The following is a 57,038-nucleotide window of genomic DNA, read 5'->3' as shown; positions in this document are numbered from 1 at the left end:
ACCCGGGCAGCCACCCAGACCGAGTATACCTCGTGGTTCGCGCAGGGCACGCGGATGTTCCTCTACTTCACGGCGATCGTGATCGGACTCGACACGATGGGCGTCGACGTCGGCATCCTGTTCGTCTTCGCCAACGCGTTAGCGTGGGGACTCGCCGCGGCCGTCGCGATCGGCGTCGGCATCGCTGTGGGATGGGGCGGCCACACCTACGTTGCAGAGAACATCGACCGCTGGATGGGACGTGCATCCGCCGGGACGCCGACGCCGCATCACTCGCCCCAGGCCGACGGCGGTGAGGAGAGCGAAGCGAGGCGAGCCTCATCGGACATCCAGTCCGATGGCGGTGAGCAGAATTCCCCCGACGGCGGAGAGTAATGCGTAGCTATCGACTCACCAGCGTCTGGGGCATCCCAATCCGGATCAACATCTCCCTGATTGTCTTTCTTCCCATCCTCGCGTGGTTGATCGGAAGTGGGCAGCAGATCGCCCTCTACGCTGGAATCATCGATGGGTTGGCCGGGTCGACACTCGACGTTGCCGTCCTGCGCCAGGGCGCGACGCCCTGGCTGATCGGCGCTGTTGCGGCACTCGGTTTGTTCGTGAGCGTGACCATCCACGAGTTGGGTCACTCGTGGGTCGCGCTCCGGTACGGACTGACCATCGAGTCGATCACGCTCTGGATCTTCGGCGGTGTTGCGAGCATGACGTCAATGCCGCGCGAGTGGAACCGCGAATTCTGGATCGCCATCGCCGGCCCTATCACGAGCGTCCTGCTCGGCGTCGTTTGTTACATCCTGTTGCAGGTCATCCCCGCGTCGCTTCCCATTGTACTGTTCGTCGTCGGCTGGCTCGCCGTCGTGAACGTGACGCTCGCCATCTTCAACCTCGTTCCGGCGTTCCCGATGGATGGCGGGCGGGTCTTTCGAGCGCTGCTCGCTCGGACACGCCCGTACGGGCAGGCCACCCGGATCGCCGCACGTGTTGGCGTCATATTCGCCATAGTGTTCGCCGTGATCGGCGTGTTCTCGTTCAACGTCATCCTCCTGTTCGTCGCCCTGTTCATCTACGGAGCGGCGACCTCCGAGTCACGCACGACGGCACTCGAAGATTTGCTCGTCGGAGTCACTGTCGCGGACATTATGACGCCCGAGTCACGCACCATCTCGGCCACCTCGACGGTCGCCGAGTTCGTCGACAAAATGCTCGTCGACCGGCGGACCGAGTTCGGCGTCACCGATGAGACGGGCGCCACTGTCGGTATCGTCTCGCTGCAACACCTGAAAGACGTCGACCAGCGCAACCGTGCAACCACTCCGGTTGCCGACGTGATGGTCGAAGAGCCGCTAACCGTGCAGGCGACGACGGACGCCTTCGACGCACTCGTCGAACTCGGCACCACGAAGTCATCGTACGCCCTCGTCGAGGAGGACGGCGCAATCGTCGGGATCCTCTCGCAGGGCGATTACGCGAGTGCACTCGAATTACGGCGGGGTATTGGTACGGTTAGCGAGCGCGATCAGTCTCTGCCGATGACTGGGGCCGGCGACGTGACTGCCTCCGGGCGGTAGTGTGGACATGAGTTCGAGCCTCCCATAGCACACCACATCATGTCTATTCGAGCGGATCAAGCCTCACCCCGTTTATTATCCACTACCGTTATTTCCGCGTCTCCGTCACCCTCGTCGACTGCGGGCTATAGATCCCGTACACGGTCGCGCTAGAACTCGTCATATCCCTCTCCGCCACCCAGTACAGTGGACTCGCCCGCCGCTACTAGGTCGACCTTGAGGTCGATCTCCTCCAGAAGCCGCTCACCGATGTCGTCATTGATGACACCGGCCCGAATCGCGTCTTTCACGGCGTTTTTCTCCTCCTGTAGGACGCGTCGCTCGCTCACCAGAAGCTGCTCGCGTTCGACTTCTGGGTATTCAGAGCGGAGCGTCGAGATAACTGCTCGCAGCTGTTCTGTCTCACGTTGGTACTCGGTGGTGAATGCCTCGTACATCGCCGTCGGAACGTCATCATCCTGGTGAAGTCGAGCAACGGCGTCTAGTGCGGCGTCTATGGCTCGTTCCCGCCCCAGCAGGAGTTCGTACACCTCCTCGACTTCCGAGGTCATACTCCTAGTACGACCGTTAGATGAATCAACGTTCGTACGACTCCCCCCAGTCGGATGTGGTGACGTTAGCGCACTATCTCGGGAAAACGGTTCATCTCAAACGCGGACCTCTCAGAAGAACGCGATCCCGAGGACCGTAACGATCGAGAGCAGGAACTGTATCGAGAATGAGGGAAACCAGCTGCTACGTAGGATGGTGCACCGACACTTCTCTCTTGCTCGTACCATTCAAGCAGACGGAGGTACCAGGGGTACAGTAGAGAGCAAACGACTCATGGTCGAGACAACCGCTGTTGTATTGGGAGTGCTCGTCTCCTTCGTAATTGCTATCGGTGTCCGGTTTCTGGCAAATCGAGTCACGTTCCCATACACCGTTTTACTTGTCACAGTCGGATTCACATTGACGATTTTTCCTCTGCAGACGTATCTCGGCTTCAGCCTCGACCCTCTGTTTACGCATGACACGATCCTCTTCGTATTTCTGCCCGCAATTTTGTTCTATGGCGCTGCGGAGATCGATCACGGTTTGTTTCGACGCAACTTGCTGATCATCGTAATAAACCGTTCTTGTCGGGCTTCCCGTCGCTATTATAGCAATCGGCTGGATCGGCGCGAAGCTCTTCGGAATCGCGCTGTTAATCATGCTATTATTTGGAGCGATGGCCTATCCGATAAATCCCGTTGCCGTCCTCTCACTATTTGAGGAATCAGGAGCTCCACCACGATTAGCGGTTCTTGTTGAGGGGGAGAGCCTTCTCGATGATGGACTTGCTATCGTTTTGTTCTCGGCGGTGTTAGCACTCGTACGTGAGGCTAGCCCCACGGATCTTACTGGAACGGGGCTCTTCTCGTTCGGCCGGTTGGGGGCATTCATGACTAATTTTCTTATTGTGAGTCTCGGTGGTATTCTCGTCGGTGTTGGAATTGGATACGCCACGTACCGAACACAACGGGTAGTGAACGACAAGACGAATCTCTTCATGATTTCGGTCGTTGGGGTCTACGGGGGCTTCTACCTCGCGGAACACGTGCTCCACGTAAGTGGAATTCTCGCCACGGTAATCACAGGCATCGTCCTGGGAATATTCTCCAGACAGTATGCACTGAGTGAGGAGAACCTCGAGTTTCTAGGGGAGATCTGGGAGAAGATCGTCTTCCTGTCTGAAACGATGCTGTTCGTCGCCATCGGCATCGAGGTCTCGTCAATCCAGGTGCTCAGGACCCTTCCGGTCGTGTTAACTACTCTTCTTCTTCTGATTGGTGTCCGTGCTGGCGTCATCTACGGGATCGTGAATCTCTTGAACCAGGTGATTAAGGACCCCGTCCCCGTAAACTATCAGCACGTTATAATCTGGGGTGGCATGCACGGCGTGATACCGATCGCTCTCGCGCTCAGTCTCGGACCCTCCGTTCCCTTCGAAAGTCAGCTCAGGTCGGCGGTGTTTGGAGTTGTCATCGCAAGCATGATCATCCAGGGACTGTCGATGACAAGTGTACTCAAATCGATCGGTGTGACCTAACCCTGTGAGGAGGATCGAATGGACACCGTCTTTCTCTCGCTTTAGCCCCACTCTTTGGGCCCGTTAGTGTCAAGACTGGCGCTGATTCTAAGGTCACCTTATCGTGGGAGATTAGTGCATATCCCCCTTTGCGTGCCGATCTGCCTTGTGTTCAGTTGAGACATTTACCGTGTTTCATACGTACCCTGCATTCAACACGGCCGCTGAAACCTATTATTAAATGAATATTCAATAAGGATCTACGCCAGGTGCGACACCTCTGATGGTTCCTTGATGTCGTCGAACTCTCCGCGCTCCACAGGGTCCCAGTCCTCACCTGGCTCCGGACTCCACCAATCGACATCGTAAGCATCTGGTGCGCCGAGGATCTTCACCCGCGCCGATCCATCCGGAAGATCGCGACACAGTTTCTCGTCGACGTGGAGGATCCAGATCGTGGCGGTATCGAAGCAGGCGAGCACGGCCTCCTCGTAGCCGCGTGTCTCTCGGGACTCTTGGAGTTCGACCTGCGTGTTGCAGTTCTTGCAGAACACCCCCTCGAAGGGAACGTGGGTAAAGACCTCCTGCCCGCAGACGGGACACCAGAGGAACTCGAACAGTGCCTCATTATGTCGGTCAACTATTTCAAGACTCTTTGTCGAGTATGCCCCGCTCAGCCGGACCACCCTCTTGTGCCCCGTTTAAAAACCACCGCTTTCGATCCGATTATTCTTCCGCAGTCTCCGTCTGAGATGTCCCAGGTGTCTGGATTACGAGGCGTTCGATTCGTGCGTTGTCGACGGCGTCGACACGAAAGACGTGTCCCTGCTGGTCGATTTGGTCACCGACCTCAGGTTCTCGTCCAAGCTGGCTAAAGACGAATCCGCCAATCGTCTCAACTTGGTCGGTCTCGAACGTGGCGCCGAGCTGTTCGTTCACGTCTTGGACAGGAACGCCACCGTCGACAACGTACGTTCCGTCATCTCGCTGCTCGATAGCGGGGGCCTGTGGTGCAGTGTCGAATTCGTCTCGAATGTCGCCGACGATCTCCTCAAGGATGTCCTCAATGGTCACGATTCCCTCGAAAACGCCCCATTCGTCGATGACGACGGCAATCTGGCCACCACCATACGTCTGAAACTCTGCGAGAATTGCGTCGATCCGTCGCGTCTCCGGTACTACCAGGACTTCTCGTGCGAGGTCCCGTGCAGTGATTGAGTCGTGATCGGCTTCGGTTTCGCTCGCCTGGAGGATGTCTTTCGCGTGGACGAACCCAATTGGCTGGTCCCCGTCTTCGTCGAGGACGATGTATCGAGTGTAGGTCCCGCTGGCGGCAACCGCACGAAGTTCTGAAAGCGCCATCGAGGCGGACACGGTTTCCACGTCGGGGCGTGGCACCATGATCTCCCGGGCGAGCGTGTCGCCGAGGTCGAAGACGCTCTCGATCATCTCGACCTCATCAAGGTCGACGTGTCCTGTTTCCTCGGCGCGCGTGAGAATCATCAGGATCTCTTCCTCGGAATGGGTTTCTTCGCTTTCGGACGCTGGCGACACGCCGACGAGGCTGGTGAAGTAGTTCGCGGTGCCGTTGAAAACGACGAGGCCGGGCAGGAACAGGTAGTAACAGAACTTCATGAACGGCGCAACGAGGAGCGCCACCCGTTCGGCCTCCTGGATAGCAAAGGTCTTCGGTGCGAGTTCGCCGAACACGACGTGGAGAAACGTGATGGAGCCGAATCCCAGCGCGAACGCCACCAGATGAATCACGCCTGCAGGTAGCAGTTCCCCGAGAATGGGTTCGATGAGCGCTGCGACAGCCGGCTCACCGATCCACCCGAGGCCGAGTGAGGAGAGCGTAATCCCGAGCTGGCTGACGGCGAGATAACCGTCGAGGTTCTCGATGGCATCCTGTACCAGTCCTGCACCGGGTTTCCCGCGGTCGACGAGCGCGTTCACCCGGGTCGGCCGGATTTTTACGAACGCGAATTCGGCGGCGACGAACACCCCATTCATGACCACGAGGAAGAACGCGAGGAACAACCCACCGATAGAGATCAACTCGACCATACACCGGTATTGGCGTGTGGGGGCCTTGTAGGGGGCGGCTGCTGTCGCGCCGCCTTAGCGCACGTCGCAGTCGTGATTCTGTTTCATCATAGCCCCCAGAAGAATGCGATGCCGGCCGTCGTGACGACGGTCAGGATGAGCTGGAGCGGCGCACCAACGCGCGCGAAGTCAGTGAACTTGTAGCCGCCAGGCCCATAGACCATGAGATTCGTCTGGTAGCCCACTGGGCTGAGCAGGGGCGTGCTGGCGGCGAACGTCACCGCAAGGGCGAACGCGAAGGCGTTGACGCCGAGTTGCCCCGCGACCTCGACAGCGATTGGAAGCATCAACACGACGCTCGCGTTGTTGCTCACCATCTCCGTGATGATCGCGGTGCCGATGTAGAACGTCGCGAGCATCGCAATCGGTGTGAGGACGGCACTCCCGGCCACGATGCCCGTCGCGATTAGGTCAGCCGTTCCGGACGCCTCGAACGCGATGCCGAGAGGGATGACGCCCGCGATTAGGAAGATGACATCCCAGTCGACGGCCTCGTAGGCGTCTGCGGGTCGGAGAATGCCCGAAAAGAGCATCGCGACGACGCCGGCGAGCGCGCTGACCATGATCGGGAGATACTCGAGTGCGGCCAGTCCGACGACGCCGGCAACGATGCCTAGTGCGATGGGGATCTGTGTCCGGTCGAAGTCCTTCCAGCGTCTGTCACTGGAGACGACGATATTGTTGTCCGCCCGGAATCGGTCGAGAACGTCTTCGCTCGTCTGGACGAGCAACACGTCACCGCCCTGCAGGCGCACGTCCCGGAGGCGCTGGCGAATCACTTCATTCCCCCGGCGAACCGCAAGCACTGTCGCGTCGTAGTCGCGTTCGAATCCGACAACGCCGTCCCGTCTGTTCAACCACGTCCCAGGGAGCAACACGATCTCCGTGAGCGAAATTTCATCCTCGGCTTCCTCTGATTTTTCCTTGCTCTCGTCGTCGTTCGTGTTCGGGTCGGGTGTCGCTAACGGTCGGCTCCACGCGTGGTGTTCGGGCACGAACCCGTCAGGGAGCGGTTCGTGCCCGTCCTCTGCGGCGTCGAGGAGTTCCGGCAGGAAATCGAGGTGGTCGTCGCCGATGACCTGTTCGAGCGTCTCCTGGCTCGCTCTCACGGAAAGGACGTCGCCAGCGTGGATCCGCTCGCTCGGGAGGCCGCGGACGATGCTGCGGCCGTTGCGTACGATCTCGAATACATCCAGATCGAGGTCGCCGCGCCGCAGCTCTCGAACCTGCGACCCGACGAGCTCGGAGTCCTCGTGCACGACGACGTCGGTCAGGTAGTCGGCCATCCCGAACTGGTCTGTGGGGGATCCTTCGGCGGTGATCCGGGCGGGTGTGAGGTATCGCCCAACGGTCAGTAGATAGACGATGCCGACAGCCAGTACGACGGCCCCCAGTTGTGTGAACTCAAACAGCGAGAACGGCTCGCCGGTCGGACCGACCTGCGCCCAGATATCGCTCGCAAGCAGGTTCGTCGACGTCCCGATGACGGTGAGAGTCCCGCCCATCATCGACGCGAACGACAGCGGAATCAGCAGCTTCGACGGCGAGGTCCCGGTCTTCCGAGCGAGGTTCGTGACGGCGGGGATGAGTACGGCGACGATGGGCGTGTTGTTAACGAAGCCCGCCGATGGGCCGGCCAGTCCGACCGTCGCGAGGAGCTGTCGTGACTCGCTGTCTCCCGCGAACGACTCCATCTTCTGGGTGAGGATCTGGATGACGCCGGTCTGTCGCACTCCCTCGCTGAGGATGAACATCGCCAGCACAGTGAGCGTCGCGGGGTTCGAGAAGCCTGACACGCCCTCTTCTGGGGAGACACCTGTCCACGGACCGAGGAGGATGAGCGCGACCATCAGCGCGATGGCAGTCGTATCGATCGAGACTGGCTGGAGGACGAACAGGATGAGCGCGATGGCAACGACAGCGAGCACGACGAACACATCGATCGAGACCGGCAGCTGCTGAAGGAGTGCCGGCGTCGCCAGTGCGAGGGTGTACAATCCGTCCGTCACAGAATCAATTATGTATGAGTTGCGGTGGAGTCTACATAGTAGTACGGCTCTCGCCGCTGCGTCACCGAGCCCAGGTGGCGTCCGTCGGCCTCCGGACATCCGTGAGGATAGAACGCATCCTCACGGTCTTCATCACAACCGTGACCGGCGTCCTCGGGCATTTTATTTTCCTCGGACTGGCACAGACCGCACTCCTCTGACCGAGACATCGTCTTCTCCAGGACCGTAAACTCGCTTGAATGCTCCGGCATCGGGACTGAACGGCCCCTTAGCGCTCAACATGGCCGGTATCTCGCCGCCGCGCAGTCCGCTCCGCTGACGTGCAGGAGCCGGTGGCACCCTGTGAGTTAACCTCTTTCACGCCCAATCTACAACGACATGGATGTAGTCGACCCGTCGACTGGCGAGCGAATCGAATCGTACGCGGAGCACACCCAATCGAGGGTCGAAGAAGCTCTCGACCAGGCGAATGCAGCTTTCCATGACTGGCGCCGCCGGCCGGTTCGGGAGCGCGAAGAACTGCTTGCAGCCGCCGGTGAAGTCCTGCGTGCGAACAAGTACAAGTACGCCGAAACGATGACTCGGGAGATGGGTAAACCGATCTCGCAAGCTATCGCAGAGGTCGAAAAGTGTGCGTGGGGCTGTGATCACTACGCGGAACATGCGAGTGCGTACCTGGAGCCCGAGGGCCACCTTAGCCCACCGGGAGCGGCAGTCGAGACCGTTTACGAGCCACTGGGACCAATACTCGCAGTAATGCCGTGGAACTTCCCGTTCTGGCAGGTATTCAGATTTGCCGCCCCCTCGCTGACGGCGGGGAACGTCGGGCTGCTGAAACACGCGTCGAACGTCCCCGGCTGTTCGATGGCAATCGAGGAGGTGTTTCGCGAGGCTGGCTACCCCGAGGGGGTCTTCCAGTCACTGCTGATTCCGTCGGATCTCGTCGACGGGATCCTCGCGGACGACCGCATCCGAGCCGCAACACTGACCGGAAGTGGACCGGCTGGGAGGGCTGTCGCGTCGACAGCGGGCGAGCACCTCAAAAAGACTGTGCTGGAACTCGGCGGAAGCGACCCGTTCATCGTCCTCGACGACGCCGATATCTCGGCCGCCGCCGAGACCGGCACGTGGGCGCGAAACCAGAACGGTGGGCAGTCATGTATCGCAGCCAAGCGATTCATCGTTCACACGGACGTGTACCAGGCGTTCCTCGACAAGTTCACCGAAGCGGTCTCGTCACTCACGGTTGGCGATCCGATGGACGAGGAGACCGACGTCGGCCCCCAGGCCCGTCAAGATCTCCTGGAAGACCTCCACAGACAGGTCGAGGCGAGCGTCGAGGCGGGTGCACGGGTCGTCACGGGAGGTGAACCCCTCGATCGGCAGGGTGCGTACTACCCCCCGACGATCCTCGCCGATGTCCCCGAGGGCTGTCCGGCCGACAGTGAGGAGACGTTCGGGCCCGTCGCCGCCGTCTATGAGGTCCCAGACGAGGACGCGGCGATCGTGAAAGCGAACGATACCGAGTTCGGTCTGGGTGCGAGCATCTGGACCGAAGACCGCGAGCGCGGCGAGCGCCTCGCTCGACAGATCGACGCTGGGAACGTTTACGTGAATCAGCTGGTGAAGTCCGATCCACGGGTCCCGTTTGGCGGGGTCAAGGAATCTGGCTACGGCCGCGAACTCTCGAATGCGGGCATCATGGAGTTCGTCAATCGCAAGACAGTCTGGGTGGAATGATGAAGGCATCCGATCTCCTCGTCAGCTGCCTCGAAACAGAGGGTGTCGAGTACGTGTTCGGTCTCCCGGGAGAGGAACTCGAAGATCTGCTGTTCTCACTCCGAGATTCAGATGTCCAGTTCATCCCGGTGCGACACGAACAGGGTGCGGCGTTTATGGCCGACGTCCACGGCCGATTGACAGGCGAAGCCGGTGTCTGCCTCTCCACGCTGGGGCCAGGTGCCACGAATCTTCTCACTGGCGTCGCAGACGCCCATCTCGACAAGTCTCCACTTGTCGCGATTACGGGACAGGGTGGGCTCGAACGCCTCCACCAGGAGAGCCACCAAGCCCTCGATATCGTCCACATGTTCGAGCCGGTCGTGAAGTGGAACACACAGATCACCGAGGCCGAGATCATTCCGGAGTCAGTACGCAAGGCGTTCAAGCTCGCCGAGTACGAGAAACCCGGTGCGACCCATCTCGAGTTTCCTGAAGACGTGGCAGCACAAGAGGTCGACGCGGAGGCCCTCCCAACTCGGCCACGTGTGCGACGGGCTGCCCCCGACGAGCGGTCGCTCGACCACGCCGCCGAACTTCTCGAGAACGCAGATTCCCCGCTGGTGTTAGCCGGTAACGGTGCCGTCCGAACGTCAACGGCTAACCAGTTGCGCGAACTGATCGACCACGCTGGGATGCCCGTTGTCGCGACATACATGGGAAAAGGAGCGGTCTCAGATCGTCTCGATAATTCGCTGATGACACTCGGTTCTGGACCGGAATCCGAGGCGTCAACGGCAATCTTCCAGGCCGATTGTGTACTTGCAGTCGGCTATGACATCGCTGAGCACGACCCTCGCTCGTGGAACACTGACCTCGATAAGGCCATCATCCACGTCGACCACGAACCTGCAGAAGTATACCGACACTACAATCCGGACGTGGAAATTGTCGCGGACATCTCGACCGTCCTCCGAGAGCTACGGATGCATCTCGATTCAGCGCCTGGGCCGGAGTGGTGTCAGGACCTGCGCGAGCGGATCGTCGCGAGCGTGCAACGAAAACCCGAGTCAGACGACCCGTTCTCGGTTGAACGAACGCTCCCGTTTCTCCGGGAAGCGATGGCTGACGAAGACATTCTGATCTCCGATGTCGGGAGTCACAAGATGGCGATCGCACAGAGTTTTCCCACCTACGAACCCACCACGTGCATCATCTCGAACGGGTTGGCAAGTATGGGAATCGCCGTCCCTGGCGGGATTGCTGCCGATCTCGCGACCGCTACGAACGTCGTCGTTGCGACCGGTGATGGTGGGTTTCTAATGAATGCGGCCGAGATCGAGACGGCCACCCGCCTCAACCTCGGATATACGATCATCGTGTTCAACGACGACGACTACGGCCTTATTTCAGAGAATCAGGTCACACATACCGGTGAACACTTTGGAACCGAACTGACGAACCCTGACTTCGAGCGATTTGCCGAGAGCTTCGGGATCGACAGCTACCGGCCAGAGACGTGGTCCGAGGTCGAGACCGTTCTAGAGAGTGTTGTTCCTGCGAACGAGATGTCCCTGGTCGAAATCACGCTTGGGTAGTACGGAGGGCTATTCCTCTCCATCCCGTATCAAGCTACGTCTGACAATCCACCACGACGTAAAAAGGAGTCCGCGCTCTGGTGGGTGAGTTGGCCTAAAACTCGTCTTTGAGTCGAACCTCGTCGTCGGTTACTGTGTGTATGCGGCTCTTCTCCAGGGGATAATCGTCCTGGTCGGCGTCGCCCCAGCCGAGTTTCGAGCGGATGGTATCAGCGAGGCCGGGGTCCGCATCCACGTACGCGGTACCGGATCTGACCTCCGTGACCATACCGATCTTTTCCCCGTGAGAGTCGACTACCGCTTTGCCCTCGTCGTCATCAGTTACGTGGTCTCGCTCCATTGGATCTGAGTGTATTCCCCGTGGGTGTATGGTTATAAAAGGAATATCCGAAACAGAGGGTCGATAGGACTGCGTTACACCAGTCCAGATATTCACACGTAACCGTCATCCAGAGGGCTCGACGTGTCAAAGGTACTCACGAACGGCCGCACTCCGGGGGTATGCTGTGGGATAAGCGAAATAATAGTATCATACCTGGGTAGTCACGCGGACGCCGGTTCCACTTCGATGCCGTCGCAACGTCCGTCTGGGCGGGCTAGTGATCGCGGACGCCGTCAGGCGAGGCCGCTTCACCCATTGAATTCAGCCGTTCGGCTATCGAGTCGAGATGGTCGATACCGACCACGGCGACGGTGTCGCCTTCCTCGCGGAGCCGTAAGAGTCGAGCGGTCATCTCTTCTTCGCGGGCCACATCCTCGAGTCGAGAGGCCTGTAAGCGACTCGCAGTCCGAAACGCGTTCATAAACGAGTGGGAGCGACGAACCTGCTTGCGCTCGTGGCGTGCTTGGTCGTCGGGTGCGTCCGCCCAGTCGATGTCGTGTGAGACCGGCGAGTCGACTTCCAGTCGGATCGAGGTGCGTGCGCCGACAGCCGCCGCAGCACGGCAGGCGACCGCGTGTTTCGTCGTTTCGACGGCATCCGAGACCACGTTTCGAACCGTCTGTAGCGATGGCCGTTCCCGAAGGAGGTTCCACCCCAGCCGTTGGAAGAAGCCGCCGGTTGGCCCGTCGATACCGACGGTAGTACCTGTGGCGGCAGCCTGAATCGCCGCACTCATCTCGCCGCCAAAGACAGGTGGGCATCGGTCGGTGCTTGCGTACTGCTTGAACAGCGGGATCGAAATCGGCGGCAGTTCCAATGCGATTACTTCCGGATCGAGTTCCTTGACCACTTGTCGAACGCGGTACGTACTCGCCGGATGGTCGTGGACGACGCCGACGAGTATCAATATTCCGCCATCGCTCGATATCTGGCGCACGTACTCGCCAGTCATGGGCACGGTCGCGTTCATTTTCTCGCTTCCGCTCTGGCTGTTGTCGCTGTTCGTCGTCTGGGTTCTCGTCTCGGTCCCGGTTGTCGTCTGACATCCTTTGGAATAGCCGTCCGATTCGAATAACTGTGTGGACGCTCGACGGTGTGGACTCTTTGGATACACGGTGGAGGGTGTGACAGCCTTGTCGAACCTACTCAATACCCTTCACCTTTCGAGATGAACGACGCTCCGTAACTTCGTCAGTCGTTGATAGCCGTTCTCCTGCTTGATCTTATTCGCTAGGGACGTTCGATGTCCCCCGGTGCCGAGCTTGCCACGAACGGTGAACGTAGCCTCCATCACCTGTCCAGTAGATGTTTCCCGCCCGCGTCCGAAAATACAACGATGAACCATCCAGCGTTGACGAACGACCTCGCAGCCACGTTGGAGAGCGGAGACGTTGCACTCGGCCTGCTCGACAACTCGTACAGTCCCACACTCGTGGAGGTCTACGGTGAACTCGATGTGGATTTCGTCTGGATCGATCTCGAACATGGTGGGCCGGACCCGTGGGACGCGAATCTGATGGAGGACCTACTACGTGCGGCCGAACGGACGGGCCTCGAACTACTCGTCCGACTCCCCGACACGGACCCGACGCTGGTCCGGAAGGCTCTCGACCTCGGGGCCAGGAACGTCTTTCTGCCACGCGTGGAGACGGCGACAGCGGTCCGTGAGGCAGTCAAATCCGCTCGATTCCGCTACGACGACGGACCTGGTGATCGAGGACTTGGGTCGCCCCGGGCCCGACGCTGGGGACTCGCCGACGACTACATTGCCACCGAGGACCGGGAGACTCTCGTCGGCGTGACCATTGAAACCGAGGCGTCCGTCGAAAATCTCGATGCGATCTTGGACGTCCCGGAACTGGGATTCGTCTTCATCGGCCCGCTCGACCTCTCCATATCGCTGGGCTGCCCCGGTGAAATCGACCATCAGGATGTGCAGGAAGCCGTCGAGACCATTCGTTCGAATGCCGTCGATGCAGGTGTTCCCGTCGGCGGTCTCGGATTCGGGATGGACGATGTCAACGAGAAAGCGGCGAACGGCTACCAGATGCTGAACCTCGGGAGCACGACAGGGGCGCTCCAGCAGACTGTCACTGGCTGGTTCGACGCCTACGAGGGAGAACGGTCAACGAGCGAGTAACGTGAGAACGTTCAGACCGAGTGCAATCACAATGGGCTGAACCTGCCTGCCGTTCTCCACTAGTTCGGAGGATCCTCCGTTACCTCCGCTTCTGATGCGTTCTTCATCACACTCTGGAGTCCTTTCCACGCATTGTGTTTGCGTGTGTACCCCTCGCCACTGGTTGCGATGATGTTCCCATTGCGGTGACGGAGTCGCCACCGCCATTCTTCGCCTTGGTCACGGAAGACTTCGAACCGGGCCAGTGCCTGCGATGCGTCGGCGGCACCCACGGGCACTGCTAGTTCGTCGTCTTCCTCTTCAGGGATCTCTTCGATGAGAGAGGCCCCGGATTCCTCGCCTTCTGAAGAGGGTACTGATAGTTCATCGTCTTCCTCTTCAGGGATCTCCGCGATGGGAGAGATCCCGGATTCCTCACCTTCTGGAGAGGGCCATGCTAGTTCGAGTTCCAGACTCAACTCGTCATCCTCAGCCTCGAATTCAATTTCGAGATCGATCTCCTCGGGAATAGCAACAGTGACAGCGTCTGTGCCGTCACCCAGCCGAATGGAGCCAGCTAGAATCCCATCTTCCACGCTACTCAGTACGGCTGCTATCTCCTCACGACTGGCCGTCATTTCGGACTCGTAGTCGTTTGCTTCAGCCATATCCAAGAGTACGGGAGCAGCCGTGGTAAATCATCGCAAAGCTTTCTCTTTTTCGATAACAAGGATTCCGAACCGATGGTCGATTCGGAGTGCGAGAAGCCAGCCGACTCACTGATGCCAACTATTTAGAACCCAACTTCCGAAGTCTATCTATGTTTCAATCGGTAGACGTTTTCTCGATCCCGCTGCTAAACCTCGGTTTGCTCCTCGGTGCATTTGCCCTTCTCCTCGGTGGGGCGGAGATTTTCACGAATTCAATAGAGTGGTTCGGTCACCACCTCGGCGTGAGCGAGAGCGCCACAGGGAGCATATTGGCCGCTGTCGGGACGGCGTTACCCGAAACGATGATCCCCGTTATTGCCATCATCTCGGTGATCATTGGCCGGGGTGACCAGGCCGCTGCCGACGAGATCGGCGTCGGAGCCATCCTCGGCGCACCGTTTATGCTCGCCACGATAGCGATGGCGCTGATTGGCGTGACTGTCCTCTATTTCGGCAGCCGGCGCACCGCTGGTTCGCTTCTCGAAGCTAACGTGCCGTCACTCCGACGTGACCTCTCGTTTTTCCTGGCTGGGTATTCGTTCGCAGTAGTGGCGGCATTCGTTCCATCTCGTCGTCTTCGCGTTGGTATCGCCCTCGGACTTGTCATACTGTATGTCGTGTACGTCAGGCAGACGCTCTCCGCGGGCCAACTCATCAAGGGAGAAGACCTCGATCAATTGCATCTCAAAGGATTGCTGACAGAGGGTAAACGACCGTTCCCGGCGTTCGGATCAGGATTCGTTCCTGTCGATGAGCCCCCGTTGTGGATGGTGGTCACTCAGACTGCGTTCGGACTTCTCGTGATCATTGCCGGGGCTCATCTGTTTGTGACTGAGGTAGCGTTCTTCTCATCCGAAGTGTTGGGCGTTCCAGCGGCACTGGTTGCGCTCCTGTTGGCCCCGTTGGCCACCGAACTTCCGGAGAAATTCAATTCCGGGATCTGGATCAGTGAGGGGAAGGATACCCTCGCGATCGGCAATATCACGGGCGCGATGGTGTTTCAGGGCACCCTACCGGTGACACTCGGTATTCTGTTCACCACGTGGGATCTCGGAGTCTCGTGGGGAACGATTGGATTTCTGAACACGCTGTCAGCGGTCCTCGCGCTACTCGGAGGGGGGATGGTGTTGCTTCGGACCCAGGTCATGTCTTCAAACCGAATGCGTCCACTCCCGTTTCTCGTCGCAGGGCTTCTCTATGTCGTGTTCATCACCGTCGTCATCTACCACGTCGTCGTCCTCGGGGTCGCGGCCAATCACTGAGAGATCGATAGTAGAACCAAACAAGGAGACGACTGTCTCTATTTACTGATTCAGCGACACCCTCAACGAGAACTGCGGTTCCCGCAGGGCAGACCCCCATCGCAGATGACCGGTAGCCATCCCACCAGTTTCAGTAGCCCCGGGCCCTACGGCCCGACCTCCGAAGCAGCGAACAACGCTCCGTCCGGCCGGGAGACCTGTCGGCCCGTCCACGGTGTCGTGACGAGCAAGACGGAGAACCTGGTCTTGACGGCGCACTGGTGGCCACTAGAGCAGTAGATTTGGGCCAGATGGATAGTGACACTTGCTATCCATCTGAGAGTTTGTGCTGAGTAATCGAGCGGTCTGAACTGGCCAATCCGCTATAACTGCCCGCTATCAGTCCTCTCGATCGCTCGTGTTCGACCATCTGAACAGATGTCACCGAGGGGTGACGGCAATGAGTTGCGAGAACGGGATGTAAGCGATCCGTTTCATCGCCCCACCATCGACCTCCCTTTTTAGATGAACACCACTCGATCCTTCGACCACCTCGTGGACATCTTTAATTTCGGTGCCGTCGGTGAGCTCAGCTATCATTTGCTCCATATCGTGTACACGTACCAACCGACGGCTGACATTTATGTGACATTTCAAAAAGTATATACGATGGGTCCAAAAGTTGTTCAAGGATTAGCATTGATCACTCGCTATTTTGAATCGGATTCGGATACCGGTGTCCAGGACGTCATCTCTCGCCCCTACATCGCATGGCCGTCGTGGAAGTCTCGGAACAGTTGAGACGTGATAGGTGTCGATGGATGTGACTCACATAATCAAATATCAATAAAAAATAAAAACTGTGTGGGTTGATTTGTTTTCGACTCTTACCAGACACCACGGTGGCCGAAACATCGGTCCACGAATGATAGATATGGAATATTCAGATACAGAGCAGATTGTCATTGACAGGATCGAGTTCCCAGCGACGCACGCGACCGTGATTGAACAGATCGGTACTATCGAAATAACAGCACCCTCCGGCGGCTCGGTAACTATTCAAGAAATTTTAGACCCAGTCGAGGACGAGAATTTCCCGACCGCAGACGCCCTTTACACCGCAATCGTCGGTAATCTTGATGATACATTTATTGGACGCAAATATTATGATGACCGAGGCGGCACGGCATTCGGAACTGAGGCGGAGGATGAATCGACTGTCTCATTCTGACGATTGCTCCCGCTTGTCTGGAACTGCTCCAGCGAGAGATACGCACTCTGTATCGAGCCATCGTCACTGGTGTACAACCACTCTCAACGAGTGCATCGACGATTCGCGGCCCGAGAACGGTAGCGACCCCAAAAGAAACGACACGACTGAGGCGCTGGCGGCGAGTGCGACCGTCGGTCGAACATAGCGGCGTACCGTCCGAACGCTAACCTCCGGTCCAGCCGATACGAGGAGGAGAATGAGTCCAAGTGGCGCAAGGGTTGCCAGCCGATCGGGAACCGGGACGACGACAGCCGTGACGCTCGGAACGACGAGAGCGAGAACCGAAGGCCCGAGCACCAACCCGATGAGGAGTTCACCAACGACCGGTGCAAACCCGAGTCGATCAGCGACGATTCCAAGCGCATGTACAACGGCCAAAACGAGCGTCATCTCGCGGGGAAACGGAAGGAGCAAGTCCGACTCGACGGCCATGAGTGTCTTCGCCCTCCGTTGTTCAATCAATCACCAGGGATGTCGCTAGGGAATCCTCGAACGTGCCGTCAGTAAAAACTGTTACTCGTCCGTCTTCTTCGCTAAGTGTGATCGCCGCGACCACTTCCTCGCGGGTCGAGGTTTCCAGTGCGCTCATGTGACGAGCACCCATCCACCCCGCATAGGGAAGATTGTCGTTTTGTCGGCATTCGGCTGGAGAGAGCTGGTTGACCCGGACCATTGCCTCCTCGATCGTGCCGTCGCTGTGAACGACGACTGCGCCATCACGGGACAACGCTACGTTCTGTGCCGCCTCAAGAAATACATCGGTCTCAGCAAAGACAGTCGCACACTTCTCAACCGGCCAGCGGTTCGTCCCCATCGGAGCCGCAAATTCGGTTATGGGGTCCCGTTCGACGACGAAATAGAGTCCAGGTCCACGGGCGTATGGGTCATTCCATCGCTCGAACCCGAGGCTGATGTCCTTGACACACCCTCCGATCCATTCGAGTATTGCGTCGATGTCTGCACCATCAGATTTCGGTTCCGACGTCGCAGAACTATAGATAGACTCGATCATCCTTCTCGTACGAATACGGCTGGTGGAGGGATAGAAGCCCCGAATTTCCGAATGAATCTGTGTGTTGATTAACCGGGTGAATATCTCAGTTGCTGAGTGAAGTATGATAGATGCGTACGATCACCGAAAGTGGATCTGGCCAGGACTTATACCCCCGCTTGACGGACGAACTCATCGAGTTCGGCTTCGATGAGTGTCGCGACGCGCTCACTATATTGCCAGAGTGCTGCGTTGAGTCGCTCTTCGGTCTCATCGTCGAGGTCATCGCCGCCTCGGAGGACAGAATCTTTTGTGATCTGTGGATGATATACGCAGACCACACCGAGTGAGGTATCCGAACTCGAGGCCCCTGCTGTGTGAATGCCGTACTGATCGGTGCCCCAGACCCCATCGCCGCCTTGGCGTTCCAGTTCAGAGTCGAGCGCGTCGAGGAGTTGCATCTCTTCGGGGGAGAGGATGGGATCGTCACCTTCGAACAGTTCAGCGTACGCCTCCATCCGGGCACTTCTCGTCCACCGCTCCAACCGGGAACGCGCCCCGAGTACGAGCTGTCGTTCGTCTGGAAACTCGACCATACTTCTAGTACGACCGCCAGATGAATCAACGTTCGTACAGCGTCTCCAGTCAGCGGTGATGGCGTTTCGTACTCTCCGGAGCGAGACGGGTAGTCTTCACACGCGGACCCCCCAGAAGAACGCAATCCCGAGGACGGTGACGATTGAGAGCAGGAACTGCAGCGGAGCGCCGACACGGATGAAGTCAGAAAACGTGTACCCACCGGGTCCGTAGACGAAGAGATTCGTCTGGTAACCGACGGGCGTCATGAACGCTGTCGAGGCGGCGAACGTGACCGCCAAGACGAACGCGAACGCGTTCGCCCCGATCGACTGGGCCGCGTTGGCAGCCACCGGGATCATCAACACGACGCTCGCGTTGTTGCTGATGACGCTCGTCAACAGGCCGGTCGCGAGGTAGAAGACCCACAGGACGCCGATCGGTGGCAGAAACACCGACGTCGCAGCGACGGCATCGCCGAGCAGCGCCGCAGCGCCCGTCTGCTGCAGGGCGATACCGAGCGGGATGATGCCCGCGAGGAGGAAGATCACGTTCCACTCGACGGACGAGTAGAGTTCGGTCGGCTTGAGGACGCCAGTGAAAATCATCGCCACGACGCCAGCGAGTGCTGAGACGACGATCGGGAGGATGTTCAGTGCCGGCAATGCGACCACGCCGGCAATGATACCGACCGCGAACGGGATTTTCTCGCTCCGGTAGGTCACCTCGTCGAACTCGTGGGCGACGATGAAATCCTCGTTCTCGACGAGCCGCGTGAGGCTGTCGGGCGGTGACTGGACCAGGAGCGTGTCGCCGACGCGAATACGGACGTCCTCGAACCGGTCCCGGACAATGTCACCACGGGTGCGAAAGGCCAGAACGTTCGCGTCGTAGCGCTGTCGGAACGACGAACTCGCCAGCGTTTCGCCAACGAGAAACGACCCCGACGGGATGACGACTTCGACGAGCACCGGTTCTTCCTCCTCTGGATGCAGATCCTCCTCGGTTTGCGGACCGCCCGACAGTGTGAGCCCTTCCGCATCCATGATGTATTCGAGCGTCTCTCGATTCGTCCTGAGTCGGAGCGTATCCTTTTCGTGGATCTCTTTCCTGGCGAGGGGTTCGTCGAACCGTTCGCCGTAGCGAATCAGCTGTAACACGTCGATATCGAGGTCGTCGTCGCCGAGCGCCTCTCGGACAGTCTGGCCGATCAGTGATGAGTCCGCCGGGACGACCACGTCCGCGAGGTACTCCTGGAGCGCGTACTCCTCGACGAGGTCCTCGTCGGCCGGAATCCGTTCGGGAAGGAGTCGAACGCCGATCGTCATGAGATAGAGGGCACCGACGGCGAAGACGACGACACCGAGTTTGGTGAACTCGAACATCCCAAACGCATGTAGTCCGAGGCTGGGTGACTCCGCACCGAGTTGGGCCGCGATATCGCTCGCGAGGATGTTCGTCGACGTCCCGATGAGTGTGAGCGTTCCCCCGAGCATTGACGCGAACGACAGCGGCATCAGGAGCTTCGACGGCGAGGTATTTCCCTCGTGTGCGAGATCGGCGATGACGGGAACCAGAATCGCGACGACTGGTGTGTTGTTGATAAACCCCGAGACTGGGCCAGTGACTCCGACCGTCGCTGCGAGTTGCTTCCGTCGGTCGGTCCCGGCGAACGCCGCCATCTTGCGGCCGATCAACTGAACGATGCCGGTTCGGTTGATCCCCGTACTCAGAATGAGCATCGCCAGCACCGTGATCGTCGCCGGATTCGCGAACCCCGAGATCCCCTCACGTGGAGAGATCTGCGTCCACGGTTCGAGCACCATCAACAGAACCATGATCAAGATGGCGGTGACGTCGATCGGAAACCGTTCAGTCGCAAAGAGCACGAGCGCGAGGAGAATGAGGGCGAAGACGACGAGCATCTCGGCCGTTACCGGCGTTGAGCCCAGACCCTGAATTGCCAGAGAATTCAACGAGAAAGACATACCGAAAAGAGACGCTAACAACGGAAAAGAACTGGTATTGACACTGTCTCATCTGCGCCTTGGAAGATCCGTCTTGTGCCATTCACAGAGTATTACGTGGGTGGCTAGTACTACAGTTCGCTTGTCGCTGATTCTCAATCTGACGTGACTACCCCGCTTCGATAGTGGCAGTACTCGGATCCAGTGACGACCATTGACAGATAGACCAATTTTGTACACACAAGTCAAGGATAAGGGGAATCTCTATACTGAATATGACTGAACAGGGAGACCGTCAGCATTGGTTTTCGGAGCACCTCATGCTGTCGATCTTGGCGGTGGTGAGCGTTGTTCTCGGACTCCTTTTCGTGTTCACACAGATTCAGTATATCTTACTCGCGATCGTCCTCGCATACGTTCTCGCGCCCGCACAACGGACGCTCGAGCGTCACACGACCTCAACTACGGCTGCCCTCACCCTCATTTCGCTTTCGGTATTTGTCCTCTTCATCCCGGTCGCGTATCTCCTCACCGTCGCAATTCAGCAGGGACTGGGGCTGCTAACCGCCCTCCAAGAAGGAGGACTCAGTCTCGACCTCATTCAGGACCGAATCGAAGCCATCGGTTACGTGGTCGATTTCGATCTCCTGTATGGGACCTATCAAGAGCCGATAGCTACCGGGTTGCAGCGTCTTGCAACCGGCGCGGTGAACGTCGTCGTCGGTCTCCCTGGTGTGTTGATCGGCCTCACCGTGACGGTCTTCGTACTCTTTGCGTTATTGCGAGACGGTGAACAGTTCGTCACATGGCTACAGTCGATTGTCCCGCTCTCTGATCGTGTGGAGCGGGAACTTATCAGAGAACTTGACGCCCTCATGTGGGCGTCCGTTATCGGGAATGTCGCTGTCGCGGGGGTCCAAGCGGTACTACTCGGCATCGGATTAGCGCTCGTTGGCATGCCTGGGGTTGTGTTCTTGACCGTCGCGACATTTGTTCTCACGTTGCTCCCACTCGTTGGGGCATTCGGTGTTTGGCTTCCGGTTTCGGGTTACCTGTTTGCAATCGGTCGCCCCACTACAGCGGTACTGTTTTTTGTCTACGGGTCAGTGGTCAGCGCCTCGGACCTCTATCTTCGACCGGCGATCATCAACCGGAGCGGAGCGATCAACGTCGCGACCATCGTTGTGGGTATCTTCGGGGGAATTATTCTGTTTGGGGCAATCGGCCTGTTCGTCGGCCCCGTCATACTCGGTGGCTCGAAGGTCGTCCTTGACCTGTTTGCCCAAGAGCGAGCGGACTCAACCGTCGTCTGAGAGGGGGGTTGTTTCCGCCATGGGTTCTCGTATGACCGTGGCTGCGGGACCATCTCACCCGCCGACGTTGATCGTTTGACACACTGCGACGGCCTCAGACTCGCTGATACGAATATAATGGTATCCAGTTCCGAGTGGTGCTACCTACCCGTCCTTGTCACTTGTGCAGACGGACGAGCATCGACCGTGTTTGTCCTTTCAGCACGACACGTCTCCACGTAGGCACTCAACAGTGAGTCGGCCCGATCGTGACGGGGGGTCGCGATATCAGTCCTCGAATCCGCCGTCGTATTGTTCGTAGGAGATGGTCAGTCGCCCCGGCGTGGGCTGCTTCGCTGCGTCTCGAAGCGTCCGGAAAGCTTCCAAGAGCTCATCGGCGTCGTCCGTCCCTTCTCGAACGCTCCGTGATTCTTCTCGAATCGTATCGTATACCTGCTCCAGCATGCGCCGAGCCGCGTACGAATCGGTCTTCGAGTCTATCTCGAAGGAAGCCTCGTAGTGGGGCATACCCGTGGTTGGTTCTCCATCGGAATAACTTCCCTTCGTGGCTCACGGTGGGGGATCGTTCGTTTGATCCGGATTGATTTTCGTCCCCTCGAACTCCCCGGTTCGGACAGCAGTAAGAATATTCTCGGGGTCGCCTCCATTGAGGACGATCGTTTCGCATTGCGCCCGTTGAAGCATCTTCGCAGCGTGGAGGTCAATCGGTACACTGCTTTCAGCGGTCATGTCGAGATCGAGAATGAGCGAGACCAGCTGGCTTGGAGTGAGCTCATCGAAGGGTTCTGCGTCCGGGCAGGTGTTCGGATCAGCAGTAACCACGCCTGGAGTACTCGTCGCATAGATGAGACGGTCTGCGTCCACGTACTCGACGAGAACTGCGCTCACCGCGTCAGTCGTTTGTGCCGGTGCCGTGCCACCCATGACGACGATGTCGCCACGACGGAGCGCGCTATTTGCCGTTTCGTATTCTCTTGCTGGCGCCAAGACGGCCTCGTCGCCGATCGCCGCGATGAGTAACCGGGCGTTGAGCCGCGTGACGCCGATACCGATCTGATCAAGCTCGATTTCGTTCGCTCCAATGGCCCGACCCACGTCAATGTATTCACGTGCGAGGGCGCCCCCCGGTGACGACACAGATTTCGTGCGCTTCAGCGAGTGTCGTGATGACGTCGGCGTACGCTTCCAACTGCTGTGGACTCAGTTCCGGCACGAGCACGCTTCCGTCGATAGAGAGAACGAGACGCATTATGCTAGACTGTAGGGCGGTGGCACTACCATAGGGCTCGTCCTGGACGTGAGAGAACGATAGCTTTCAGTGAGCGTGATTGCACGCATTGACGAACACTTTAGACCCGAGCTGACGAATTCATCTTCGATTTATTGAGCCGCCGTCCAGAGGTTCCGCAGAGAACTCTTAGCGGACGAGTCCATGTCACGAAGGCGACTATGAATATGGGAATTTCCGTAGGATTGCACTGCTAATCGTGCGGGACAGTACTGTTCACCAACGGTCCACCACAGTGAGGACAGGTGTTCGTGTTGGGATCTTCGATGCCGTCTCCACAATCACGGCACACGTAGAGCGTTGCTTCTGAAACGGAGTTGCGTATGGTTTTCATGCTTTGTTGATAATTACAGCACCGACACCAGGCATCGATCGAGTCCGGAAGCACTCGTCGGCGTCACGAAGTATCCCGTGCCGCACGTCCGTCGACCAGTGCTGTAACTGACAGACAGTTGCGGCAGCCGTAGATGTCGTCCTCGTTGTCCCCGAAGACGCGGGCAAACCGTGACGTTGCGAACGCACCGCAATCGTTGCATACTGGCATTGTTCAGTCGCTTGGGAGGACTTGGCAGGGATGATCTGTGGTCAGTCGTTATCGGCGCCGTCCACGTTCTTCGCGGTCTTGATGTCGTTCGTTCGCCTGTGCAACGTCCTCGGACGTGATGTTTTTTCGACCGCGACGGCGGGCGCGACGATCTGTCGATTCAGCGACTTCGGCTGTTTCCTCGGCTGCCGCCTCTCTCAGTGCCTCTGCAGCCTCCGCATCTGGCTCGACATCTTCCTCAGCGGCTTCCGAAAGGACGTTTTTCGCCTTCTCGGCGTCGACCGCTTCTCGTGCTCGGCGCCGCGTTTCTCGACGTGATTGGAACGGATTTCGTACCATGTGTAATCTCTCCGCCGATAAGCGGATACCGGGACTAACGCCCTCCGATTGCATCAAGTGGCCACATTTTAACGAGAAAACAATTTTTGATTAACTGGGTGACGTGAGCTTTGAGAGTCTACGACGACCAATGTACTAATACTGCAGACATGTACACTCAGCGAGTGTGACTCACATAATCAAAATTTTCTCAGGTGTGAAAACCGCCACAATTGATGCACCTCGGTAGAGCGTAACGCATTATGACGAACTACGATCTCGATAGGTGTCTCCAGCTCGTTGCCGACCAGCACCGACGTCGGATCATCCACCACCTGCGCCACGAGGCTAACGGAACCACGACGCTCGAGGACCTCGTCGAGCAGATATCCAGTCGAGCTTCCGACTCGAAAAACGGTCCACAGCAGGACCGGGAAGAACTCGCCATCCAACTCCTACATTCCCACCTGCCGAAGTTAGCGGACTACGGTGTCGTCGAGTTCGAACATACAACCGGTGCCGTCCGGTACCACCCTGACGAACAGGTCGAAACAGTACTTGACTCGCTCCCTGAAGAAGTGTCGCTGCCGAGTCCCTGACGTCAATGTCTCCCACGAGAGACACCGAGTCTTCCGAGTCGATGATTCGATATCAGATTCGTCCGGTGTTACTTTGATCCGTGTCGTGACTCGGTCGGCTGGATGACGACCATTCCATTGTTCTGAACTGTCACACCATAGCCAGCGAACGCGAACGGCGTGACGGTGCGAATTGTTCCAGCCGAGGAGTGGACGCACGGCGAGGCGAAGGGCATCTGCGAGCAGCTGAGTCTCGTCGATATGCAACCGCGTGTCGAGGTGCGTGACCGGGAGAACGATGCCGACCTTGCGCGGACGCTGATCCACGAGTACGCCCACGCCCTGCTCCACTTCGACGTCGACGACGACACCGAGCGGTCGAAACGCGAAGTAGAGGCCGAAGCCGTCGCGTACGTCGTCGGGCGGTACTGTGGGTTGGACACTAGCGGGTCGGCGTTCTACCTGGCCGCGTGGGAGTCGAACAATCCCGAGATCGTTCGCGACCGTCTCGACCGGATCAGTTCCACAGCAGAAGAGCTCATCGACGTAGTCGAAGACGGCGCTTAAATCCTTAACCAACGCACGGTTCTATACCCTTATTTTGTTGGTTAAGTCTGCTCGTCTCCGCCGTCCGCGGCAGTCGCAAGGCTAAAGCAGGCCCGTGTTTATACTCTATGTAAGAAACACAGGTATCGGTACCATAGAGCAAACACAAAATATACGCCAGGGTCTCTCGACTCGAGAAAGTCGACTCCTTGCACGACTCGCTGGCGCGGGTCACCAGATCATCTCCGTCGACGACATCGAGACGACGCTGGAGGTCCCCCCAAACACCGCCCGCGAGATCGCCTCCCGACTCACCGAGAGGGGCTGGCTCGACCGGCTCTTCCCGGGCACGTATCTCATCATTCCACTCACAGCCGGCGAGGAAGCCGTGTACACGACCCACGAGTACCTCATCGCCGCCCACGTCGCCGAGCCGATGTACATCGGCTACTACAGCGCCCTCAGCCACCACGGGCTGACCGAACAGGTTCCCCGGACGGTGTACGTCGTTACGCCGACCCGAGCGCAAAGCAGGGAGATCCACGGCGTCCCGTACCGCGTCACGACAGTCACCGAGCAGAAATTCTTCGGCTGTGAGCCGACATCGGTCGAGGGCACGACCGTTCAGGTCAGCGACCTGGAGAAGACGCTGGTCGACTGTGCGGACCACCCCGAGTTCTGTGGTGGCCTTCGGAAACTCGCAATCGCGATGCGTACTGCCGACGACCGGGGCTGCGACTGGGACACCGTCGGCGAGTACCTCGAACGCCTCGACAACGGCGCTGCGACCAAGCGGATCGTCTACCTCGCCGACCAGCTCGGCATCGACCTCCCTGCCCGCGAGGAACTCGTCGCGTCGTTCACGAGTGGCTACTCGTTGCTGGACCCGACGCGGCCCGACACCGGGTCGACCGACAGTACGTATCGCCTCCGGATCAACGTCGAGCCAGCCATGCTGGAGCCCACGGAGTCCTGACCTAGGTACGAAGTCGGCGTACCTTCTCTGCAGCGTCGAGAACGGTGCTGTTCAACTGAAGTGGTAGCGCGGAGTCCCCTTCCTCAAGGAGCGACCGAAGGGTGCGAGTAGGGAGGGGAGGAGCGCGTTCGTATAGGCTGCAGAAACTAATCTATAAGTAGCCACGAGACTACATTGAATCTGTGGCAGACGACTACGTGCGCCGGACAGGAATCACCCGACTCTCGGTAGATGGTACGCAACGCGAGTTGCTTGAGGAGACCATCTCTGAGTGGAAGCGTGGTTGCCAGCTCGCCACCGACATGGCGTGGGGCAAGTGCAACGCCAAGAGCGACGTACAGCCCCTCGCCTACGACGACGTGCGTGAGCAAACCAGCCTCGGGAGTCAGCATGCGATTCTCGCCACCCACCAAGCCGCACAAGCCATCACTGGCTGTATCGAACGCCGGTCCAACGGCAAGAAGGTCAGCAAGCCTACGTTCACCGCACCCACGGTGAAGTACGATACCCGGACGATGACGCTATTTGACGATGATACAGTGTCACTCTCCACCACGGAGAGTCGCGTCCGGTGTGACCTTGCGCTCCCTGAGGCCGACGATGGCTACCAACGGCAGTACCTCGACTCTGACGAGTGGAGCGTTACGGAAAGTACGCTCACCGCCCGCGACGGCGACTACTTCTTGCACATCGGCTTCCGCCGACACAAGACCGACACCGAACGCAATACCGCCGAGGACGGAACGGTCCTCGGGGTTGACCTCGGCATCGAAAACCTCGCCGTCACCAGCACTGCCTTCTTTTTTAGCGGGCGGGAGTTGACCCACGACCTCCGAGAGTTCGAGAAGGTACGCGCCGGACTCCAACAGACCGGAACGCGAAGCGCCCATAGAACGCTCGAACAGTCGAGTGGCCGCGAACTTCGGTACGTCCGTGACGTACTTCACCGGGCGTCGAACGCCATCGTAGACGAGGCACTCCGATACGAGTGCGATGTGATCGCGTTCGAGGACCTGACCCACATCCGCGACCGCACGGGTGCGTCGTGGGGCCACAAGTGGGCGTCCCAAACGCTCTACGAGCAAGTAGAGTACAAAGCCGAAGCGAACGGTATCTTGGTGCAGCAGGTGGGTTCGGCGTACACGTCGAAACGGTGCGCCGAGTGTGGCTTCACAGCCGACGAGAATCGCCCGAATCGAACCGATTTCTGCTGTCAGAAGTGCGAGTCGGAAGCGAATGCGGACTACAACGCGGCGAAGAACATCGGTATGCGGTACGTCCGCCGAGGCCAACAGTCGTCCCGGCGGACGGGCAACAGTCAGCTTGCTCTAAAGTCTGGAACGGTGACGCCAAGTGGCGGATTTACCGCCCACCCGGACGGGTTCGAGGTCGAGGACACGGACAAGCCCCACCCTCAACGAGCAAAGTCGTCAGACTGAGCGAAGTAGGGTGGGGTAGTTGACCGACGAACTATGGGTTTGTGCCACCATCGACGGCGTCGAGATCGGGCTCGTCGAACTCGAGGGCTTCCGCGACGGCATCCGGAAGCTCCGGGCGAGGGGCCAATTCGTGGCGCTCGATTTTCTCGGTCTTGCGCGTGTTTTCGTAGAGGGCACGTGCGACCGGAAGCCCACGGAGATACTTGTAGTCGTGGAGGACCTCGACCCCCCGCTCTGTGAATCCGTAGAACTGGGAGGGGAGATCACGTTTCCCCTCGCTTGGATCGTACGTGTAGCGTGCGAGGAGCCCGGCGTCGATCAACGTCTCCAACTGGTCTTTGATGGCCGCCTGGCTCTTCCCGGTCATATACTCGAGTTCGGCGAGCGACATTAGATGGGCGGGATGGCCCAGCAGCTCCTGGATGATGAGATGGCGCGTATCCTGGGACAGCAGCTTGAACAGCCGCTGCTGTTCCGCGAACGGCCCTGCATCGGCCGCACCAGTGTCGGTTTCGCTCATACGTGCTGGTACGAGGTAGGACGCTATAACAGTTAGGGTCACCCAAATTGGTTAATCCAGAAAAAACCAAAGTGGTTCAGAAGGGATAAGGTGGTGTGGTTTGAATCGGCAGCTAATGACCGACCCAAGCCCGCCGCCGGACGCTGGGGAGATTATGACCGTTGTTCACGAGGCCGTCGGGGGCATCGAACTTGAGCCTGCAGAGAAACGGGAAATCTGGCGGTTCACCCAGCGTGAATTGCCGTATCTCTGGAGTCAGCGGACATCGTATTTCATCTTGGGGAGCTATCGCGACCCCTATATCCGCCGGCTTCGCGCCGTCCAGAACGAACTCACGAAGCAGCTCGGTGCCTATCCGTTCATCATGGGTGATCTCCTCGAACTTCCGACTGACCGCCTCAATACGTTCGATATCATGTTTTCGTTGCTCGCGACGTACAGCGACTACATCGTTGGGGTCTTCGAGAAGGAGAGTGGTGGGGAGGCGCCTGAATTGGGCGAGATCGATGACCCGCCGTATTTCGACAAGTCGTACGTGTTCCCACGTGATTACGCGTGGGTGACTGACGAGAACCTTGACTCGCCACAGCACGTCATTCAGGCCGCCCTTGAGATAGCGTTCACAGACGATTTGTCGGCGGATGAAGTCCAAGCAAACGTCGAGTCGCTCGTTGATCGCACCCAAGAGAGCGGTCTCGACATCGACGAACAGGAGGTGTGGGATGTGATCGACGACCGGACAAATGAGGGCGAAGAGCCAGCAACGTACAGCTGGGTTCATCTCAACAAGTTCCGCAAATTCGAACTCCACGAACGGTGCTTCCCGTGGACGACAGAGGACGAACTCCGAACTGTGGTTGACGAACTCCCGTCCCCGACACCACGTCCGGAGTGGGAAGAGCGTGAGGGCCAGTGAATTATCCTGTCCTACTCGCTTGGCGGTACACTCATCATAGTGAGTCGGCTCGGTAGTTTACTCTCGGGTAAACTACTTTACTACGCCCGGTCGAATACATCGTCATGGAGGCTGGTTCGGGTGTCGGTGACGACACGACACCACGGGAAGTCATCCACTTCATTACACAGCAGACACGATTTTCGCTTATCAGCGATATTCTCGGTCACCCCCAACAGCTCCCATCAATGTATGAACTCGAGGAGCTCAACCCCAGCGTGAGTGATGCCACCGTCTACAAGCACATCCAGAAGCTGATCGACGCCGGCATCGTCACGGAGGTCGCCTTGGACGACGACCAGCGCCGGCAGGGATATCCCTGGAAGTTCTACGGCCTCACCGAAGACGGCCGCGAGTTCTTGGAGACGCACAATCTGCTCGCCGCGGAGGAGACACTTCAGCAGATCTACGACACCATCGCCGATAAGCCCGAGAAGATGGTCAAGTACGAGAACGCGCCCCGTCCAGATTAGGAGTGGTTGTCAGAGAATAGAGAGCGGTAGTCTGCCGTTAGTCCCGGAGGTTAGCCTGACTGACCGACTTCACGGACGTAGCCGCTCCGCTCAAGATCAAATTCTTCGGCTACGAGTCGAGGCTCATCGAGGGCACCGCCGTGAACGTCGCAGATGTGGAAAAGACGACCGTTGACTGTACCGACCATCCCGAGCTCTGTGGTGGCATCCGAGAATTCGTACAGGCGATAGTCGTCGCGGAGGATCGAGACGATTCGTGGGCGACGGTCGTTGAGTGCCTCCAGCGACCCGACAACGGCGCTGCGACCAAACGAATCGTCTACCTCGCCGACCAGCTCGGCTTCGACCTCCCGGCGCGTGAGACGTTCCTCAAGTCATTCACGAGCGAGTGTCCGCTCCTCGACCCAATGCGATCCGAACAGGGAAGCTACGACAGTGAGTATCATCTCCGAATCAACGTCGACTGGGAGAGACTCGATTCGATGGAATCCTGATGCCAGGTCGGTCCGAAAGGTAGCGTGAATTAAGATGCTCCCCCAAGTACAGCGAATCAGGTAGATGGGTCACGTCTATTATCACCATCCGGGCGACAATCAGTTCTCTCTTGATTTTGTCCACGAGGCTCCATCAGAGATCGTTGCCAGGGTTGTCGAGTACGACGATGACGTGGCGGTGAAGGTTCGCAAGTACGATCTTGACAGCGAGTTCTTCGGTATCTATACCTCCCGCGTTGGTGGTGGGGACGTCGGCGATCTCGAATTCGATCTTGGCGAGGCACTCTCAGAGATGGGTGCTGACAACGGTACTATCGTTGCCCGGCTCCTCGAGATCTATCAAGCGCTCATAGCCCAGAACGAGGAAGAAGAAGGAGTTCCCATTGAAGCGTACAAGAGCATCGACATCGATGCACTCCCAGACGCGCTCAACCGGACATCGTGGGAGGGCAGCGCGACTGATGTTGCAGGCCGTCTCGCCTCAAATCTCATTCTCAAACACGCGCTTCCGAATGCGAACCATCGGACTGCTGTTGCCCTGGTTCAGTTCTACCTCCGTCGGATTGCTCCCGATTTCTCGATGCCAGAAACCTCCGTGGAAATCGACTCAGAGACATACGACTGGCGGGAGTGGGTAAACGAGTATATTAACGAGTCAAAGCGTCTCTTGACGGTTCGTCGGAAGAATGTGCTCCTCAAACATCTCTCTGACTTCGGAGCGACAACGCTTGAGCGGAAACACGAGGTCCAGATCGACCTGACGGCATACGAGCTGGATATGTATCCTACAGAAGCGAAAACAGTCTACGCAACAGCGCACGAGGAGCTCTGGATCGAATTCGTCGAAGAGGCAGTTGAGCGCACCGACAACCCCGAGCTGATGGAGGCCCCTGGGCTATCGAAGGCGGAGTTCGCAGAGAAAATTCGGACCCTCAAGTAAGCGGCGTGCGCTAGTCTTGGAGCGTCGCGACCGTCCGGCCGGTTTCTTCGGCCTCTTCGCTCCGCGACATCCCGTATGTTGCGAGAGCCTCCTCAACCGCGTCGTCCAGACTCATTGGTCAGGCAAATCTTGGCTCTGCCGACGGATAAAGTCTCGCACGATTTGGGTTTAACGTTGCATTGGCTAACTCGCCAACCGTGCAGGACCGATCCCGCAAACAGTCGATAACCCGTAGCTCCGCTCCCTCTCACAAATTCCAATCTCTCCGATGTATTCATAACCATATCGGTGAGAGTGGAATACAGACTCTTGGCGCTCAGATCGAGTCGTCAAATAGTCGGACGGTTGTGCAACCGTATTTTGGAGAGGCAATTCGATCTGCGAGTCCGAACTACTCGGGAGGCGACGTGAACAGGCGCCGATACTCATCAAGCCACTCGATCTCGTAGTACGTCACGTCATTCTGAGTGTCGTATTCGAGCGGGAGTGGATCCGAACGGTGGGCTGTAAACGTGAGGTTGATTTCGACACAGGGGCCGTGCTCGGAGACGCATTCGAAGCCATCGTCAACGGGGTATACAACGCTAAACCAGCGAATCTGAAAGCCAAAGTGGTCACACACATCTCTGACGACTGCAGCATCGCAATAGGGCGTGTGGACCCACAGTTCCCCGCCAGCGTACGCCTGATCTTTGACGCACCAGACTGCATCGAAGGAGCGGAGAAACTCCGCAGCGCGATTGTAGTGCGCTTCAGTCAGGCGGTCCCACCAGTGGTACTCCTCGACATCGTCAACAAGGAGCTGGAGGCAATCACCACACACATCATATGCCCGTTCACCGAGAGAGACTTCGTGGAGTTTGTCGTACTGGGTGGTGTCACATGCATCGCACGGCGGGGAAGCACCACTGTACTGGCATCCGGAGGATGATCGCTGTTCGGTGGGGTTGGAATACCCGCTGTTTGCACTCCCAGGCTTCTGAGATTCGTTTGAGTCGGTATTCTCGGTCATTGGTATCCAACCGAGAACCGTCAGTCACGCCGTGTGACTGGGCTCCCGGCTAGCACCGGACCGACGGTCGGCCACTCATATACGCCACAGAGAGCAGGTTGGTGTAAATAGTTTCTGTGGGTCCAACGGAGAACACCGGTCAGCGTCCGGCTATCGACGACAGCCGATGCTAGAGTAATGAACGTCGTGCGCAACCGCTTGTTGAAGTGTGACTGCCGTGCCTGTGGGTAACACACCCTGACTAATTTTAATACAATTGCCACGATATTCCAGGCTGACGTCCGATAGACCCCTCAAACTGGGAGCGTTCACCACGATGATCATCACTCGCCTCACCCCGCGGCGTGCTCGTTCTCGCTTAGCCGCGGGTCCCGTGTTCGGCGAGTGCCTACAAGATCAGCGTGCGAAGAGCCCGGGCGCAAACCGCCGGACCCACGTCGACTTCGAATACGAGAGTTCGACGCAATCCGGCGACGTCCGGACACTCTCACCCGCATAACTCGGCCCCCATACGGACTACCCGTCACGGGTCGGGGAACACGGGATTGTCGCCTGCCTGTGCCCAGTAGTCGCTCAGGACACAGCCTGATGCGAGTGCGGGGTGCCAGGCTCGCGGCTGCTTGGTTTCCGATCGTTCGATACAGGAGCGAGCGGACTTCGTCCGCGCTGAGCGTACGGAAGTCGTTAGCCAACAGCCCCGCAGCGAGAGCTGCGGCTACGTCGAGCCCCAGAGTCTCCGCTGGCGAGGGACGCCGGACTTTGAATCCGGAGGTCGCCGGTTCGATTCCGGCCGGGGCGACATGCCGACGTGGTGTAATCCGGCAAGCATACGGTCCTGTCACGGCCGTGATCCGGGTTCAAACCCCGGCGTCGGCGTGGATGCGTGGCGTGGCGTGGCGTGGGGATACCCATCGAGGTAGGCAGCCCGTTGGTGCGATCAGCTGGATCGTTCCGTCGATGCTGGGCCCAGCAGGGTCTGCAACCTACATGAGCCGGTGTGGTATTCTCGGGAACACCCGAAGTACGCCCCCGCGATGAGACGCGCAACCACGACTACTCGGTCGCGGTTGCGCAGTTGGAAAGTCGTACAGATAGATAATCAACTGCCGAACACTCGGCGGTCCAGTGAGCGATGGTCCAGCGGACGACGATCTGTGCCTTGGGCGCACAGGACCGAGGTTCGAATCCTCGTCGGCTCACTGTGCCGTGACTGGGTATTGGGGAACCCAGCGGCCTGCTATGCCGTGGCCGTCTGCTATCGGTCTCCCGGTTCGAATCCGGGTCGCGGCGTCATGACAACGAATGTCTGCCCTGCCTGCGAGGAGGAAGCGTTCCGTCACGTCCCGCTCGGTGAAACAACGTCTATCGACACGATTGGAAGCGTCGAAATCTGCGTCACCGAGGACGGCGCATACTTCCACGGAACGAGTGACCAGCATCCATCCCTGCTGTGACTGGATGCTGATGAGCACATTCGCCTCGGTAGTGAGGGTCAGAAGCTGAGTAATGCGCGTCTTCCGGTGTCCCGGTGAGAAACGCGAGGCGGGCTTGTCGGAGCAAGTTCCGACGGAGATGGTGAGACATACGGATAGGCGACCGCGCTCGGTGTGAAACCGAGAGCCGCGAGGCTTCGGAGTTCGACTCTCCATCTCACCGTTGGCGGGGTTTCCCTAGCTTGGTCAAGGGACTGCGTTGGAACCGCAGCGTCCGCAAGGACACGAGTGTTCAAATCGCTCTCCCGCCGTGGCAGGGGGACGTGGTCAAATGGTACGACACCTGCCTCCAGAGCAGGAGATGGCTGTTCGAATCAGTCCGTCCCCACTCGGCGGTTCTAGGGCATTTCTGGAAAGGGGATACGCGCGTGTACATTCACCCTGCCCACCTGAGACTAAGTACCAGAACGAACCAACAATAGATGATGTCCACCCCATGCCCGCATCCGGAGTGCCCGGAATCCGACCCGGCAAGCTGGTTCAACTCCGAGCGCGGCATGCGGGTCCACCACTCTATGGTGCATGGTGAGTCCCTCACGAAGGAAACGGCGATATGTACAAGAGAAGGATGTAGCCGCGAGTTCGAGTACTATCCTTGGCCGTGGTGAATCGAAAGACGTAGCTTGATTTCATTGGTTCAGCGACTGCCTGATGTTGTGAACCGCACACATCAGGACGAGTTCACGAAATTCACCATACCAGCTTCGCGCACGCACGGCGTCGCCGAGCGTGCGCTTGATCGTCGAGAAGACGGTCTCACACATCGCTCGTTGGCGGTATCGAGGCCCATCGATCCGCGCGTTGTGCGCGTGATCGATGGGCCGGAACTCGCGGTGTTTGATCAGCGGTCTTACGCCTTCTTCGCGGAGTTTCTCGCGTAACTCCATCCAGTCATAGCCTTTGTCCGCAGCGAGGCTGGCGAGGTCGCCCGCGTTTCGGAGGGCGACCTGCCAGCCGAGCTGTGTGTCGTGGCGTTTCTCGGTCGTGCAGTGAACGTCCAGAATCGCGTGGCTTTCTGTATCGACGAGCGCAGTCGTTTTGAGCGTCTGAACGCGGTAATTCGTCCGGCGACAGTAGTGCTTGCTAGCGTTTTCGCGGTCGAAAAATGTCGCGTCAATAGCGGCGTGTCCGCTCGGGTCGTGCAGCTGCGCCGACAGGCGCAGCAGCACTCGCCAGAGTGTTGTCTTGATCCTGTCAAACCATTTGACTAGCGTCGAGTGATGTGGGAGATCGGCCGCTTCAAGGCCGATCTCCCCAAGAATATGTGGCATCTCGCTCAGTAGATCCAACGTTTCTCGGTAGGACTTCTTCAAGTAAACCCGGAGACAATGCAGCGATACGACGGCGTAATCGGCGAAGCCGCCACCCCTTCGGGGGCGGCGACTTCGCCTCGGCCACCGACAGCATTTTTAGCTAACTGAACCGCTTTGCTCGTGAAGCGGGAAATCTTCGACATGGATCATCGGCGGTTTCCCGCTTCATCTCTCTAGTTCTGACGATCGAAGCCGACGCTGTCTAGCGATTCACCAGAGCCAATTCACCCAATTTTGGCCTACCATCCGACACTCTGGGGAACTCCGGGGTTGAATACTGTATAGCAACATACGGTTTTCGATTAACCTCGCGTGAGTAATCTTTCTTGAGCAGGCAAGTCTGTGTTTCCGTGATCTCCTCAGACACGCTTGGGCTCTCTCACCTGCCACTCTTGAACCCGATCGTGCATCCGAAGTGTGTTGATGATTCGGTCGCGGGGGACTTCTCAAACGCATTCCGAATCTATCCGACTACGACGCCGACGCTCCAGTAGTCACTCGGCTTGAACCGAAGTTGACAATTTGTGTGTCGGCTACTCGATGCTCGACGGAACTCGGTTAATGAGTGTTTCAGTTCGCCGAACTCGGTTTCCCTCTCCAAACGGGTGTGCAGTAACAATGTCTCGTACATCTATCTGGGCGGGTTAGACCAGTTATGAAAAATAGCCATCAAGGTTGGTCAATAAGTATAACTATACTACTTAGATATACCGTACAGCCAACTAAACTATCTGGGTAGGATAGTTAGGTCATTTAGTTAAACAAAATACCTGTTCTTCCGGGCTATTCTATCCAACTCACTTGAATAGTGGATTGGAATATACCCTCTTACTGAATCTTCTGGAGGCCGGCTCGACCAGATCCATCTACTGCAGCGGTTCGAAACCGAGACTACAGAGACGGTCCCTGCTGAGCTACTGTTGGAGGATATCTTCTAACCGCTCGCGCTGGTGTCGAATATTCTGTTTACGATACGACTCATGTGTTGTCTCGATAGACTCGTGTCGAAGCAGTTCCTGCGCTAATTCAGCATCCTGCTCGTACAGTTGACTTCCGAGACTTCTCCGACCACCGTGAGGCTTGAGATACTCCCCGTCTATCGATATCTCCGCCTGATCGGAGAGGGACTTCATCAGCGTTCTCGCACCGTTTTTAGAGAGGGCCGGTGCATTTATACTATACTTTCGGAGGAGTTCGGTATTCGTATTGTTCGACTGTTTTTCTTCGATCTCGGTCGGTGAAAACCCCTGTCCAGCGAGCCCTTCGCGAACAGCAGTCGCGATAGAGGGGCGGTGTCGAGTCCGAAACACCGGCCAGTCGTCGGTTGGCGGATTCTGGACCGAATACTGGCGTTCCAACGACTTCAAAACCCTGTCCATGAGCGGAATCGGCTGTCGTTCCCGTGTTTTCCCGAACACGAATGCAACGCCGTTCTGGAGGTCCACGTCCTGCCAGGTCAATCCGTTCCGGTATTCATCGCGTGGGTCAGCGAAGAGCTCTGCCCCCCGGGCACCTGTCAGGGCCAGCATTGTCACGAGAGCGCGGTCCCTGAACGCTTTCTCTTTGTCAGTCTCGGCATCGTCCAGTGCTTCGTAAGCACGGTTCTCGACGTACTCGAGTATCTCTGCCCTCGCTTCCGGGGACCAGAACTGGCGGTCGTGGTCAGCTCGATATTCCGGAAGGGCTTCTTTCACTCGATTGGGGCGAGCTGGATTCGTTTCGATTCGTTCGTCGTCGACACACCATCCGAGAAACGCTCTGACGATCGTGAAATATGGACCGTTGGCGTGAGCTGAGGTGGCGGCTAACGGGTCTTCGTCGTCTTTCGCCCGTGTCCTAAGCCACTGCGCGTACCGTCTGCAATCCAGGACTGTTAGCTCTGGCAGCCGGGCGACGTCTCGGTCGCGTTCCAGGAACTGTCTGAACTGCTCCAAGACGAGTTCATTGTTGGCTCTGTAGTTGCCCGACTCGAGACTATCGAGACGGGCTTGAATCGCCGTTTCGAGGGTGTCATCGGCCCCTGAACCCCTGGTGTGTGGCGTTGTCATCGACTCGGATGGCACGATGGCGCGGACCCACTTGAATTTACTGTGTCTTTTCACACTAAGACATAGTAATCGTGCGTCTGTCTGATGTGTCGAATTCGGCAGGCTGGAGTCGTCTACCGTCAGAATCCAATTCTATAAATAGTATGCTGCTATATGGAGTGCATCGGTGTGGAAGTTGAGACTACAGCGGGTTTAGCGGGGCTGTAATGCGTGAATATTGCCGATTCGGTCAGCGGAAATTACCTGAGATCACTCTCAAACGGCCACTCTTGTCATACTGGCAATCATATGGGCGAATTTTCGAGACTTCCAGCAGCGTAGCCACTCAGACGGCACGCTAACCCGAACAGAGAACCTCTCTACCCGATTCCTGTCTCCTTTTTCAGCAGCGTCAGCGTATTGTCGGCTGTAATCACTGGTGAGTGCTCATACTCGCCGGTCAACTCGACCTGCACGAACAAATCGACAGCTCGCCAGATTGAGTACAGCAGACACGCAAACGCGAAGTAGAAGAACCGTAGGACGAAATTCTTCGAGGTTGTCGCGGCCATGAATCGCTTGATCGACCTGTAGCCGCTCTCGATTTCCCACCGATAGCCATACTCAGTGAGGTGCCCACTGCCTCGGTTCGTCATGAACACTGAGTACTGCTGATGGTCCTCGAGTTCGGAGTTCTCCTTTCGACGATAGATCAGCGTCGTCTCGTGCCATTCGTTCTTGCCGAGGTGGAGCTTCCGGTCGGTCTCGTAGCGGTCCTGACTCCGTTGGAGCAACCGCTTTGCCTGGGCTTTCTCGCTGGTTTGCATCCGTTTGGGCACGACGTACGAGAGTCCGCGATGGCTGAGCATCTCCAGGATATGCTGGCTGTCGAACTCCCGGTCCATCAGCACGTTATCGACGTGCACAAGGTCCTCAGCCGAATCAAGCAAGTCCTCAACGATTTCCAGTCGTGTCTCCCCCTTTCGGACGGGGCGTGCGTCCAGCACGATTGGGACGGCATTGCCGACCAACTGGACGGTCGCCCACTGGTAGGCGTACTCGTCAGTCCTCTCCTTCGTTCCGATAATCTCCTCCTCGTGACCGGTTCGATCGCCGGTGAAGGGATCCGCTTCGGTAATGTCGATTGCGATGATCCCAGCTCGAAAGAACTGCTCTGTCTCTGCAACTTCGTTCAGAAGCCAATGGATAGCCTGCCGGTACATCTCGCGAATTTGCTTTATCGAGAGGCTACGAAGATGGTCGCGGTGGGCGTGTCCCAGTGGTGTTCGGTCACGCGTCGACTCGTGGATGAAGCTACGAGCACCTTCGTTGGCGGCCAAATTCTCTCGAAGGCCCAGATAGGTTTGCAAATCCCAGTACGCATTCTCGTGAATCTCACAACCCTCACCACGAGTGAGCGAGAACGCTGGGAATACAACCCGATTAACGTGGTCGGTGATCTTCTCTGCTTCCTCCAAGATGACTTGATCGTCCGGTTCTGACTCACCGGATTCGTCGTCATGGTACCGGAGCTTTCGATCCGGTTCACGCGGGACCGTGACACCCGCATTCTGGGCTCTGATGAGAATCGTGCGAGCAGCTGTCTTGACTGTCTCACGGAGATCCGACGTGAAGCGTTTGTGCCAACTGCGCCATAGGGTCGATTGGTCTGGAACCGTCTCCAAACCCAGTTGCCCACAGAGTTCAGGGCGGTGATTGAGATACTTGATGAGCGCTGTCTCGTGAGTCCATCCGTGGATCTCTTTCAGGACGAACACGCGAAAGAGAGTCTCGATATTGTAACGTGTCGACCCTGCATAGCAGTCGTGCGCATTAAAGAGAAAGTAGGCCAGTGGAAGGGAACAGACGAACTGTTCTATCGAGTCGTGTTCCTCGTGTTTGAACCACGTCCCTGCGACGACACGAACGTCCGACTCTAACCCAGCGAGTGAAGTGCGATCATACAGTGGCGTTGAGTTGTATACTGGCCAGTCAGTGTATGATCGGCACGCAATCTGTCGAAAGACCGTACGCTGGGACTCACAAACCGTAGGCACTGCGAGATATTGCTCACAAGATGCTCAAGAATCCATCCAATCGGCCGTACTTAGCGCATTTGGACCAAACAGCCTCGGTGAAATCCACCAGGCGTTTGAACTTCCTGACCAAGAGCGCCAAGAACTCATGGACGCGATTCACAGCTTCCACGACGCGGTTGTCACAACCGGGTGAGCAACTTGCCTGCGACCATCACGAGTAGGGCAGGTGCTATGGCCGGCGGTATCAGCCAGGCCGAGTCAACCGGTGACGAACGAGTCGGAGATGATGGGGATTCCGACAAGGGTCGCCTGGGGATCGTTCACCGCTACGGTGCTGCCAAGCCTCAGCCCAGGACCCGAAGTCGTGCTCTCATGGCTCTGTTGAAACCCTCAGCCCGTGACAATTCTAAGTGGCCGTGACCGAACTATAGCGCGAATACAGCAAGTGACGATACGTTTCGTGGGCTTTGATTGAACCCCTAAGACGAGTGATTCGACTCGGGGCATTCAGTTACGACTCGACCGGGAGTTCGACACCGATCTGTCGAAGAAGCGTTCCGAACGAGGAGGTTGACGCTGTCTCAACGATCTTCCCATCCTTGATCCGCCGCATATGGAAGGCAGGAACGGCGATTTCGTTTCCGGTTGGCTCGACACCACGGAATACCCCCTTATGGGTTCCGCGCATCGTGACGTATTGCATCACGATATCTCCCTCGGCTGCTTCGTGCTCCACCTCGACACGGAGATCGGGGAATGCAATTTTCCACTCCTGGTAAAGGTTTTTGATGGCTTCGCGGCTCGCCAGCGGCTTCTCAGCCCCCGCTCGAGTGATGTTCACGATAACTTCCTCGGCGTATAACTCGTCGATATAGTCGAAGGAGCCTCCCGTGTTGATCTCGTCGTTCTCTCGCTCAATTATCGCTCGGTTCGCCTCGACGTTCGCGTTCGATATTGCCATCTATTCTCTCCAACTGTCGGTGTACGCTGTTTGATAGCATAACTGTATCTCCTGCTGAACTCAGCCTCTGAGCTGGTCACGTTGATACTGTCCGATACTGTGGATTTCAACAGAGCCGCTCTCCTCGTATGTGGTTCAGAAAAGTTGCGTCAGGTGCGGATTGGAGCCGTCTCCGAGTCCCGACATTCGATGCACTCGTAAACAGCGTCCCTGAGTGCCACCTCCTGGGGGTCGTCCTTCAGGTGGGGGCCAATCCGGTTCGGGGTGTAGGCGAAGCCCAGGTCCGCGTCGGGGTCCGCGAATCCGAATGATCCGCCGGCACCGGGCGTGCCGAACGCGGCGTCGGACGTCCCGAACCGGAAGTCAGGCGATGGCTTCGAGTACCCCATCGCATACGCCGTCTCGATGCCGATGATGACATCCTTCCGGTCACCTGATGGCGGTACAGGGGGTGCGCTCAGTTCCGTGAACACGGTCTCGTCGAGACCCAGCGCTTCGCCGCCCGTCGCGAGGTCGCCGTACAGTCGTGCCATTGAGCGGGCGGTTCCGATGCCGTTGGCCGACGGAATCTCGACCCCACGAAACGCTGGACTGTTGAGGTCGCTCGGCTGCCTAGTGGCGAGGACGTTCAGTGCCCGACTCGTCACCGACCACGGATTGAAAAAGGACAGGACGAACCTGGGCGACATCGTGAGCAAGTTCTGGAGCATATCCAGATGTCCGAAGGCATCAAGGTCAGCCACGCGGCCGTCTGAGACGTCCTCGGGGAGCCCGATGTAAAACTCGAGACCGAGCGGTTCGGCCACTTCCTCGGCGAAGAACTGGCCCAGTGTCCGCCCGTCGGTGTGCCGGAGCAGTTCACTCGCGTACCAGCCCAGTGTAAACGTATGGTAGCCCTGATGGGTGCCGGGCTCCCAGTCGAGTTCCTTGGCTGCGAGCAGATCTGAGAGGAACTCCGTGTCGGCGATCTGTTCGGGCGACAGACGCCCGTCGAGCGTCGCGAGCCCCGCCTGGTGACTCAGCAACTGGCGAACCGTGACCTCGCCCTTCCCATGCTGGGCGAACGCCGGCCAGTGGTCAGCGATTCGGTCGTCGAGCGCGAACAGCCCCCGCGAGAGCGCGACGGCGATGGCCGCCGCCGCCATCCCCTTCGTCCCGGAAGCCACGAGGACCATCGTGTCGGCCGCCCACTGGTGCGTGCAGGCAGTGTCCCGGTAGCCACCCCAGAGACCGACGACTGGCTCGCCACAACAGTAGACGGCGCAGGCGGCCCCGAGTTCGTCTCGGGTCCGGAAGTTCTCCGCAAACGCCTCTCGTACGGGTTCGAAGCCTTCGGCAACCGTTTCGATGACGGACTCCCCGTCAGTTCGGACAGTCATCCGATCACCTCGCCCTCGTCGCCTGAACGAGTGTACTTCGCGGCCCTCCCAGACGGATTGTGGAACGCGTCACGTTCTCGTATCCGGCCGATCGAAGCCACTCGGCGACCTCCTCGTATGGGTGCGTTTTGGCCCCTAACGTAGACAGATAGGTCAACCCCTCGAATCCGAGGAACGATTTGCCGACCGGCATCCGGGCAGAGCCCTCCAACTGATCAAGGATGGCGATTCGGCCCCCCGGCCGTAAGGCCTCTTTGACGCGACTCAGCAACCGGCGGTTCTCCGCGTCGTCGTGAGCGTGAACGACGTTGAAGACGAGCGCGATATCGTACCCGCTCCCGAGGTCGTCGGTCCAGTAATCGCCGGCGGCTGTGGTCACTCGGTCCTCGACCCCCGCGGCCGTAATCTCCCGTCGAGCCGCTTCGAGCGCGTCTGGATTGTCGAAGACGGTAGCCGTGAGGTCGGGGTGTGCTCGACACAGTTCGATCGCGTAGAGGCCGTGACCGCCGCCGACGTCGAGAAGTGTCGATGCACCGTCGGGGACGCCGACCCGTTCGGTGATGTCGTCTACCACGACGGCTGCAGCCGCCCGGAACCCGTCCTGGGCGGTCTCCCACCGCGTCGGTTCCTCGTCGAACCACTCGTAGATGGTCATCGGCGGCTTCCCGTCGAGGACCGCGCGCTCGAGGTGCCGTTCCCAGAAGGGGAGCACGAGTTCGTTCCAGAAGGACAGCCACGGCGCCAGGTTCGTCTCCGAGCCCGTGGTCAGCCACTTCGTCGTCATCGCCGTGTTCCGGTAGCGCCCGGCGCTCTCGACGACGTAGCCCTGTGCCGCGAGGAAGTCGAGCAGGATTCGGATACCGATATCGTCGGCATCGAATCGGGCCGCGATCTCCTCCAGCGCGAGCCCCTCGCCGTCGAGCGCGTCGAGGAGTTCCATGTCGAGTGCCAGTGTGAGCGCCTCGAAGCTCGCCGCACCGAACAGGTCGAGAAGCGGGGCGGGGCCCCTGTTCAGTCGGAACAGCAGTAGCCGTTCGAGGAAGTTCGGATTCGTGGGCATGGTCTCGTGGATTCGTAGTGGTTTAAGGTGATACGTTCGGACGCTCTGGTGCGGTCGCGGTCGAACGCACCGTGTCGCGCCGGACCGACCATTCGTAGGCCCCAACGATGGCGAGCGCCCAGACCGTCGCCAGCCCGGACCAGAGGGGGTCGAGCCCGGACGCCGTCGGGTAGAACACCGACGCGGCGGCGATCCCGAGCGCCATCACGCCGGCGGCGTAGGCCGGGAACCGACGACCCCGCGTACGGACGGCCGCCAGGAGCGCGAGCACGATTATGCTGACGCTGAAGTACCCCATGGTGGAGTAGTGGGTGAGCGCGACGTGCGAGTCGTCGAGGGTAGCCTGAAGGTTCAGCTGACCGAGCACGTACAGCCCCACGGGCACGACGGCCAGGGCGGCGACAGCGAGCACGACGGGGTCGATATCCTCGCGGGAGACGCGGGCGAAGCCGAACACCTCGCCGCGAGAGGGGTGGAGTGCCGCCGCCAGGAGGGTGGGGCCGAAGAACAGCAGCGACTCAGCGGTGGCCACCCCGGCCACCACCGAGACGCCCGCGTCAGCGAGGACGAGGAGCACAGCGACCTGCATCGCCGTGACGCGCTTCGCCGGCCGGTAGAGCTGGGCCAGCATCGCCAGCCCCCACACCCAGACGAACGACGCCAGCGCGATGTTGTGGACGAAGTGGATGGTGCTCGATAGCTCCGGGTCGAACCAGCCCACGAACACCGCCCACAGCTGGAAGTTGAACGCCAGCAGCCAGAAGAACACGAACACGAGGACCGACAGGTAGAACCCCGTCGTCCGCGCGAGCGTCCGCACGCCCATCTCCCGGATGCGTTCGGATGCCATCTCAGACACCCCCCTGTCGGTGGTGTGCGTCCGTCTGTACCTCAGTGACCGCTCGCGAGGTCTGTATCGTCATCACATACAATAGATGGCGTTCCGGGGGGATAATGATGCTTAGCGCAACTCTTTCACCTCTCGCAACTCCGCGGTTATTCTGGGAGGTCCTCGATCGTCAACTCCGTCGACTTCTCGCGGTATTCGTCGATTTTTGTCTCGACCCACGACCGGATCGTCGCGTTCTCGGTTTCGATGAGAGCGACCGGGACGTCCTGCTCGTCGACCGGTACCAGCATGGCCATCCCGTCTGCGACGGCGAGAAGCGTCGAAATATTCCCATCGTACAGGTAGACGGCTGCACGCCCCGATTCGAGGGGAGCTCGGACCGTGGCTGCGAGGTGAGCGGCGACCTCCGCCGTGTTCAGCGCCTCGGCGGGGATGATGGCTTCGGCCCGCTGGTTTCCGTCAAGGAAACGCGACAGTTGTTGTTCGTACTCCTCTACCTTGCCCGGGGCGATAGTCGGCGTCACGTTAACCACGTGATCGGCGTTGTAGAGTAGCTCCTCCACCCGACGGACGTGACGAAACACATCCCCGGTCGTCGGTTTCGTGACAGTGGCGTCGCGGAACTCCCTGATGTCGAAGTCCATCTCGTCGATCGGGAGTTGCTGGACCACGTCGCTGAGACGCTGGATGCTCTCAACCGTGTTTAGCAGGTCACCGAAATCGTCCGCGAGAAGGTGCCCCCACGCGGTGAGGACGTATTCCTGCCCGCGGCGTTCGACCCAGTTGCGATTCCGAAAGGGTTCGAGGATACGCCCGAGAGTCGGCTGAGAGATGCCGGTCTCGTCGTGAAGTTCGCGGCGCGTAATGGGACCGTCGGCGAGGATTTCGAGCACTCCGACACGGTGGGCCGACCGGGCGAGAAACGCGACATCGTCCAGCGGGGTAGGACTCAGCATGGCGGGTCGATTTTCGGTTACTACGCATCCGTCGTTCTGATAGATGGACCACAGAGGACGCGAACGTCACTGGAGACGGGATAGTTCTACACCGACATTCCTAACCGATGCGTGCCCTACGAGCAGCAGTTGGTAAGGCTTCCAGTAGAAGGTGGCAGATTGAGCTTGCTGACTACAGAGGACGAGTTCAGTACGGTGGTCGACTGGACACATACCGATTTAATACTGGCTATGTCGAACGGCTTCTTGAGAGGTGGTACCAGATGACAATCAGGGACAAACAATGCCCACACCTACACGGGGTATCGTAAGATGACTACCCGGGGCAACCAAGACCGTGGCGCTGTCATCGTCGGTGCTGGACTTGCAGGACTCACAGCGGCTCGGGAACTGATGAGAGACGATCACAACGTCACGGTCCTCGAAGCCCGCGACCGTGTTGGTGGTCGAACACTTGATTACAAGTTGGCCGACGGGGAACGGATCGACCTCGGTGGTCAGTGGATCGGTCCCACGCAGGACCACGTGCAGGAACTGATTGAAGAATTTGGCCTTGAAACAGTCCGCCAATACGACGACGGGAACGGCCAACTCGCGGTAGAGGGTACTGTCAGGGAACACGATGAGACGCTTCAAGCGCTTCCGGCGGAATCCCTGTCGGAACTGATGGACGCATTCGGTCAGATCGATACCTTCCGAAACCAAATTCCGCTTGACGCACCGTACAGTGCGCCCAAGGCCAAGGAATGGGACGCGACGACCGTCGAATCATGGAAAGACGAAACTCTCGAGACGGAGGCCGCCCGAGCGGCCTTCGATACCGTCGTACGAGCCTTGTTTACGGCGGAACCAGCCGACATATCGTTTCTGTATTTCCTCTTTTACATCCACGCCGCCGGCGGTGTCGAGCCGATTACTAGCGTGGAAGGGGGTGCACAGGAACGCCGCATCGTGGATGGCGCCCAGCAATTCTCCCAACTGTTGGCCGACGAATTGGGCGAGGCCGTTCATCTCGAAGCCCCTGTCAGAGCCATCACCCAGGACGACACCGGTGTGGCCGTCGACGCTGATACCGGGACGTACGCTGAATCGTACGTGATCGTGGCCATTCCACCGACACTCGCCGGACGGATTGCTTACGATCCCCCGCTTCCGGCCCGACGGGATGCGCTCACGCAGCGGATGCCGATGGGATCGACGATCAAGTGCGTCGCGACCTACGAGGAACCGTTCTGGCGCAACGACGGATATTCGGGCTTCGTGCTCGTTGATGACGGTGTAGTCGGGTTCATCTTCGATGATACGCCCGCCGACAGCACAGGGGGAGCCTTGGTCGGCTTCATCGTAGCGAACACAGCACGGACCTGGAGTGAACGAGACGCTTCCGAGCGTCGTGAGAATGTGCTAGAGGACTTCACGCGGTTTTTTGGTCTCCAGGCCGCTGAACCGCTTGAGTACGTGGAACAAGCGTGGACGAACGAGCCGTGGTCGGCGGGCTGTTACGCTGGGAACATGACGCCGGGAACGATGACCGGGTATGGCGAGGTACTCCGCGAACCTGTCGGGCGCCTCCACTGGGCTGGGACGGAAACAGCGACGCAGTGGTGTGGCTACATGGAGGGAGCCATTCAATCAGGCAAACGAGCGGCGCGTGAGGTGGGCGACCAGCTTACGTGATGCCGGTTAGTCGGTAACTGCTGTGGAGAGGTGCGTCGTTCTGCCTCAACTACGGCGCACCAATATACGTCGAGGATATGTACTTTTGGCTCTGTTGGAACCCTCAGTCGGTGACAGATTCCAGCGGCGGTGCTGAATCTCTGCTTCACGTCTGGCGTTTCGCGCGAAAATTCGATATTCTTAGTGCTAGATTCAGAGAAACGATTCGAAATGGCAGCTAGCAACCATTCCACTGTCTGTTAAGAATGGTGGGAATATTTAGAAAGATAGTCCGGAGTTCATATAGTCTCTCTTCGTCTTCGATAGTACGAGAATTCATTCGAACGAGAATCCCGTTTGTTCTTACTCCTATTTACTCGTTATCGTCCTCGCCTTCATCGTCACTCTCCTCATCATCGCCTTCATCGTCACTCTCCTCATCATCGCCTTCATCGTCACTCTCCTCATCATCGCCTTCATCGTCACTCTCCTCATCATCGCCTTCATCGTCACTCTCCTCATCATTGGACACGAGTGGGTCGGTCCCGGCATTGACTTCCTCACCGTCGGTCACTCCGTCGCCGTCAGTGTCGGCATTCTGCGGATCGGTCCCGAGAGCTGCTTCCTCTGAATCGGTGAGTCCATCTCCGTCGGAGTCCTGCGCGGTGGGATCGTTCGGATCCAGCGGGTCGCTCCCTCCTGCAATCTCGTCACCGTCGGAGATGCCGTCACCATCGGTGTCAGCGGTCAGCGGGTCAGTACCGTGAGTGTCGACTTCCTCGCCATCGGGCAAGCCGTCGCCGTCGGTGTCGGTGACAGTTGCGTCCGTTCCCAGTTCGGCCTCGCGGCCGTCGCTCAGACCATCATCGTCACTGTCTAACCCGAACGCGTCGTCTGCCGGGTCGTTCGGGTCACTGCCAGCGGCAACCTCGTCACCGTCGGCCACGCCACCGCCGTCAGAATCGACCGCCGTGGGATCCGTATTGTAGGTCAGGATCTCTGCGGCGTCGGTCAGTCCGTCGCCGTCGGAGTCAGCAGTCGCGTCGAGTGGGCGGTCGTCCTCGGCGTCGCCGAGGCCATCACCATCGGTGTCGGGATTGGTCGGGTCGGTGCCTAAGGCCTCTTCCTCTAGATCGGAGAGGCCGTCACCGTCGGAGTCCTGTGGCGTCGGATCGTTCGCGTCCAGTGGATCGCTCCCACCTGCAACCTCGTCACCGTCAGAGACGCCATCGCCGTCCGTGTCTGCGGTCAGCGGGTCAGTACCGTGAGTGTCGACTTCCTCGCCATCGGGCAAGCCGTCGCCGTCGGTGTCGGTGACAGTTGCGTCCGTTCCCAGTTCGGCCTCGCGGCCGTCGCTCAGTCCATCACCGTCACTGTCCAGCGCGAACGCGTCGTCGGCGGGGTTGGTCGGATCGGTGCCTGCAGCGACCTCCTCGCCGTCGTCGACGCCTCCAGCGTCAGTGTCGGCGGTCAAAGGATCGGTGCTGTGAGTGTTGAGTTCGTCACCGTCACCGAGCCCGTCGCCGTCAGTATCCGCTAACGTGGGGTCGGTGCCGTGCGTGGCCACCTCTTCGCCGTCGAGCAGGCCGTCACCGTCGGTGTCTGCCACCGCCGGGTCCGTCCCCAGAGCGGCTTCTTCACCGTTCGTGAGACCGTCGTTGTCGCTGTCGAGATTGTCCGGATTCCCCTCGTCACTCGGGTCTAAGGGGTCCGTCCCTAGCGAGACTTCGGTACCATCGTCGACGCCGTCGCCGTCGGTGTCGGCGATACGTGGGTTGGTGCCCTGCTCGTATTCGTCGGGGTCGGTCAGCCCGTCACCGTCGGTGTCGGGGTTGCTCGGGGCCGTGATGTAGGTGTATGGCTCGGTAGTCCGAATTTCCTCGCTGTCGCTCAGTCCGTCACCGTCGGTGTCGACGAGCGTCGGATCGCTGGGGAACCCGACGAAGTTCCCGCCGACTTCGCTACCGTCACTCAGTCCGTCACCGTCGGTGTCGGGGTTCAGCGGATCGCTGCCGTATGTGTTGACTTCGTCCCCGTCACTCACTCCGTCGCGGTCAGTGTCCGCGACGGTCGGATCAGTACCGAGGGCCTCCTCTTCGACATCGGTCAGGCCATCGCCGTCGGTGTCGAGGGTGATCGTCACCGTCACGCTCGTCTCCGCACGGTTACCGACGGCGTCCTCCGCGCCGAGCGTCAGCGTGTGGGTTCCGTTCGCGAGGGTTAGTGTCACCGAGAACGACCCGTCGGCGGCGAGCGTGAGCGGCTGAGAGGTCCCATCGACGAGGAGTTCCGCGAAAGCGACACCGTTCGCGTCCATGCTCGAGCCGGTCACCTCGACTGCCGCGGTCGTACTCGTCGTGGGTGCCGAGAGCGTCACCGTCGGAGCCGTGGCGTCCACGGTGTACGAGTCGGAGGCTGTGGCCTGGTTGCCGGCGGTGTCGGTGGCGACCACGTCGACGGTCACGGACCCGTCAGACGTCGGCGCGGTGAGGCTACCTGTCCAATTGCCGCCCGTGTCCTGCGTGAGCGAGATATCGTCGGCCGTGACGCCCGTCACGCCGTTCGCATCCGATGCCGAGACGGTGACCGTGACCGTGTCGCCGCCGCCGACGAGCCTCGGATCGAGCGTCACCGTCTCGATGGTGAGCGGCGTCATGTCGACAGTGAACGAGACGTTCGAGGTGTTGGAGATGCCGAGTTCGTCAGTCGCCCGCACCACGACCATGTGTTCGTCTTCCGTCAGGGAGTCGAGAGCGTAGCTCCAGTCGGTGCCCGAGACCGTGGCGGGTTGGAACGATCCGCCATCAAGACTCACCTCGACGTCGGTCACCGTCCCGGTCGTGCTCGTCGCCGTGCCGGTGAGCAGAACGTTCGTCGTATTGAGTATCTCACCGTCGTTCGGGTTGGTGATAGTCACCGAGACTTCCGTCTGGCCGAGTAGAGCGACGTAGTGTGCCCCGGAGAACGTCCAGCGGTCGACCGTCACCGTGTTTGTGTTGGCGTCGACCGTGGGCCCGGGGAGGCTCGCCCACGTTCCGGCGGCCGTGTCGTAGACCCATATCTGGAGCGACGACTCGTCAAGCGAGGAGACGTCCGCGTCAGTGTAGTGCAGCGTCAGCCCGTCGAGGTACGCGGTTCCGACGCTGGCCTCGTCCGTGGCGAAGAACGCAGGGCCGACCGCGACGAACCCGTCACGTGGGGTCGGAAGCGTCTCGCCGGTCCGTAGCCCGCGGAGGTCGACGTCGTACGCCGTTCCCGAGAGGGTTGCTGTACTGGTCTCGAACCGGAGCAGGTCGACCGCCGAAACGCGCGTCCACTGTTCGTAATCGAACTCCCCGTTGTTCGTCGACAGCGTGTCGCGCACGAGGACGTTCGTCGCTCCGTCGGTACGGACGCCGTCCCCGTTTTGCTGAACCGTATTGTTGGCGAGGAGTACCTGATCGACGCTGCTCGTGCCGACGTTTATGCCAGCCGTATCGATGTCCGTGACGGTGTTCCGGAGCACTCGGATGTTCTGCCCGCTCACGAGCTCAATCCCTCTGTTCCGGATGTTCCGAACGATGTTATCGGAGATCTCGACGTCAGTGCCACCCCGCACGACGATCCCGATAGTGTTCGAGCCAGCGACTCTGATGTCCGTGACTTGGTTCCCTGACACTGTCGTCCCCGTTCCGCCGACTTGGATCCCGATTCCGCCCCCCGTGACGGTGTTACGCAGGACCTGTGTATCAGCTATCCCGGAAACGACGATATTCTCGTACCGGCTCCCCGTCAGTGTGTTATCCGTAATCTGATTGTTGGTACCACTCCCCCCTTCAAGCGAGATACCGCGTTCGAACCCACCGACCGTATTCCCACTGATTCGGTTGTCGCTGGTCGGCGCGTTCGTCCAGACCTGGTAAACACGGATCCCTTGATAACGAGTAAAGCCCTGTTCCCCGGTTCCCTGGAGCGTGTTGTCACGAATGGTCGTGCCGCTCGCGCCGTTTACCTGTATTCCGTTTCTCCCCTGAATCTCGTTGTCGGCCACGAGGGTATTCGACGGGCCGACCCAGGCACCAGAGACGTATCTCACGATGACAGAGACACCGTCCGTATTATCCTTCAGAAGCAAATTCCGTACTTCTCCGTTATCTCCGTCTGTATAGACTCCATAGGAGAACTGTTGAATCGTCCCGTTCTTCACGACAGCGTCGTCCGATTGGACCCGTACGCCGGCATCTGAACCGCTGGGCCCATCCCCATCGATGGTGAACCCCCGCCCATCGAGTGTGACACCAACTGCGGTGACAACAAAACAGTCGCCAGGAGCGTCCACGATGTCCGCCGTGAGCCAGTACTCCTGGTTCGCCTGATCCAGCGGACCGCATTGCGATACCCCGACGACGCCCGACGGAAGCGTTTCGGCCGCCGCCGTCGACGTCATGAACCCGACGAACGAACTCGTGACCATTATGGCGACGACGGCTACAATCAGGAGCCGTCCGATGTCACCGCGTCCCCCCTCGTTCTGTGCTGCCTTCCCGTGTGTCAGTCGCAAGGCGTACATAAAGGTAGAACGCCACGAACGGAGATATAGACGCTCCGTGAACGGCGTTCACACCGTGAACAGCTTCTTCCTGACCGGTTCAGCGTTCGAACGGTACCGCTCGAACGTCCTCTCGAACCAGTTTCGGACCTCGTCGTCTCGACTTTCGATATATCCCTGTGGAACACCCGACCCATCCCCGACTCCTATCCCGACTACTTCACGGTCGAACTCACCGGCAAGAAGGCCGATATCCTCGTGGCGATACAGCGACGCGCCGGCGTCGAGCATCTCCCGTACCCATTCCGACATTCGCGCGTCCGCGGCGATGACCTCCAGCACGCCGTCGGAGAAAACGACCTCGAGCGACTGTCCGTCGTCGACGACACAGTCGCGGTTGACCCGTAAGGCATCGGGGGCGATACCCGTCCCGAGACCGCGGACGGAGTCAGCCTCACCCATTCGGTCAGTCGAGCGTCTAACCGGTGACATCGGGTCGTCGGGTGCGGGGAGAAAAACCCGAGCGTCGGTCAGTCGCCGGAGGTCGACGTCGAAATCAGGAGGGAGCCATGGCACGACTGCCGAGAGTCGTCGCATTGCCTCCATCGTATCCAGGAGCGACTCGAACTCCTCGGAAACGATGGTTCCGGACTGAGTCGCTCGATACGTGCGGCCCTCATCGGTGACCCACCCGCGCCCGACGAGGGCGTCGAGTATACGCTGGGCCGTCACCCGTGAGATACCGACCGCCTCCGCGAGTTCATCCCGGTCACACGAACGGTCACCAAGCACTTTCAGCGCCCGAACACGATTCTCCGAACGGGCCAGGAACTCGACCGTGTCGGGAGACGACGCCATAACAAGTGTATTTCTGACAATAGGATAATGGTTATGATTCTTGGAAATCCATCTGCCGTGGACGACTCTGCCGGAACGGCTCCGGTATCTCCGTGCTTTGGATACGCGACAGCCCTCACCCGGAGAACGCTCCGTCGCCCACCGGCTCAGACTCCTCCCGGCACTGATCGAACATCGAGCGAACCCACTCGTAGGCCACCGTATCCGTCGACTCGATGAGTCCCCGGGGCATCCCAGCGTCATCGTTCACTCCGATGACCGCAGTCCGGTCACAAAGGCCGATAAGATATGGGTGCCCCGGATGTTCGTAAACCTGGCCCCCGGCATCGCCGAGGTCAGCGAACCAGCCTCGCATTGTGGAGTCATCTCGGATGACGTCGATTGCACTCGCCGTTGCCACGACTTCGACCTCGGCCCTGTCCTCGACGGCAGCGTCCCGAATCCCCCTGATGACGTCCGGTGCAACTCCCGACGCGCAGACCCGTAGGTCATCGAGGTTTCGACAGAGTTCCGCAGCTCGACGGACGGGCGCAACGGAGTCGCTCCATGTTGGCAGCGTAATACGAGCATCTGAGAGTCGCCGGAGGTCGACATCGAAACCGGCCGGGAGCCACGGGAGCACTAGCGAGAGACGTTCCATCGACTCGAAGGTGTCAAGTGACGACTGAAATTCTTCGACAATGACCTCACCGATGGGTGTGATCCGATAGTCGCGGCCCTCGCTAGCGACCCAGCCCCGCGACCCGAGCGAATCGAGGATCCGTTGGACCGTCACTCGGGAGATACTGAGGTCTTCTACCAAGTCATGCCGGTCGACTGGCTTGTCGACCGAGAGTGCACTGAGCACTGCGATACGATTCGGCGACCCGGCGAGGAATACGATATCCGCGAACGCATCTTCCGAATCAGTCATCGCTCGTCAATTTAGTTGAGAGGGTAGTCATCCAAAAGCTTGTCCAATATTCATGGTAGAACTTAATGAAAATGTAAAACTCTCTATCTGGGGTCTCTGCCCCTCTATATTTCAATGAGGGTTTTGAACTTGGCAATCCATGTGACGATCGAGATTCAGAGGATGACTGTCGTATTATTGATTGCACTTTCAGAGGATTGAATTCACGCCCGATATTCAGCACAGCCGCTGAAACCTGTCATCAGTTGTGGGTTTCAACAGGGCCATAAATTATGAAGTGCTTATGCTATGGTTAAAATTTGCAGATGGAAGTTGGATTATGGTTCACGTAGTGATGAGGACGAATAATCAGATCATATACGTACGAGTTCACTATCCTCGACTACAAATGTCAATATCTATGGTCCATACACCCTCTTCGCCAAACATGGCCCCATTCTCAAGTCTAAAGAGATACGAACCGCTTTCAGAGGTCGTGAGCGTTTCCCGCATCAGAGGTTCTGACTTTTCATCAACTATGTTATCACCTGACGGTGTGGCGACTGTGAGAATGGGGTTCTTCCCCTTCTCCGTTTGAGTGGTTATCTTTACTTCATCTCCTTGATCTAAGACAAACTCATACGTTTGAGATTCTCCTGAGCCAACAGTTATTGTATCTTCTACCTCCGTCTGGCACGTTATTTCTGGCGTCGGTTCTGGCGTTGGTTCGGGTGTTGGCTCTGGCGTCGGTTCTGGCGTTGGTTCGGGTGTTGGCTCTGGCGTCGGTTCTGGCGTTGGTTCAGGTGTTGGCTCTGGTGTCGGTTCTGGTGTTGAGTTATCTTGACCATTTGAGTCGCCGCTTGATTCGCTTTGGCTATCTGAACCGTTACCACTACATCCAGAAAGGCTAAAGATACATACTGTAGAAACACCCTTCATCATCTTTCTACGGCTTATCCACTGCGTTGCCCCACGTGTTTTCCAATCATCAGACACCATATGATGTGGTAACTGTCGGTACTATTATGATTATATACCTCTTACTAAGTTCAAATCTTCCACTTTGGCGTTCAGGGTTGGGACGCTGAATCCAGTCCGACAGTACGGTCAACACGTGAGCTCGGCTTCGGTGTTACAATAGTCCCAGTCTCCGGGATCAATAAGCAGGTTCACTTCACAAATATTTCGACGTTGTCAGGATGATATGAATGACGACCCACTGCTTCCTCTACCCTCTGTATCTCGCACGGCCAGCTGAACATCCCGTCAAACTGGTAGAACTTTCTGCGGTCAGTACGCACGCATACTGAGCGGCTGATTCACCAGTAATGGCTTGAAACTAATCGTGACCGAGTGCTGCATAGACGCTCTAAGTCTTGCACGCAGGTTCTTCCAGATCTCTGGTAGGTTGAGTAGACTCTGCAAGGGATAGCGCGCATAGGCAGCACGGGGATGGACTATATCTGGCTGGACAGGACTAGGGTTTCACTAGTCCAGCGGTGACGCGGATGAGTGGCGAGGCCGCCCACCAATATATTATTGTGAGAAGGGTGATTCCGGAACAGTCAATCATCAGATGGTCCATGTGGATTAGCCAGCACTTGACAGATAACTTTATATATATGCAGACGTGAAATAAATTCCATAAGTGCCCCACTGACTGGAAAGTGGTGGCGAACGGGGGTGAGGGCGGTGGGTGAGACCGGTTCCGAGTCCCGGAAAACTTCGCACTATGAAATACGAGCCAACCGTTTTCGGGAGGGAAGTGAGGTCGACGCTCGGTGCGCTCGGCTTCTGTGTACTGCTTGTACTGGTGGCCGGTGCTGCAGGCGTTGGAATCGCCTCGGGTGACGGCCCGGACGCACAGATAACGGAGATAACCATCTCAGACAGGGAGGACGTGGACGGCGACGGATACGCGTCGTCGTTCCAGGTGACGGTCGAGGCGGACACCGACTTCCCCGAGGTCGGGGGGCTGGGGAAGGGAAACCCCGAGATGGAGGTCGTCCTGGAGCTTGACGCCGGTGGGACGTCGACCGTGCGGAGCGCTCCAGTCGGGCGGGATCGGGACGGGACGTTCATCTTCGAGATAACGGGCGACGAGGTGTTCGCACAGGGCGGCGGCGATACCGACCCGATAGCGGTCGACCCGACGTTCTCGATCTTGACGGTCCGGCTGCTCGATGCGGACGTACTCTCGTCGGAGCCCGTCACGAGCCTTGACTACCTGTTCGTAGACGACCCGCTCAAAATCGAGCAGCCCGCGAACGACAGTCGGAGGGACGTGACGGTGACCGCAAACGTGGACGGCGCGGACGTGTACATCGACGGCGAACGCCAGGGGGAGACGCCGTGGACGGGGTCCTTCGCAGTCGACCACACGAGACGATACGGCGAGAGAACCGTCGAGGTCCGCGCCGACGGCTATAGGACGGCGAGCGAGCGGGTCGCACTGAATCGGTCGACGGTTCGGCTCACGATGGAGCGACGGACCAAGCCAGTCATCGTCGTCTCGGAGCCAGACGATGCTTCCGTCTACGTCGACGGGCAGGCCGTCGGACAGACGCCGTGGGTCGGTGAGTTCTGGGTCGACCAAGCCCGTACAATCCGTATCGAGAAAGACGGCTATTTCACCAAGACATTCACCAACGTTTCGGCACCACGGAGCATCAACGCCTCGCTCGTGTCGGTGAACACGCAACTTTCCAGTGTCAGCGGGACCGAGTTCACGTTCATTAACAACACTAATCAGAACGAGTCGAGCACGACACAGAATGAGACACAGGTCATCGACGTTGGTGGCTTGGACTCGTCGACAACCACGACCAATTCGACCACCCTAGCCTACCCGTCCCTCCTAGACATCATCGACACGACGTCGGTGCTCGATACGGCGATTCACGCCAACGTGACGGCCGTCCCTGACAGGCCACGCTCGGCAGAGACGATTGCGTTCGACGGGTTGGACTCGTACTCGCTGTTCGGGTCCATCGACAGCTACACTTGGTCGTTCGGGGACGGCACGACCGCCAGTGGGCAGCGAGTCACCCACAGCTACGCGACGCCGGGGACGTACGAGGTTGCACTCACGGTTGAGGACACGGACGGATTCCGTGATACGGTTCGTACACGGCTCACAGTCGAAGACAGAAGCCCGCGGGCGGTGTTCGGCACCTCTCGCGGCCAAGTCGAAACTGGACAGCAAGTGACGTTCAACGGGTCCAGGTCCGTCGACCCGGAGGGACAGATTGCGAGCTACGAGTGGGACTTCGGTGACGGCAGCGTCGACACCGGTTCGAGTGCCACGCACAGTTACACGTCCGCCGGGACGTACGGTGTCACGCTTACGGTCACCGATGGGGCCGGAAACACGGCGACGGTGACCAGAACACTCACCGTCCGTACGCCGAACCAGCCGCCTACGGCGGCGTTCGACGCTTCAGACGCGAGCCCGGAGGCCGGAACGCAAGTGGAGTTCGACGCCTCGGGATCGGCAGATGCCGACGGGCAGGTACAGGCGTACGGGTGGGAGTTCGGCGACGGGACCAACGCGACGGGCCAGCGCGTCACCCACCGGTTCGCGTCATCGGGCACGTACACGGTCAAACTCAGCGTCCGGGACGATCGAGGCGTCGTTCGGACGACCGCTTCGGAGGTGGACGTGGCCGCCTCAGAAGGCGCGCAGCCCTCGACTTCGGCGTCGAGTCCCACCCCAGCGACCGAACGCGCAGTCGAAACGACTGCTGTCGAGGAGTCGTCGTCCGATGAGTCAGACGGCGGGATACTTGCTGCGCTGGGTAATCTTCTCCGGGATATCTTCAACGTATTCGGATAGGACTCATTCTTGACTTGCACTGTTTTCGGCTCGAAGAAGGCCACGGCCACCGTGAGACGCCGAATCGACTGAAGTACATGGCCGATATCCGTGAGGTACTCGATCTTGGTCGGGACGATCTTCCGGACTACAGCACGATCTACAGGCCGTTCGGTCGGCTGAAAATGTGCGTATAGCGGGTGTTGTTGCGCTGAGATGCGCAGCAACACCCGCAGTCTAGACACGCCGCTCTCGACAGCACGATCTTCGATCGGCGCCGAGCTTTCTCGCACTACCGCCAGCGCTCGGGGAGTACTGTCCAGACGCAGACAGTGACGACTTTGACCGATGTGGAGTCACTCGCGGTTCTCGATGTCCACCTCACAGCTCGGTGACCCCTCGCGGGCCTCCTTCGACGCGCTCGTGACCCGTTTCGCCGACCGGGCCGCCCCACTGGCCTGAGCGTAATCGACCCGCGCTCGGGGGGCGTTCGTTTCTTGTCGCTCACACAGACGGGTTCGAGGCCGAGTTCATGGACAAGCCCCACCCTTAACGAGCGAAGTCGTCAGACTGAGCGAAGTAGAATAGGGTAGGGTAATTGACCAGAGCAACAGATTCTGGTGCCTGATCTATCCAAGGTCGCCTCGTCGGATACTGTATTCTGGCCACCCTCTCTTGGGAAGCTGGGTCATCGTTCGCGCCACGAAAGGATGACCCCGATAAACAGAAACGCGGGCAGAATTGCGACGATTGGAGAGGCGACACTGCCGACAAGGAACACTGCTCCGACAACAACTACGATCGAGGTTGCAATGAGCCGATACGAACCGCGATACAGCAGGTAGATAGAAGGAAGTGTCACGAGAAACGCGGCTGCAGTCACGACGAGAATGCCACCTCCGAGAAACAGGCGCATGATGGCACTCGTGTTCTCCGGCGTGCCAGCCATCTCGGAACCGAGCATCACACCACCAACACCTAATTGGGCAAGGAATCCCAGAAGAACCAGCTGCCAGCTTCGGGGCATTACGAGCCACAACCCATGATGATGACATCGGTTTCTCCCCGCTCGAGACTATTCGAACCGTCTATCGGCGGGAATGATGGTCTGTTCATAGTTTGTCAGTCATCTTGTTCGGTAAGACGTGGAACGACGACCTCCATCATTGCCCGGGCGTCGAGATACCAGTTCTTCCAGCTGATGATTGGGAATGGTCTGGAGGGTCCCTCTTCACCCTCGTCAGTGATCCCGCCCGCAGATTCGAGCGGTGCTCGCTGCATACCGATAGCCAATACGTGGTCGTCTGGCGTCGCACGTGCGACGTGAACTCCGACGGCCCACGATCCTTCTTGGCCGCTGATGACACCTGCATACGTTTCGATCGTCGTCTTTTCGTCGAAGATCGTCGGCTCCGACGGGGTGAATGACTCGGGTGCGTTGGCTGCGATTTCATCGTCGAGAGCGAGATAGCCATCTTGGGAGAGTCGCCCTGGACCCTCGACCCAC

48 protein-coding genes, 5 tRNA genes and 5 pseudogenes (2 of these 58 only partly in view) are annotated in these 57,038 nt (G+C 58.7%); 27 read left to right on the top strand and 31 right to left on the bottom strand.

Translation table 11 applies throughout. The features are described from left to right. Both P1L41_RS17930 and P1L41_RS17925 read left to right on the top strand, forming a co-directional pair. On the top strand, positions 1-375 hold the 3' portion of the coding sequence (locus tag P1L41_RS17930) for a mechanosensitive ion channel family protein (protein WP_276298531.1). The gene continues 435 nt to the left of window position 1, outside the view; only the last 375 of its 810 coding nucleotides appear in the window; the start codon falls outside the window, past its left edge; its stop codon occupies positions 373-375. Further along, complete coding sequence (locus P1L41_RS17925; protein WP_276298530.1) at positions 375-1,568, top strand: site-2 protease family protein; 1,194 nt, start codon at positions 375-377, stop codon at positions 1,566-1,568. Before P1L41_RS17930 ends, P1L41_RS17925 begins: the two co-directional genes overlap by 1 nt. Before the next feature lie 149 nt (positions 1,569-1,717). On the opposite strand, the gene P1L41_RS17920 is transcribed toward P1L41_RS17925, so the two are convergent. After that, positions 1,718-2,119 carry a hypothetical protein gene (locus P1L41_RS17920; protein WP_276298529.1) on the bottom strand — a complete coding sequence of 134 codons (402 nt, stop codon included), beginning with the start codon at positions 2,117-2,119 and terminating at the stop codon, positions 1,718-1,720. Between the two features lie 578 nt (positions 2,120-2,697). Between P1L41_RS17920 and P1L41_RS17915 the strand changes: the two are divergent. Continuing rightward, positions 2,698-3,639, top strand: a pseudogene (locus P1L41_RS17915) (cation:proton antiporter domain-containing protein); the annotation flags it as partial. 239 nt (positions 3,640-3,878) lie between these two features. Here the strand turns inward: P1L41_RS17915 and P1L41_RS17910 are convergent. The 3 genes from P1L41_RS17910 to P1L41_RS17900 all read right to left on the bottom strand — a co-directional run bounded on the left by P1L41_RS17910 (position 3,879) and on the right by P1L41_RS17900 (position 7,733). Beyond that, a complete protein-coding gene (locus P1L41_RS17910) occupies positions 3,879-4,295 on the bottom strand; it encodes a DUF7567 family protein (protein ID WP_276298769.1) in 417 nt (138 codons plus the stop codon). A 49-nt stretch (positions 4,296-4,344) separates the two neighbouring features. Continuing rightward, positions 4,345-5,685 (bottom strand): hemolysin family protein, encoded by a 1,341-nt coding sequence (locus P1L41_RS17905; protein WP_276298528.1) that lies wholly within the window; start codon positions 5,683-5,685, stop codon positions 4,345-4,347. Between the two features lie 86 nt (positions 5,686-5,771). Then, on the bottom strand, positions 5,772-7,733 hold the full coding sequence (locus tag P1L41_RS17900; protein WP_276298527.1) for an SLC13 family permease: 1,962 nt from the start codon (positions 7,731-7,733) through the stop codon (positions 5,772-5,774). Positions 7,734-8,111: 378 nt separating this feature from the next. On the opposite strand from P1L41_RS17900, the gene P1L41_RS17895 reads away from it, so the two are divergent. Together P1L41_RS17895 and P1L41_RS17890 are read left to right on the top strand one after the other, a co-directional pair. Then, positions 8,112-9,473, top strand: coding sequence for an NAD-dependent succinate-semialdehyde dehydrogenase (locus P1L41_RS17895; protein ID WP_276298526.1), 1,362 nt, complete (start codon positions 8,112-8,114; stop codon positions 9,471-9,473). Beyond that, positions 9,470-11,050, top strand: coding sequence for an acetolactate synthase large subunit (locus P1L41_RS17890; RefSeq protein WP_276298525.1), 1,581 nt, complete (start codon positions 9,470-9,472; stop codon positions 11,048-11,050). The genes P1L41_RS17895 and P1L41_RS17890 overlap by 4 nt, the downstream gene beginning before the upstream one ends. 94 nt (positions 11,051-11,144) lie before the next feature. On the opposite strand, the gene P1L41_RS17885 is transcribed toward P1L41_RS17890, so the two are convergent. Next, a complete protein-coding gene (locus P1L41_RS17885; protein ID WP_276298524.1) occupies positions 11,145-11,390 on the bottom strand; it encodes a PRC-barrel domain containing protein in 246 nt (81 codons plus the stop codon). A 256-nt stretch (positions 11,391-11,646) separates the two neighbouring features. Then, positions 11,647-12,384: a hypothetical protein gene (locus P1L41_RS17880; protein ID WP_276298523.1), complete on the bottom strand. Its 738-nt coding sequence runs from the start codon at positions 12,382-12,384 to the stop codon at positions 11,647-11,649. A 384-nt stretch (positions 12,385-12,768) separates the two neighbouring features. Between P1L41_RS17880 and P1L41_RS17875 the strand changes: the two genes are divergently transcribed. Continuing rightward, positions 12,769-13,572, top strand: coding sequence for an HpcH/HpaI aldolase family protein (locus tag P1L41_RS17875; RefSeq protein WP_276298768.1), 804 nt, complete (start codon positions 12,769-12,771; stop codon positions 13,570-13,572). A gap of 59 nt (positions 13,573-13,631) precedes the next feature. On the opposite strand, the gene P1L41_RS17870 is transcribed toward P1L41_RS17875, so the two are convergent. Then, the gene (locus P1L41_RS17870) at positions 13,632-14,219 is read right to left on the bottom strand and encodes an amphi-Trp domain-containing protein (protein WP_276298522.1); all 588 of its coding nucleotides are present in this window, start codon (positions 14,217-14,219) and stop codon (positions 13,632-13,634) included. A gap of 152 nt (positions 14,220-14,371) precedes the next feature. Here P1L41_RS17870 and P1L41_RS17865 point away from each other — a divergent pair, with 152 nt between their 5' ends. Next, on the top strand, positions 14,372-15,523 hold the full coding sequence (locus tag P1L41_RS17865) for a sodium:calcium antiporter (protein WP_276298521.1): 1,152 nt from the start codon (positions 14,372-14,374) through the stop codon (positions 15,521-15,523). Between the two features lie 420 nt (positions 15,524-15,943). Here P1L41_RS17865 and P1L41_RS17860 read toward each other — a convergent pair whose 3' ends face one another. Further along, a complete protein-coding gene (locus tag P1L41_RS17860) occupies positions 15,944-16,111 on the bottom strand; it encodes a hypothetical protein (RefSeq protein ID WP_276298520.1) in 168 nt (55 codons plus the stop codon). A 316-nt stretch (positions 16,112-16,427) separates the two neighbouring features. Here P1L41_RS17860 and P1L41_RS17855 point away from each other — a divergent pair, with 316 nt between their 5' ends. Then, positions 16,428-16,733, top strand: coding sequence for a DUF5789 family protein (locus tag P1L41_RS17855; protein ID WP_276298519.1), 306 nt, complete (start codon positions 16,428-16,430; stop codon positions 16,731-16,733). Positions 16,734-16,796: 63 nt separating this feature from the next. Here P1L41_RS17855 and P1L41_RS17850 read toward each other — a convergent pair whose 3' ends face one another. The 4 genes from P1L41_RS17850 to P1L41_RS17835 form a co-directional block, all read right to left on the bottom strand. Further along, positions 16,797-17,207, bottom strand: a complete 411-nt coding sequence (locus P1L41_RS17850; RefSeq protein WP_276298518.1) for a cation:proton antiporter domain-containing protein — start codon at positions 17,205-17,207, stop codon at positions 16,797-16,799. A gap of 22 nt (positions 17,208-17,229) precedes the next feature. After that, the gene (locus tag P1L41_RS17845; protein WP_276298517.1) at positions 17,230-17,787 is read right to left on the bottom strand and encodes a diadenylate cyclase; all 558 of its coding nucleotides are present in this window, start codon (positions 17,785-17,787) and stop codon (positions 17,230-17,232) included. Positions 17,788-17,933: 146 nt separating this feature from the next. Next, complete coding sequence (locus P1L41_RS17840) at positions 17,934-18,362, bottom strand: DUF7539 family protein (protein ID WP_276298516.1); 429 nt, start codon at positions 18,360-18,362, stop codon at positions 17,934-17,936. A 96-nt stretch (positions 18,363-18,458) separates the two neighbouring features. Next, positions 18,459-20,267, bottom strand: a complete 1,809-nt coding sequence (locus P1L41_RS17835; protein WP_276298767.1) for an SLC13 family permease — start codon at positions 20,265-20,267, stop codon at positions 18,459-18,461. Between the two features lie 317 nt (positions 20,268-20,584). On the opposite strand from P1L41_RS17835, the gene P1L41_RS17830 reads away from it, so the two are divergent. Beyond that, the gene (locus P1L41_RS17830) at positions 20,585-21,622 is read left to right on the top strand and encodes an AI-2E family transporter (RefSeq protein WP_276298515.1); all 1,038 of its coding nucleotides are present in this window, start codon (positions 20,585-20,587) and stop codon (positions 21,620-21,622) included. Positions 21,623-21,889: 267 nt separating this feature from the next. On the opposite strand, the gene P1L41_RS17825 is transcribed toward P1L41_RS17830, so the two are convergent. The 3 genes and pseudogenes from P1L41_RS17825 to P1L41_RS18705 all read right to left on the bottom strand — a co-directional run bounded on the left by P1L41_RS17825 (position 21,890) and on the right by P1L41_RS18705 (position 23,454). Beyond that, positions 21,890-22,129 (bottom strand): hypothetical protein, encoded by a 240-nt coding sequence (locus P1L41_RS17825; protein WP_276298514.1) that lies wholly within the window; start codon positions 22,127-22,129, stop codon positions 21,890-21,892. A 42-nt stretch (positions 22,130-22,171) separates the two neighbouring features. Beyond that, positions 22,172-22,871 (bottom strand): annotated as a pseudogene (gene pyrH, locus P1L41_RS17820) (UMP kinase). A 436-nt stretch (positions 22,872-23,307) separates the two neighbouring features. After that, complete coding sequence (locus P1L41_RS18705; protein WP_419181091.1) at positions 23,308-23,454, bottom strand: DUF7563 family protein; 147 nt, start codon at positions 23,452-23,454, stop codon at positions 23,308-23,310. An 81-nt stretch (positions 23,455-23,535) separates the two neighbouring features. Between P1L41_RS18705 and P1L41_RS17815 the strand changes: the two genes are divergently transcribed. The 5 genes and pseudogenes from P1L41_RS17815 to P1L41_RS17795 all read left to right on the top strand — a co-directional run bounded on the left by P1L41_RS17815 (position 23,536) and on the right by P1L41_RS17795 (position 27,311). Continuing rightward, positions 23,536-23,772, top strand: coding sequence for a hypothetical protein (locus tag P1L41_RS17815; protein ID WP_276298513.1), 237 nt, complete (start codon positions 23,536-23,538; stop codon positions 23,770-23,772). 263 nt (positions 23,773-24,035) lie between these two features. Beyond that, on the top strand, positions 24,036-24,371 hold the full coding sequence (locus P1L41_RS17810) for a DUF7344 domain-containing protein (protein ID WP_276298512.1): 336 nt from the start codon (positions 24,036-24,038) through the stop codon (positions 24,369-24,371). 156 nt (positions 24,372-24,527) lie between these two features. Beyond that, positions 24,528-24,917, top strand: a pseudogene (locus P1L41_RS17805) (ImmA/IrrE family metallo-endopeptidase); the annotation flags it as partial. A gap of 124 nt (positions 24,918-25,041) precedes the next feature. Next, positions 25,042-25,872, top strand: a complete 831-nt coding sequence (locus P1L41_RS17800; protein ID WP_276298766.1) for a type IV toxin-antitoxin system AbiEi family antitoxin domain-containing protein — start codon at positions 25,042-25,044, stop codon at positions 25,870-25,872. Between the two features lie 182 nt (positions 25,873-26,054). After that, positions 26,055-27,311: an RNA-guided endonuclease InsQ/TnpB family protein gene (locus P1L41_RS17795; protein WP_276298511.1), complete on the top strand. Its 1,257-nt coding sequence runs from the start codon at positions 26,055-26,057 to the stop codon at positions 27,309-27,311. 31 nt (positions 27,312-27,342) lie between these two features. On the opposite strand, the gene P1L41_RS17790 is transcribed toward P1L41_RS17795, so the two are convergent. Next, positions 27,343-27,831, bottom strand: a complete 489-nt coding sequence (locus tag P1L41_RS17790) for a winged helix-turn-helix domain-containing protein (protein WP_276298510.1) — start codon at positions 27,829-27,831, stop codon at positions 27,343-27,345. 115 nt (positions 27,832-27,946) lie between these two features. On the opposite strand from P1L41_RS17790, the gene P1L41_RS17785 reads away from it, so the two are divergent. The 4 genes from P1L41_RS17785 (at position 27,947) to P1L41_RS17770 (ending at position 30,693) form a co-directional block, all read left to right on the top strand. Continuing rightward, entirely contained in the window at positions 27,947-28,747 is an 801-nt protein-coding gene (locus P1L41_RS17785) for a DUF8170 family protein (RefSeq protein ID WP_276298509.1), read from the top strand. A 104-nt stretch (positions 28,748-28,851) separates the two neighbouring features. Further along, entirely contained in the window at positions 28,852-29,259 is a 408-nt protein-coding gene (locus P1L41_RS17780) for a MarR family transcriptional regulator (RefSeq protein ID WP_276298508.1), read from the top strand. 140 nt (positions 29,260-29,399) lie between these two features. Further along, complete coding sequence (locus P1L41_RS17775; RefSeq protein WP_336399978.1) at positions 29,400-29,753, top strand: hypothetical protein; 354 nt, start codon at positions 29,400-29,402, stop codon at positions 29,751-29,753. A 64-nt stretch (positions 29,754-29,817) separates the two neighbouring features. Then, positions 29,818-30,693: a DUF8172 family protein gene (locus tag P1L41_RS17770; RefSeq protein WP_276298507.1), complete on the top strand. Its 876-nt coding sequence runs from the start codon at positions 29,818-29,820 to the stop codon at positions 30,691-30,693. A gap of 391 nt (positions 30,694-31,084) precedes the next feature. Here P1L41_RS17770 and P1L41_RS17765 read toward each other — a convergent pair whose 3' ends face one another. Beyond that, on the bottom strand, positions 31,085-31,705 hold the full coding sequence (locus P1L41_RS17765) for a hypothetical protein (protein ID WP_276298506.1): 621 nt from the start codon (positions 31,703-31,705) through the stop codon (positions 31,085-31,087). An 802-nt stretch (positions 31,706-32,507) separates the two neighbouring features. Between P1L41_RS17765 and P1L41_RS17760 the strand changes: the two genes are divergently transcribed. From P1L41_RS17760 to P1L41_RS17735, 6 genes are all read left to right on the top strand, one after another. Beyond that, positions 32,508-32,581: transfer RNA gene (locus P1L41_RS17760), tRNA-Asp, on the top strand. A gap of 251 nt (positions 32,582-32,832) precedes the next feature. Next, positions 32,833-32,904, top strand: a tRNA-Pro gene (locus P1L41_RS17755). 4 nt (positions 32,905-32,908) lie between these two features. Next, a tRNA-Ser gene (locus P1L41_RS17750) sits at positions 32,909-32,995 on the top strand. Between the two features lie 2 nt (positions 32,996-32,997). Continuing rightward, the gene (locus tag P1L41_RS17745; protein ID WP_276298505.1) at positions 32,998-33,159 is read left to right on the top strand and encodes a hypothetical protein; all 162 of its coding nucleotides are present in this window, start codon (positions 32,998-33,000) and stop codon (positions 33,157-33,159) included. A gap of 204 nt (positions 33,160-33,363) precedes the next feature. Beyond that, positions 33,364-33,449: transfer RNA gene (locus P1L41_RS17740), tRNA-Ser, on the top strand. A 6-nt stretch (positions 33,450-33,455) separates the two neighbouring features. Continuing rightward, a tRNA-Trp gene (locus tag P1L41_RS17735) sits at positions 33,456-33,526 on the top strand. 301 nt (positions 33,527-33,827) lie between these two features. Here P1L41_RS17735 and P1L41_RS17730 read toward each other — a convergent pair. The 8 genes and pseudogenes from P1L41_RS17730 to P1L41_RS17695 form a co-directional block, all read right to left on the bottom strand. After that, positions 33,828-34,654, bottom strand: a pseudogene (locus P1L41_RS17730) (IS5 family transposase). A 771-nt stretch (positions 34,655-35,425) separates the two neighbouring features. Beyond that, positions 35,426-36,559 carry a tyrosine-type recombinase/integrase gene (locus P1L41_RS17725; RefSeq protein ID WP_276298504.1) on the bottom strand — a complete coding sequence of 378 codons (1,134 nt, stop codon included), beginning with the start codon at positions 36,557-36,559 and terminating at the stop codon, positions 35,426-35,428. Between the two features lie 359 nt (positions 36,560-36,918). Further along, positions 36,919-38,595 (bottom strand): transposase, encoded by a 1,677-nt coding sequence (locus P1L41_RS17720; RefSeq protein WP_276298503.1) that lies wholly within the window; start codon positions 38,593-38,595, stop codon positions 36,919-36,921. A gap of 493 nt (positions 38,596-39,088) precedes the next feature. Next, a complete protein-coding gene (locus P1L41_RS17715; protein WP_276298502.1) occupies positions 39,089-39,538 on the bottom strand; it encodes an ester cyclase in 450 nt (149 codons plus the stop codon). Positions 39,539-39,687: 149 nt separating this feature from the next. Further along, complete coding sequence (locus P1L41_RS17710) at positions 39,688-40,917, bottom strand: serine hydrolase domain-containing protein (RefSeq protein ID WP_276298501.1); 1,230 nt, start codon at positions 40,915-40,917, stop codon at positions 39,688-39,690. 4 nt (positions 40,918-40,921) lie between these two features. Further along, positions 40,922-41,977, bottom strand: a complete 1,056-nt coding sequence (locus P1L41_RS17705) for a methyltransferase (RefSeq protein ID WP_276298500.1) — start codon at positions 41,975-41,977, stop codon at positions 40,922-40,924. A 22-nt stretch (positions 41,978-41,999) separates the two neighbouring features. Next, on the bottom strand, positions 42,000-42,827 hold the full coding sequence (locus tag P1L41_RS17700; RefSeq protein ID WP_276298499.1) for a hypothetical protein: 828 nt from the start codon (positions 42,825-42,827) through the stop codon (positions 42,000-42,002). Between the two features lie 146 nt (positions 42,828-42,973). Beyond that, positions 42,974-43,783 carry a helix-turn-helix transcriptional regulator gene (locus tag P1L41_RS17695; protein ID WP_379789258.1) on the bottom strand — a complete coding sequence of 270 codons (810 nt, stop codon included), beginning with the start codon at positions 43,781-43,783 and terminating at the stop codon, positions 42,974-42,976. A 312-nt stretch (positions 43,784-44,095) separates the two neighbouring features. Between P1L41_RS17695 and P1L41_RS17690 the strand changes: the two genes are divergently transcribed. Beyond that, entirely contained in the window at positions 44,096-45,460 is a 1,365-nt protein-coding gene (locus P1L41_RS17690; RefSeq protein ID WP_276298497.1) for a flavin monoamine oxidase family protein, read from the top strand. 352 nt (positions 45,461-45,812) lie between these two features. On the opposite strand, the gene P1L41_RS17685 is transcribed toward P1L41_RS17690, so the two are convergent. From P1L41_RS17685 to P1L41_RS17670, 4 genes are all read right to left on the bottom strand, one after another. After that, a complete protein-coding gene (locus tag P1L41_RS17685; protein WP_276298765.1) occupies positions 45,813-49,865 on the bottom strand; it encodes a right-handed parallel beta-helix repeat-containing protein in 4,053 nt (1,350 codons plus the stop codon). 171 nt (positions 49,866-50,036) lie between these two features. Then, complete coding sequence (locus P1L41_RS17680) at positions 50,037-50,825, bottom strand: helix-turn-helix transcriptional regulator (protein ID WP_379789254.1); 789 nt, start codon at positions 50,823-50,825, stop codon at positions 50,037-50,039. 115 nt (positions 50,826-50,940) lie between these two features. Further along, entirely contained in the window at positions 50,941-51,738 is a 798-nt protein-coding gene (locus tag P1L41_RS17675; RefSeq protein WP_276298495.1) for a helix-turn-helix transcriptional regulator, read from the bottom strand. A 372-nt stretch (positions 51,739-52,110) separates the two neighbouring features. Beyond that, positions 52,111-52,716 (bottom strand): hypothetical protein, encoded by a 606-nt coding sequence (locus P1L41_RS17670; RefSeq protein WP_276298494.1) that lies wholly within the window; start codon positions 52,714-52,716, stop codon positions 52,111-52,113. A gap of 766 nt (positions 52,717-53,482) precedes the next feature. Between P1L41_RS17670 and P1L41_RS17665 the strand changes: the two genes are divergently transcribed. Together P1L41_RS17665 and P1L41_RS17660 are read left to right on the top strand one after the other, a co-directional pair. After that, on the top strand, positions 53,483-55,552 hold the full coding sequence (locus P1L41_RS17665) for a PKD domain-containing protein (protein WP_276298493.1): 2,070 nt from the start codon (positions 53,483-53,485) through the stop codon (positions 55,550-55,552). Positions 55,553-55,566: 14 nt separating this feature from the next. Beyond that, positions 55,567-55,923, top strand: a pseudogene (locus tag P1L41_RS17660) (IS5/IS1182 family transposase); the annotation flags it as partial. A gap of 296 nt (positions 55,924-56,219) precedes the next feature. Here the strand turns inward: P1L41_RS17660 and P1L41_RS17655 are convergent. Next, entirely contained in the window at positions 56,220-56,558 is a 339-nt protein-coding gene (locus tag P1L41_RS17655; RefSeq protein ID WP_276298492.1) for a hypothetical protein, read from the bottom strand. A 95-nt stretch (positions 56,559-56,653) separates the two neighbouring features. Continuing rightward, positions 56,654-57,038, bottom strand: the final stretch of a protein-coding gene (locus P1L41_RS17650) for a DUF6517 family protein (RefSeq protein ID WP_336399970.1). Its footprint extends 1,043 nt past the window's final position; 385 of the gene's 1,428 nt are visible here — the last part of the coding sequence; the start codon falls outside the window, past its right edge — the gene reads right to left on this strand; the stop codon is at positions 56,654-56,656.

Origin of the sequence: Haloarcula ordinaria, assembly GCF_029338275.1 — an archaeon.
In the GTDB taxonomy this organism is placed as follows: domain Archaea; phylum Halobacteriota; class Halobacteria; order Halobacteriales; family Haloarculaceae; genus Haloarcula; species Haloarcula ordinaria.
The sequence above is the reverse complement of the archived record's forward strand: the minus strand, read 5'-3'. Positions and strand labels throughout refer to the sequence as shown.

What these genes read in the sequence shown, in the direction of transcription:
- P1L41_RS17865 (WP_276298521.1), top strand. Translation starts at nt 14,372, where the DNA reads ATGTTTCAATCGGTAGACGTTTTCTCGATCCCGCTGCTAAACCTCGGT.
- P1L41_RS17655 (WP_276298492.1), bottom strand. Translation starts at nt 56,558, where the DNA reads ATGCCCCGAAGCTGGCAGCTGGTTCTTCTGGGATTCCTTGCCCAATTA.
- P1L41_RS17920 (WP_276298529.1), bottom strand. Translation starts at nt 2,119, where the DNA reads ATGACCTCGGAAGTCGAGGAGGTGTACGAACTCCTGCTGGGGCGGGAA.
- P1L41_RS18705 (WP_419181091.1), bottom strand. Translation starts at nt 23,454, where the DNA reads ATGCCAGTATGCAACGATTGCGGTGCGTTCGCAACGTCACGGTTTGCC.
- P1L41_RS17785 (WP_276298509.1), top strand. Translation starts at nt 27,947, where the DNA reads ATGACCGACCCAAGCCCGCCGCCGGACGCTGGGGAGATTATGACCGTT.
- P1L41_RS17680 (WP_379789254.1), bottom strand. Translation starts at nt 50,825, where the DNA reads ATGGCGTCGTCTCCCGACACGGTCGAGTTCCTGGCCCGTTCGGAGAAT.
- P1L41_RS17725 (WP_276298504.1), bottom strand. Translation starts at nt 36,559, where the DNA reads ATGACAACGCCACACACCAGGGGTTCAGGGGCCGATGACACCCTCGAA.
- P1L41_RS17685 (WP_276298765.1), bottom strand. Translation starts at nt 49,865, where the DNA reads ATGACGTCGACGGCGGCGGCCGAAACGCTTCCGTCGGGCGTCGTCGGG.
- P1L41_RS17850 (WP_276298518.1), bottom strand. Translation starts at nt 17,207, where the DNA reads ATGGCCGTCGAGTCGGACTTGCTCCTTCCGTTTCCCCGCGAGATGACG.
- P1L41_RS17715 (WP_276298502.1), bottom strand. Translation starts at nt 39,538, where the DNA reads ATGGCAATATCGAACGCGAACGTCGAGGCGAACCGAGCGATAATTGAG.
- P1L41_RS17860 (WP_276298520.1), bottom strand. Translation starts at nt 16,111, where the DNA reads ATGGAGCAAATGATAGCTGAGCTCACCGACGGCACCGAAATTAAAGAT.
- P1L41_RS17790 (WP_276298510.1), bottom strand. Translation starts at nt 27,831, where the DNA reads ATGAGCGAAACCGACACTGGTGCGGCCGATGCAGGGCCGTTCGCGGAA.
- P1L41_RS17870 (WP_276298522.1), bottom strand. Translation starts at nt 14,219, where the DNA reads ATGGCTGAAGCAAACGACTACGAGTCCGAAATGACGGCCAGTCGTGAG.
- P1L41_RS17710 (WP_276298501.1), bottom strand. Translation starts at nt 40,917, where the DNA reads ATGACTGTCCGAACTGACGGGGAGTCCGTCATCGAAACGGTTGCCGAA.
- P1L41_RS17905 (WP_276298528.1), bottom strand. Translation starts at nt 5,685, where the DNA reads ATGGTCGAGTTGATCTCTATCGGTGGGTTGTTCCTCGCGTTCTTCCTC.
- P1L41_RS17880 (WP_276298523.1), bottom strand. Translation starts at nt 12,384, where the DNA reads ATGACTGGCGAGTACGTGCGCCAGATATCGAGCGATGGCGGAATATTG.
- P1L41_RS17670 (WP_276298494.1), bottom strand. Translation starts at nt 52,716, where the DNA reads ATGGTGTCTGATGATTGGAAAACACGTGGGGCAACGCAGTGGATAAGC.
- P1L41_RS17765 (WP_276298506.1), bottom strand. Translation starts at nt 31,705, where the DNA reads ATGACCGAGAATACCGACTCAAACGAATCTCAGAAGCCTGGGAGTGCA.
- P1L41_RS17830 (WP_276298515.1), top strand. Translation starts at nt 20,585, where the DNA reads ATGACTGAACAGGGAGACCGTCAGCATTGGTTTTCGGAGCACCTCATG.
- P1L41_RS17895 (WP_276298526.1), top strand. Translation starts at nt 8,112, where the DNA reads ATGGATGTAGTCGACCCGTCGACTGGCGAGCGAATCGAATCGTACGCG.
- P1L41_RS17810 (WP_276298512.1), top strand. Translation starts at nt 24,036, where the DNA reads ATGACGAACTACGATCTCGATAGGTGTCTCCAGCTCGTTGCCGACCAG.
- P1L41_RS17890 (WP_276298525.1), top strand. Translation starts at nt 9,470, where the DNA reads ATGATGAAGGCATCCGATCTCCTCGTCAGCTGCCTCGAAACAGAGGGT.
- P1L41_RS17885 (WP_276298524.1), bottom strand. Translation starts at nt 11,390, where the DNA reads ATGGAGCGAGACCACGTAACTGATGACGACGAGGGCAAAGCGGTAGTC.
- P1L41_RS17875 (WP_276298768.1), top strand. Translation starts at nt 12,769, where the DNA reads ATGAACCATCCAGCGTTGACGAACGACCTCGCAGCCACGTTGGAGAGC.
- P1L41_RS17695 (WP_379789258.1), bottom strand. Translation starts at nt 43,783, where the DNA reads ATGCTGAGTCCTACCCCGCTGGACGATGTCGCGTTTCTCGCCCGGTCG.
- P1L41_RS17770 (WP_276298507.1), top strand. Translation starts at nt 29,818, where the DNA reads ATGGGTCACGTCTATTATCACCATCCGGGCGACAATCAGTTCTCTCTT.
- P1L41_RS17815 (WP_276298513.1), top strand. Translation starts at nt 23,536, where the DNA reads ATGTCGTTCGTTCGCCTGTGCAACGTCCTCGGACGTGATGTTTTTTCG.
- P1L41_RS17780 (WP_276298508.1), top strand. Translation starts at nt 28,852, where the DNA reads ATGGAGGCTGGTTCGGGTGTCGGTGACGACACGACACCACGGGAAGTC.
- P1L41_RS17845 (WP_276298517.1), bottom strand. Translation starts at nt 17,787, where the DNA reads ATGATCGAGTCTATCTATAGTTCTGCGACGTCGGAACCGAAATCTGAT.
- P1L41_RS17925 (WP_276298530.1), top strand. Translation starts at nt 375, where the DNA reads ATGCGTAGCTATCGACTCACCAGCGTCTGGGGCATCCCAATCCGGATC.
- P1L41_RS17700 (WP_276298499.1), bottom strand. Translation starts at nt 42,827, where the DNA reads ATGGCATCCGAACGCATCCGGGAGATGGGCGTGCGGACGCTCGCGCGG.
- P1L41_RS17840 (WP_276298516.1), bottom strand. Translation starts at nt 18,362, where the DNA reads ATGGTCGAGTTTCCAGACGAACGACAGCTCGTACTCGGGGCGCGTTCC.
- P1L41_RS17705 (WP_276298500.1), bottom strand. Translation starts at nt 41,977, where the DNA reads ATGCCCACGAATCCGAACTTCCTCGAACGGCTACTGCTGTTCCGACTG.
- P1L41_RS17675 (WP_276298495.1), bottom strand. Translation starts at nt 51,738, where the DNA reads ATGACTGATTCGGAAGATGCGTTCGCGGATATCGTATTCCTCGCCGGG.
- P1L41_RS17835 (WP_276298767.1), bottom strand. Translation starts at nt 20,267, where the DNA reads ATGCTCGTCGTCTTCGCCCTCATTCTCCTCGCGCTCGTGCTCTTTGCG.
- P1L41_RS17855 (WP_276298519.1), top strand. Translation starts at nt 16,428, where the DNA reads ATGATAGATATGGAATATTCAGATACAGAGCAGATTGTCATTGACAGG.
- P1L41_RS17825 (WP_276298514.1), bottom strand. Translation starts at nt 22,129, where the DNA reads ATGCCCCACTACGAGGCTTCCTTCGAGATAGACTCGAAGACCGATTCG.
- P1L41_RS17690 (WP_276298497.1), top strand. Translation starts at nt 44,096, where the DNA reads ATGACTACCCGGGGCAACCAAGACCGTGGCGCTGTCATCGTCGGTGCT.
- P1L41_RS17745 (WP_276298505.1), top strand. Translation starts at nt 32,998, where the DNA reads ATGACAACGAATGTCTGCCCTGCCTGCGAGGAGGAAGCGTTCCGTCAC.